We start from the raw sequence: 57622 nt of genomic DNA, 5'->3' as shown, positions 1-57622 counted from the left end.
CGGGCGGCTCGTGTTCCCGATCCCCCGTCTCGAGATCGTCGAGGTGAAGCAGTAGGGGCGGTGCGATCGGCCCCCGGCCGATCCGACCGCCCCATCCGGAAGCCGGCTCAAAGGCGATCTCGCACGCCTCGGCGGAGCCGAGGCCAAAGATCCAGCAAAATATACGGCTCTTGTACGCCCCTCTTCCACGATGAGCGGGCTCGGAACGCGGCCGGCGTGGACACCGGCCCGACCGGGCAGAAGGCCTCCTTCCGGCCCCCATCCGGGAGAGGGCCTTCTTCCTGCGGGCATACCGGGCGGGCCTTCGCGTGTTGGCTTTGAGGACGACTGCGGAAGGAGCACGGGTGGGCGAGGAACTGAAGATTCGGGTGGGGGTGGCGCCGGCGCCGGGGACCGGGCCCGCGGAGTTCGCGGGGCTGGCGGAGACGCTGGAGGCGGCCGGAATCGACTCGCTGTGGCTTTCGGAGCTGGTCTACGCGCCGGAGGCCGACCCGCTGATCGGGATGGCGCACGCGCTCGCGCGCACCACGAACCTCAAGGTGGGCACGGGCGTCGCGATCCTGCCTGGCCGTCACCCGGTGCTCGTGGCGAAGCAGCTGGTGACGCTGGCCGGGCTGGCGCCGAAGCGTGTGCTGCCGGTGTTCGGGTTGCGGCCGGCGAACGCAGCCGAGCACGCGTTGTTCCCCGTGCCCGGCCCGCGCGCGGCGGTGTTCGACGAGGCCCTCACCCTGCTGCGGCTGCTCCTGGAGCAGGACGACGTGCACTTCGCCGGCGAGTTCTACCAGGTCGACGGCGTGACGATCGGGCCGCGTCCGGCCAAACGCCTCGATGTGTGGCTCGGCGGCAGTGCGCCCGCGGCGTTGCGCCGCGCCGGGCGACTGTCCGACGGCTGGCTCGGCAGCTTCCACTCACCTGAGCAGGCGCGAGCCGCGCGCATCGCGATCCAGGACGCCGCCGCCGAGGCCGGGCGCGAGATCGAGCCCGACCACTTCGGCCTCAGCCTGCTGGTGGCGAGCGAGGGGATGCCCGACCGGATGCTGGAGGTCGCCGCGAAGCGCCGGCCCGGCACGCCCGTGACCGAGCTCGTGGCCACGAGCTGGGCCGAGGCGCGGCGCCTGCTGGAGCAGCACATCGACGCGGGGCTGTCGAAGTTCGTGATCCGGCCCGGGCATTCGGGCGACTACCGGCGGTTCCTCGACGGTTTGCACCGCGAGCTGCTGCCGCTCCAGAACTAGAACTGCAGCTGCTCCGTCTCGCGCGGCATCAGGGCCAGCGCGACGATGCTGAGCGCGGCGACGGCAGCGATCGCCACGAACACGTTGTGCGTGGCGCCCGTCAGCGACTGGCGCACGTACTCCGCGGCCGCCGAGTGGTCGTTCTGGCCGAGGACCAGGCTGGTCGCGTCGGCGCTGTCGGGCAGGCGCCCGGCGACGGCGGCGGGCGGGTGGGCGAAGCGGTCGGCGAGGGTGGAGTTGGCGATCGCGCCGAACACCGCCGCGCCGAGCGCGCTGCCCAGCGAGCGGCCGAACATGTTCGTGGCCGTGACCACGCCGCGGCGTTCCCAGCCGACGCTCGACTGGCTGGCCACGATCGTGGGGCTCGACGCCAGGCCGAGGCCCGCGCCGACGACGAACGCGGCGCCGGCCACGTTCCAGAGCGAGGTGTTCTCGCCGAGCAGCGTGGTGAGCACGACGCCGACGATGATGAGCCCGGCGCCGATGAACGCGGTGTCGCGGAACCCGATCCGCATGTAGAGCCGTCCGGACAGCGACGCGGCGATCGGCCAGCCGACGGTGAGGGCGGCCAGGGCGAACCCGGCCGTGAGGGCGTCGTGGCCGAGCACGCCTTGCGCGTAGGTCGGCAGGAACGAGCTGAGCCCCATCAGGGTCGCGCCGACGACGAGGGCCACCAGCGTGCCGCCCACGAGGGTGCGCCTGGTGAACACCCACAGCGGCAGCACGGGCTCGGCCGCATGGCGTTCGACCAGCACGAACCCGACCAGCGCCGCCGCGGAGGCGACGAAGATGAGCACGCCCACCACCGAGCCCCAGCCCCAGGCCACACCACCTTCCAGCAGCCCCAGGATCAGCAGTGTGCAGCCGGTGATGAGCAGGCCGGCGCCCGCGTAGTCGATGCGGTGGCGCGTGCGCTCGACGCGTTCGGCGAACTTGCGGTACAGCATCCAGGCGGCGATCGCGCCCAGCGGCAGGTTCACGAAGAAGATCCAGCGCCAGCTGAGGAACTCGGAGAACACGCCGCCCAGTGCCGGGCCGAGCACGGACGCGACGGCCCACACACCGGCCACGTAACCCTGCACCCGGGCGCGTTCCTCGACGGTGTACAGGTCGCCGACCATCGTCATGCTGATCGGCTGCACGGCCCCGGCGCCGACGCCTTGCAGGGCGCGCGCGGCGATGAGCACCGGCATGCTCCAGGCCGCGCCGCACAGCACCGAGCCGAGCAGGAACACGGCGATGCCGAAGAACATCACCGGCCGGCGGCCGAGGACGTCGGCGAACTTGCCGTAGAGCGGCACGGTGACCGCCTGGGTGAGCAGGTAGACCGAGAACAGCCACGGGAATTGCGAGAATCCGCCCAGGTCGCCGACCACCGAGGGCACGGCCGTGGCGATGATCGTGCTGTCGAGCGCGACCAGCCCGGTGCTCAGCATCACCGCCGCGAGCACCGGCCCGCGTTCGGAGCGCAGGCCGACGGCCTTTTTCGTGGGCGCCGGCGTCTCGGCGGGGGTGCTCATCGGCGGGGTCTCCTCGGGGTTCCCAGGGGCCGGGACAACTGTTTCGCAACGGTAAGCATTTCACGAACGAGTGACCGTCGGACAGCCTTGGCGGGCCAGCCATGATGAGGGGATGGACACGTGGGTGCGGCCGATCCGCCGCGGGTGGGTGGTGCGCGGCGAGGTGCCGGGCCCGGACGTCGACGAGTTCGCGGAGCCCGACGCGGTGGTCACGGCCCTCGCGTCCCCCGTCGCGGCGGGCGACACGCTGCTGGCGGTGCAGCACCCGGCGCGGACGCCTGCGGCGTTGGCGCGGGGCCTCGACCTGGCCGCCGCGCTGCCTTCCGCGCGGGCCGCGCTGGCCCGCATCCGGGCGCGGCACTACCGGTCGGTGGCGGGGTTCGTCGCGCCGTACCGCATCTCGGGTCCGGACGGTGTGGCGGTGGGCGTGCTGTGCCTGGTCGACGTCCGCGAGCTGACGGCGGGCGGGTCACACGTGCGCCACACGGAGGAGGTCTACCCACACGTGGTGGCCGAGCGCGCCGCGGTGCTGGCCGGGCTGGGCACCGCGACGAGTGCGGCGCTGCTGGTGCCGTCGTCCGGAGGCGAGGCGCTGACCGCGGCGGTGGAGGCGGCGTGCGCGGGACTGGGGCCGCCGGACGTGTCCACTGTGGATCAGTCGGGGCGCCGGCACGAGCTGTGGGTGGTTCCGTCGGGGACTTTGCAGGAACGGTTGGTGGGGGCCGCGTCGGCCGCGGATCTTCTGGTCGCCGACGGGAATCACCGCGTGGCCGCGGCTGCGCAGACGGGTGCGCTGCTGGCTTTGGTGACCGGCGGGCCGCGGTTGCGGATCGGGGCCATCCACCGGGTGCTGACGGGGACGGGGTTGACGTCCGATGCGTTGGCTTCGGCTTGGCGTGGGGTGGGGCTGGAGGTTTCGGAGGTCCTCGACGGCACTCCGCCCGCTGTTTCGGGTTCGGCGGTGGTGCTGGCTCGGCCGTCGACGCTGCGGGTGGTGCTTCCTCCGGCCGACGAGCTGACGATCGATCACGCCGTGGTGGAGCGGCTGCTGTTCGATGAGGCTCTCGGTTTGGATCTGGACGGCCCGCACGTGCAGCCCTTGCCGGCGGGCCGCCCTGCACCGGCTGATGCCGACGCGGTGGTGCAGCTGGCGCCCGTCGAGTTCTCGACCGTGTTGAAGGTCCACGCGGCGGGCTTGCGCATGCCCCGGAAGGCGACTTACTTCACTCCGAAGCCTCGGGGTGGGCTGGTTCTGGCGGAGATCTGAGGGGTTTGACGATGGAATGGTACGCCGTCCGCTGCGTTTTCCAGTGGAACTCGTGGCGTGGCTCGCCCTTCGAAGAACGCATCACCCTCTGGCGTGCGTCCAGCCTCGCCTCCGCCATCGAATTGGGGGAGCGCGAGGCTGGTCGTTATGCCTCGGAGAACGGGGTGACCTATGTCGACTTCGCCCAGGCCTACGCGTTGAGAGAGTCGGGCGAGCTTTCGCCTGGCGCCGAGGTCTTCTCCTTGCTCCGCGACAGCCCACTCCCGCCGGAGGAATACGTGACCCGCTTCTACGACACGGGCGGGAACATCAGGGGGTTGTCGACTCGGGGGATTGAGGGCTCTGCGCAACTGGCTCATGTCGAGGGATGCGGCAGCAACGTCGCCGTCACCCGATCCGGTTGACGCAGCGTTCGACCACGTTGCGCTGCTTGTAGACCTGGGCGTCGAAGGCGGGTGGGCGCCCGCCGGGGGAGCCTGTGGCCGCGCGGCGGTCGATCTGGTCATCGCGCTGCGGGTCGTCTCCGGTCTGGCCCGGGGTCAGCAGGAACCACATCGGCAGCCCGCGACCGTCGATGGCGTCGTCGTTGACGATCACAACCACTTACCGGTCACGCCCTAGAAGAACTTGTGCGAGGCGTTCTCTCGGTCGAGCGGGCCCAGGCCTCCGTCTCGTGCCTCACCGGGCTGGAAGGTGACGGAGATACCCCCGTAGTTGCTGTTGTAGTAGACCTTGACCACATGGTTGGTCTGGTTGAATGCCGAAAGTGCGTTGTTCTTCACGCACTGATGCTGGCCAACGTCGTCGCTCTTGAATTCGTAGCAACCCGGCTGGGAACTCCCGTAATTCGGAATCGACGTGGTGAAGTCCGACACTGATCCGGATAGATCGTAGCCGTAGTACAGGCAGAATTCGCCGACCTCGCAAATTCCGTTGCGGACTGGGGCTGCGCTGGCCGCCGACGGCACGGTCATGAGCAGGGCGACAGCGCCGGCTGTTGCCGCTAACCCCTGGAACAGACGTTTTCCGTTGTTTCCCAAGGTATCCTCCCCATCGACGGCGGCGCGGTCGGCGCCTTGGCCTTCGTGCGCCGTGTGCGCGGAATCCGTCAGGATTCTGGCACGCGAAGATTTTTGCTGGGGAGCGCTCGGTGTCATGTTCACCCGATGCGACCACCTTTCGATGAGAGATTCACCGTCCGGGGTCCGCGGTGAGACTCACGTCAGCCTGAACACCGACTCCGCGTTGGTCGAGTAGATCTTCCTCCGCACCTCGTCCGACAAAGCCGACTCGTCCAGCACCGACACCGCCGCCTGGGGGCTCCAGCACGGGTTGTCCGTGCCGTACAGGATGTTGTCCGCGCCGTAGTACTCCAGCGCCGTGCGGATGGTCAACGACTGAGGTGCCACAGTATCCACGAAGACCCGCTTCAAATACTCCGAAGGCAGCCGCGGCAATCCTTCGATGCGGGCGTTCTTGTCGATGCGCCCGGCCTGGTAGGGCAACAGGCCACCGGCATGGGTCTGGACGACGCGGAGCGTCGGGTGGCGTTCCATGATGCCGCTGAAGATGAGGCGCAGCACCGTCACGCTGGAGTCGAGCAGACGGCCGATGGACCGCTGGATGCCGTCCGCGTAGCCGGTGAGGACTTCGTTGAAGGCGAGGTCCGTCGGGTGCACGATGAGGGGGACGTCGAGCTCCGCGACCCGCTCGTAAAACGGCTCCAGGCGCGAAGCGTCAACGGTTTCCGATCCGATCATCGAAGGCAGGTTCACCCCGCGCAGATCCAGCGAACCCACCGCGTGGTCCAGCACCTTCAACGCCATCGCCGTGTCCTGCAACGGAACCGCGGCCGTGCCGAAGAACCGGCCCGGGTGCAGGCGTTGCGCACGAGCGATTTCCTCGTTGTACGCGTACGCCTCGTCCAGCGCATCCTCCGCCGGCATCTGATCGAGCATGCCCGCCAGGACGCCGGTGGTGCAGACCACGACGGTGTCGGGGCCGGTTGCCGAGAAAGACGCCGAGAAGCCCGCGTCGAGGTCGAACCAGACGGCCGGCAGGGGGATGAAGCCGCGGCCTTCGTTGTACAGGTACCGGTAGCCGTCGCCCACGCGTTCGGTGCGGGGAAACGAGCCGCGATTCGCCATGGTTTCGAAGTGGGACCGGGGGAACCAGTGGAAGTGGGTGTCCACCACGCGCATCGAAATTCTCCTCAGCTCATCCGGTGCTCGGCGAGGATGCCGGCGAAGATGCGGTCGGCATCGGGGCGGTAGTTCTCGTGCAGGGTGCGGAAAAGTTCGTGGCAGCGCGCGGCCGGCCAGTCGCCCGGCAGGTGCTCGGCGGGCAGTTGCGGGGTCTCGCGCAGCAGCTGGCGCCACGCCGACGCCAGGATCAGGTCGCGGCCGAGGTCATCGAGCGCCTCGGGCACGGGGTCGGGCACGTCCCAGGACCGCAGGAACCGGTCGTAGCGCGCGGCCAGCTCGTCGAGGTGCCACGTGCGGGAGATCATCCCCTGCACGTCGTCGAACTTCGGGTACGCCGTGAACACCTCGACGTGCTTCTCGACGCCCGCGCCGGGCAGCTGCGCGAGGATGGCCGACACGTCGCGCTCGCCCGGCGCGAGCCACACGCCGTCGCGCAGCAGCCCGAAGCTCTCCCACGCCAGGCTCCGCCGCAGCAGGTGGCGTTCCTTGCGGTGCGTCTCCGGCAGCGAGAAGCACAGGACCGTCCACGCGCCGGGCGGTTGCGGCCCCTCGCCGGTGTCGTGGAACGTCCGCTGCTGCTGCACGCGCACCACCCGCAGCCCGACCTCCGACGCGCGGAAGTACGCCGCGCGGCCCTGGCGCGAGCGGTCCAGCAGCCCGCGCTCGGTCATCCGCGACACGGTGAGCCGCGTGGCGTGCGCGGACACGCCGATCCGCGCGAGCACGTCGATGTACCCGGCGGTGGCGATCTCGGGGTTCTCCTCGAGGCAGTAGCGGCCGAGCATCGTCATCAGCACCGTCTGTGGCGTCGGCGCGCGGCTCAGGTCGGGTGCGGGTCGGTCGGTGGTCAGGACGAACCCCCTGTTCTCACGCCCGCCGCGGCGTTCTCCGGTGACCTGTCGAACGTACCCCCGAGCAGCGGCAGCACGTGCTCGCGCAGCACCGACACGGTCGAGGGATCCGGGCCCAGCAAGGACTCCGCGACCATCCGGGCTCGTGCCGGACCCAGCTCGCGCTCGGCCAGCGTGACAAATTTGCCCACGATCTCGTTGTCCGGCAACGGGTTCCCCGGGTCTCCCCGCGCGTCGAGCCGATCCGCCGATACTGCCCCCGCCGCGGTGGTGATTTCCACCCGCGCGCCCCACTTGGCGGGGTACGCGGCCGTGAGGTCGTCGGCCGATCCGACCTCGACGACCCGTGCCAGCTCCAGCACGGCCTCGTCGCGCAGCGCGCCGTCCTCGAAGTCCCACGGCGTGCAGTGCCCCCGCAGCGCTGCGATGGCCAGCACGAACTGGGCGCTGCCCAACGCGCTCAACGCCGAGCCGAACGGCGGCGGCCGGTCGACGATCCCGGCCAGCTGCGCCGGCAACAGGCACCTCACCCGCCGCACCGACGAGCGGGACCAGCCGTCCCCAGGACGCAACGACAGCACGGCGTCGATCGCACCCTGCAGGTGTTTCGCCCCCGCGTGGGGCTTCAGGCTCGTCTCCGGCAGCAGGAACGGCTCCGGCAAGGCGCCTTCCGAACGCCGCAGCGGCGAACGCGGGTCGTCGAGGATGTCGAGCGGGCCCGTCCAGCCGGAGTCGGCCGCGAGGAACGCCGTCACCGCGCGCTCCGCCGCGAACCCGGCCAGCAGGTACTTGCCGTCCGCCCGGTCCGTCGCACCGGCGATCGACCCGCCCGCGTGCTGCGCGGCCAGCGCGATCGCCGACGCGGTCACGGCGAGCGGCCGATCGAGGAGCACCGAAGCCGCGGCCGCGCCGCCGAGCGGGGCCAGCAGAGCCGTCGGCCACCACCCGCGCCGGATCAGCCCTTCGCCCCCGATCGCGGCCGCCGCGGCCAGCGCCACCTCGTAGCCGGCCAGGAAGGCCCGCTCGAAATCCTCAGCCGACGCGGCCGAGGGCACCACCGCCAGCGTCGCCGGCAACACCACACACCCCGGGCACAGCACCGAACCGCGGTGGATGTCACCCGCTTCCCAGCCGTGGGCGTACACCCCGCCGAGGAACGCGGTCCGCCGCGCGGCGCCGTACTCCGCGGACAGGGTGTGCGCGAGCCCGGCGACCGAGCCGGCGAGCGTGGTGTGGCCGGCGATCATGGCACCGACGGCGTCGGTCAGATGGGCTCGCACGGCGGCCCGGACCGCGGGCGGCACCGGCCGGGAACCGGCCGAGTGCGCCCGCGCGGCGAGCTCACCGACGAGCGACATCTGCCTGCGTGGCCCGGAGCCGGCCGGTCGACGGCTCGTCCACCCGCCCGTCGGCCGTGAGCACGACGCCGTACAGCTCACGCGCGGCCTCGGCCGTCACGAAGCCGTCGCGCACGTCCTCGGCGACGTCCGCGGCCGGCCGCTCCGACGGCGAACCCCAACCGCCGCCGCCCGCGGTGCGGAAGGTGACCTTCGACCCCGCCTGCAACGCCAGCCCGGTGTGCTTCTTCACGTGCTCCGGCTGCCCGCCCGGCTGCGTGACGATCGTGTCGTTGACCGCGCCCGCCTGGCCGCCGCGCAGGCCCCACGGCGGGCAGGTCGTGCGCTCGTTGGCGATGTTGGTGAACATCGCCTGCTGCGGCTCCACGTCGATCTCCAGGCCCAGCCCGCCGCGGTGGCGGCCCGCGCCGCCGCTGTCGGCGCGCAGCTCGTGGCGCGTGAACACCAAGGGGTAACGCGCTTCCTGGATCTCGATGGGGATGTTGCGCACGTCGCCCTGGCACACCGACACGCACGCGCTCGGGCCGTCGCCGACGGGGCGCCCGCCCCAGCCGCCGCCGTTGATGTTGAGGCACACGAACCGCGAGCCGGTCTTCTCGTCGATGCCGTGGAAGGTGAAGCCGGACATGTCGCCCTTGTGCGCGGCCGGCACCTGGTCGGGCAACGCGTCGGCCAGCGCGCGGATGATCGTGTCGACCACCGTCGGCAGCGAAATGCTCCACTGGCCCAGCGCGGCCGGGGACTTGGCGTTGAGCAGTTTCCCTTCCGGCAGCACCACGTGCAGGTTGCGGAAGGACCCCTCGTCGACCGGGTGGGTCGGCAACGTCAGCATTTTGAACGCCACTCGCGCGGCCGCGACGCCGCCCGACTTGCCGGAGTTGAGCGGGCCCTTGACCTGCTCGTTGATGTCGGAGAAGTCGATCGTGAGCTCTTCGCCCTTCACGATCACTTTGAGGTCGAGCGTGATGCGCTTGTCGAGGTCCTGGCCGTCGTTGTCCATCCACGCCGACGCCGTGTACTCGCCGTCGGCCATCTGCGCGACCGCGTGGCGCGACAAGCGTTCCGACTGATCGCGCATCTCGGTGATGCAGGCCATCACCGTGTCGAGGCCGTAGCGCTCGGCCAGCTCGGCGATGCGACGCTCGCCCAGGCGGCAGGCCGCGATGGCCGCGCGCAGGTCACCCAGCGACGATTCGGGGATGCGGATGTTGTCCTTGAGGATCTGCATCACGTCGGCGTCCCACTCGCCGGCCTTCATCACCTTGATCGAGCGCAGCTGCAGGCCCTCGGAGTAGATGTCGGTGGTGGCGGTCGAGCCGAAGCCGATGCGCGAGCCGCCGATGTCGACCCAGTGGGCGCGCACCGCGGGGAACGCCACCACCTTGCCGTCGACGAAGATCGGGGTGTAGACCACGACGTTGTTGAGGTGCTGACCCGCGACGTACGGGTAGTTCATCACCAGCGCGTCGCCGGGTTCGAAGCCCTCGAGGCCGTGGCGCTCGATGCCGTCGGCCACGGAGACGCCGAGGTCGGCCAGGAAGATCGGCAGGCCGCCGAGGTTCTGGGCGATCAGCTCGCCCTCGGTGTCCACCAGGCCCACGCAGTAGTCCTGGACCTCGAAGATCATCGGGTTGTAGGCGGCGCGGCGCAGCGCGGTGGCCATCTCGTCGGAGTACGCCACGAGCGCGCAGCGGACCACTTCGAGCGTGACGGGGTCGATGGTGTTCCTCATGCGGGGCTCCCCACGGAGACGACGAGCGAAAGGTCGGACGCGACGGTGAGCACGTCGCCGGCGTAGAACACGACCGAGGACGTGGCTTCCTGCACCACGGCGGGACCGGTGATCCGGTGGCCGGGCCGCAGCGCCTCACGGTCGTAGACGGGACAGGACACGGGTTCCGGGCCGCCGCCGTGCAGCACCACGGGCCGGTGCTCGACCGGCTCCGGCTCGCCCGAGGCGGTTTCGACCTCGGCCGCGTTGCCCGCGGTCGTTTCGAGCGGTAGCGAGATCACCGTGCGGACACCGACGGCCTCCACCGTCTCGTCCGACGCGTGGTGGCCGTAGAGCCGGTTGTGCATCTCGTCGTAGAGCGCCCGCACGGCCGCGTGGTTCGCTGTGGACAGTCCCTCTTCGGGCACCGGCACGGGAATCGTGAACTCCTGGCCCTGGTAGCGCAATTCGAGGAAGTGCTGCAGCACGGGCGCGGTCGCCGGCTCGCCGACGTCCGCCCGCAGCCGCGCCCACGCCTCGGCGCCGAGCGCCTTGAGTGTGATCGCGTACTGCTCCACTGTGGACGGTTCGAACTTCGCCAGGTGCGTGCGCGTGAGGTCGTGGCGCACCTCGGAGTAGAGCATGCCCTTGGCCGAGAACTGTCCGGGCAGCACGGGAACCACGACCGTGCCGATGGTGAGCTCACGCGCGATGGACACGGCGTGCAGCGGGCCGGCGCCGCCGGTGGCCACGAGCGCGAACGTGCGCGGGTCTTCGCCCTTCTCCACCGAAACCGCGCGCACGGCCAGCGACATCTGTGCGTCGGCGATCGTCACGATCCCGCGCGCGGCGGCCAGCAGGTCGAGGCCCAGCGGTTCGGCGACGTGCTTCGTGATCGCGGCTTCGGCAGCCGCGCTGTCCAGCGGCATCTCGCCGCCGAGGAACCGGCTCGCGCCGAGACGGCCGAGCACGAGGTTGGCGTCGGTCACGGTCGGGCGGTCGCCGCCGCGGCCGTAACACGCGGGGCCGGGTGCCGCACCGGCGCTGACGGGGCCGACCTTGAGCGCGCCCGCGGGGTCGACCCACGCGATGCTGCCGCCGCCGGAGCCGACCTCGACGATGTTGACCACGGGCAGCGCCATCGGGTGCCCGGTCGCGTACCCGCCGATGAAGTAGCCCGGGCTGATGTCGACCTGGCCGTCCTTGACCAGGCTGGTCTTGGCCGTGGTGCCGCCCATGTCGAACGAGATCAGCCGCGGCAGGTCGAGGCCGGCGGCCAGCGCCGACGCGCCGATGACACCCGCGACCGGGCCCGACTCCATCATCCGGACCGGGCTCTGCCGCGCGGTCTCGACGGACATGATGCCGCCGTTGGACTGCATGATCAGCAGCCGGCCGCGGAAGCCGCGGGCCTCCAGCCGCGTGGTGAGCGAGTCGAGGTAACGCGACACGACCGGGCCGACGTAGGAGTTGAGCACCGCGGTCGACGTGCGCTCGTACTCGCGGTACTCACGCATGATCTGGTGCGACAGCGTCACGTACGCCTCGGGCCACAGCTCGGTGAACAGCCGCCCCAGCTCGAGCTCGTGCTCCGGGTTGGCATACGCGTGCAGCAGGCAGACGGCCACGGACTGCACGCCCGAGGACTTCAGCTCGGTGATCAGCTCCCGCGCGGCGGCGACGTCGAGCGGCGTGCGCACACTGCCGTCCACGAGCACGCGCTCGCGCACCTCGCGTCGCAACCGGCGGGGCACCAGCGGGTCGGGCTTGCCGAAGAACAAGTTGTACGGCTCGGAACGGTTGCCGCGGCCGATCTCGTAGACGTCGCGGAAGCCCTCGGTGGTGATCAGCGCGGTGGCGGCGCCGGCGCGCTGCAGCACGGTGTTGATCGCGATGGTGGAGCCGTGCAGGAACAGTTCGGTGTCGGGCAGGTGCGCGCCGAGCTTGTCGAGCCCGTCGAGCACGCCCTGGGCGTGGTCGTGCGGGGTGGTCAGGGTCTTGGCGGTGCTGAAGACGCCGTGCTCGTCCACGGCGGTCAGGTCGGTGAACGTCCCGCCGATGTCGGCGGCGATCTGCTTCACGGGGTACCTCTTTCCTGGAAAGCGGTCAGGGGAGTTCGGTGCGCCAGGAGTCGGCGAGGGATTCGAGCTTGCGGGCGCCCACGTTGAGCAGGACGCCGGCCACGATCACGACGAACACCGACGCGAGCACCTCCGTGGTGCCGAGGTGGCCGGCGAAGAAGCTGATGTTGTAGCCGATCCCGCCGTCGCCCGCGAAGAACTCGCCCACGACCACGCCGACGAGCCCGCGGCCCACGCCCAGGCGCAGCCCGGCCATCACCGTCGGCACCGACGCGGGCAGGATCACCTTGCGCAGCAAGGCCGTCTCGCCCGCGCCGAACGACACGGCGGTGCGGATCAGCTTCGGGTCGACGTTGCGCACCCCCTGCGCGGAGTTGACGATCACGGGGATCACCGACATCAGGAACGTGATGGCCACGACGGTCGGGCTGCCGAGGCCGAACATCAGCACCAGCAAGGGGAACAACGCGATGATCGGGGCGGAGTAGAGCAGCCACACGTACGGTTCGACCACGTAGTCGACGTAGCGGTAGCGGCCCATCAGCAGTCCCATGACAACGCCGACGACAGCCGCCATCGCGAAGCCGATCACCAGCTCCAGCGCACTCGTGCCGAGGCTGCGCAGCAGCAGGCCCGAGCCGATCTGGTCGCCGAGCGAGCCCGCGATGAGCACGGGGGAGGACGTCAGGAACGGGTTCACGAGGCCGGCCCACACGGCGATCTGCCACAGGATGGCGACCAGCACGAGGAAACCGCCGCCGAGCACGATCGGCATGGCCTTCTCGGGCACCCGCCGCCGCGTGGGGGGACGCACAGCGGTACTGACAGTGGTGGTCATCGGTTCACCTCTCCCACGACGTGGCGACGCTGCCGAGCACGCGCAGCAGGGCAGTCACGATGTACCCGAAGATCCCGACCACGAGCGTCAGGAACAGCAGCGGGGCGACGTCGAAGTTCTGGCCGTAGGTGGAGATCAGCTGTCCGACGCCGTCCGTACCGCCGTACAGCTCGGCCACGATCACGGCGATCACGCCGCGTCCGGCACCCAGGCGCAGCCCGGCCATGATCGTCGGCAGCGCACTGGGGAACAGGATCTTGCCGAACATCGCGCCGCCGCCGGCGCAGAACGCGCGGGCGGCCTGCACGAGCTTCGGGTCCGTCTCGCGGATGCCGGCCATGGCGTTCACCGCGATCGTGATCACGGCCTCGATGAAGACCATCGCGATCTTCGACGCCTCGCCGATGCCCAGCGCGAGCACCACCAGCGGCAGCAGCGCGAGCGACGGCGTCACGTAGAGGGCGACCAGCGCCGGCTCCAGCGTCTGGCGGATCCGCAGCTTCCAGCCCATCAGCATGCCCACGGGCACACCGACCACGACGGCGAGCAGAAAGCCCGTGAAGAACTCGACGAGCGTCGTCTGCGCGTTCTCCCAGAGCTCACCCGAGCTCAGGAGGTCGCCGCCGGCCTGGACGATCGCCACCGGGGTGCTGGTGAACTGCACGTCGACCAGGCCGGTCGATGCGGCCAGCTGCCACAGCGCGAGCACCACGACGACGCTGCCGAGCACGAACCGCGCCCGCACCGGCGGCAGCCAGCGCAGGCCCACCGCGCGGCTCGGCGGCGCCGCGGCCACCGGGCGGGGCGGTCGCGTGCGCAAGCCCTGCGTCATGACGGCACCGCCGCCCCGGCCTGCGCGCCGAAGAGCAGCTCGGCCAGGTGCGTGCGGTACTTGCCGAACGCCTCGCTCGCCCGCACCGCCGCGTCGCGCGGGCGCGGCAGGTCGATCTCCATCACCTCGACCACGCGGCTGGGGCTGCCGCCCATCACGAGCACGCGGTCGGCGAGGAACACCGCCTCGTCGATGCCGTGGGTCACGAACAGCACCGTTTTCCGGTCCAGGTCCCAGATCCGCAGCAGTTCGGTGGCCATCAGCTCCCGTGTCTGCGCGTCGAGCGCGCCGAACGGCTCGTCCATCAGCAGCACCTCGGGGTCGGTGGCCAATGCGCGGGCGATGCCGACGCGCTGGCGCATGCCGCCCGAGAGCTGGTGCGGGTGGGCCTCTTCACGCCCGGCCAGGCCGACCAGCTCGATGAAGTGCCGGGCCCGGTCCAGCCGCGTCGCCTTGTCGACACCCTGCATCTCGAGTCCGAACGCGACGTTCGCGAGGATCGTGCGCCACGGCATGAGCGACGCGTCCTGGAACACGACCCCGCGGTCGGGGCCGGGTTTGGTCACGATCTTCTCGCCGATGCGGATCTGTCCGCCGGAAGGCCGCAGCAGGCCGTCGGCGGCCAGCAGCACGCTGCTCTTGCCGCAGCCGCTGGCGCCCACGATCGTCACGAACTCGCCGTCGCGCACGTGCGCTTCGAACCCGTTCACCGCCACGAACGGCTCGCCCTTGCCGGCGTAGGAGATCTGCAGCTGGTCGAAGGTGATGTCTGCCATCTCGTGCTCCGCTCAGCTGGTCTTGGGCAGGAAGCGGCTGTCGAGCCACTGCGAGTCGGGTAGCCGTTTCGCGAACACCTTGCCCTGCAGGCCCATCTGCCAGAAGTCGTCCATCGCCTTGGCCGAGGGCATGCGGCCGTCGGGGTAGAGCTGGTCGATCCACTCGGCCATGCTGGCCTTCGCGTCGTCGACGCTGATCTTGAGCGCCTTGGCGATCGACTTGGCCGCGGCGTCGGGCTGGTCCTTGGTCATCTGCATGGCCTGCGACAGCGTGTCCACGAACTTCTTGGCGCGGTCGGGGTTGTCGTCGACGAAGCCCGGCTTGCTCCACGTGACGTGCATCGGGTAGCTGTCGACGAGGTCCTTGAGGTCGAGGATCTTGTTGTAGCCGGCCTTCTGCGCGTAGACGGTCTGCGGCTCGGTGAAGATGTTGGCCTGCAGCTGGCCCGCCTTCATGGCCGCGAACCGCGCCGCCGAGGCACCGCCCTGCACGACCTTGATGTCCTTGTTGGGGTCAAGCCCAGCCTTGGCTGCGGCGAAGCGCGTGAGCAGGTCGGTGGACGAACCGATCGTCGTCACGCCCCAGTTCTTTCCCTTGCCCTGCGCCACGGTGTGGATCTCGGGCACGGCGTACCAGGCGAACGCGGTCATGTCGAAGCCGCCGTAGATGACCTTCACGTCCTGGCCGGCTTCCTCGGCCGTGAGCGGCCCGGTGAGCGAGCCGACCGCGACGTCGACGTCGCCGGAGAGCACGGCCTTCGCCAGCTCGGCGTCGCCCTTGAACGTCACGGCCTTGACTGTGAGGCCGTGCTGCTTCCAGAGGTTCTCGTCGTTGGCCAGGTAGACCGACGCGAGGGTGGTGGCCTGCACCGGCAGGCCGAGGGTGATCGTCTCACCGCCGCCGGAGGAGGCGGCACCACCCGAACCGCACGCGGTGGCGACAAAGGCGAGAGCGACGGCCGGTAACGCGAACCGCGTCCGGCGGAGAGTTTTCCATGGCACGGGGGAGACCTCGATTGTGTCCAGGGGGGAGACCGGGACGCGGGGGAACTTTGCCGCCTCGGTCTGGAATCGGGCGAGGTGTCGACCATGAGAAGCATCGGGAGGTGCACCTCTTTGTGCTCCGGTCAGTGTGACTCTCGATCTCGACGCGCGTCAAGAAGCTGAGAAACATCGTTTGGCCGGGAATTTCCCGCCGGACCGCGGGCACGACGAAACCCCCGGCGGACGCTGAGTCCATGCCCGCCAGGGGGTTTCACCGTTCCCGTCCGTCCTAGCGGAACACCTCCGGCCGGTTCTTCGCGAGGCTGATCAGCCCGCCCGCCTCGAGCATGTCGACGAGGAACGGGTCGGCCGCGGCACCGCGGATCGTCGTCTGCGTGGTCAGGTTGGTGAACTCACCGGTGGTGAGGTCCACGCGCACGCGGTCGCCGTCGGCCGCGAAGTCGGGGTTGAGCCCGACTTCGAGCGCCGGCAGGCCGACCTCGAAGCAGTTGCGGTAGAACGTCCGGGCGAACGTTTCCGCGACCACGCACCCGATTCCCGTGGCTTGCAACGCCTTCGTCGCGATGGCGCGGCCCGAGGACTGCCCGAAGTGCTTGCCGGCGAACACGATGTCACCGGGCTGCACCTGCTTCGGGAACTCCGGGTTGAGATCTTCGAGCACGTGCTGCACGAGGATTTCCATCGGCTCGAACACGTACTGGGTCTTCACGAGCCGGTCGGTCGGGATGTTGTCCCCGAACCGCCAGCAGCGGCCCTCGAACTTCACGATTTCCCTCCCGTTCGGACGGTCGAGGCGATGACCCCCGCGACAGCCGACGCGGCCACGGTTGCCGAAGACGCCAGGTACATCGACGCATCGGGGCTACCGTTGCGGCCGGGGAAGTTGCGGGCGTGGGTGGAGATCATCGTCTCGTCGGACGCCATCGCGCCCATGTTGTAGGCCTGGTTCGAGCCCGTGCTGGGCGGGAACCACGTGGCGCCGGCCTCGTGCAGCGCGAGCACCAGCCCCTCGCGCGCGGCCTCCGCGAACACCTCACGGCTCGACGGCACGAGGTGGAACCGCGTGTCCGGGTGCACCTTGTGCCCGGCCAGGACCTGGGCCGCCGCACGGAAGTCCTCGAGCCGGCCGCCGCCGTGCCCGCCCAGCTCCGCGTACTGAACCGGCGTGCCGGCGACCTCGGCCACGGGCTTGACGTTGCCGACGGTCGGCGGGCAGGCGACCGTGGGGTCGACCTCGCCGACGTCGAAGCGCAGCACCTGTGCGGCTTCCTCTCCGTCGCCGTGCACCAGCAGGCCGGCGTCGCCGCCGGGCAACGTGCGCACGAACGCCTCGGTGACCTCGTCCGGCTCGACGAAGCTGCACTTGGCGCCGAGGTCCACGCACAGCAGCGGGAAGAGCCAACGGTCCCAGAAGGACAGTCCGCGCACGTACGGGCCGCCGAACTCCACGGCCCGGTAGTTCAGCTCGCCCTCACCGATACGGCCGACCAGCCACAGCGCGATGTCGCGCGGCGTGACGCCGGGCTTCGGCGTCCCTTCGAGGTGGACCCGGGTGGTCTCCGGCACCTTGAACCACGCTTTGCCGTACGGCAGCACGGTTCCGGCGTGGGAGTCGTTGCCGAGCGCCACCGCGAGCGCGCCCATCGTGCCGTGCACCGGCGTGTGGCTGTCGGACCCGACGACGATCATGCCCGGCTTGATGTGCCCGTTGCGCACCACGGCGTGGTGCAGGTTGCCGTTGCCGCAGTCGTACAGCTTCAAACCGTGCTTGCGGGCCCACCGGCGGTTGTGCTGCAGCACGTCCGCCTGCTGCTCGGTCGGCGGCGCGAAGTGGTGGTCGAACACCATCACGGCCCGCTCCGGGTCGGGGATGGGCACGTTCACGCGCTTCTCGTACACCTGCGAGGTGAGGTACCCGGACAGGTCGTGCATGATCAGGCGGTCCACTTTGGCCACGACGATCTCGCCGGGCTCCACGGACTCGCGGCCGCTGGCACGGGCGAGGATCTTCTCGACGAGGTTCACGCGACCACCGCCGTCGCGACGATCTCGCGCGGGTCGGTGATCACGCCGCGGATGGCCGACGCCGCGGCCGTGGCCGGGCTCGACAGGAAGATCTTCGAGTCGTAGCTGCCCATGCGGCCCTGGAAGTTGCGGTTCGCGGTCGACAGCGTGGTTTCGCCGTCGGCCATCGCGCCGCCATTGCCCGCGCACGCCCCGCAGCCGGGGTTGGTGATCATCGCGCCGGCCTGGATCAGCTTCGTGAGCACACCGCTGTCCGAAGCCTGCGCCATGATCTTCGCCGACGCCGGCGTGACGATCAGCCGCAGGCCCGGGGCCACTCGGTGGCCGGCCAGCACGTCGGCCGCGATCACGAGGTCGTCGTACTTGGCGTTGGCGCACGAGCCGATGAAGACCTGGTCGAGCTTCGTGCCGGCGACGTCACCGACGCCCACCACGTTGTCGACCGTGTGCGGCACCGCGATCTGCGGGGCGAGCGTCGGCCCGTCGAGCCGCACGGTGGCGCGGTAGGTGGCGCCCTCGTCCGGCAGCAGGATGTCGAGCTCGTCGCGCGGCACACCGGCCTCGTCGAGGTAGGCGAGCGTGGTGTCGTCCGGGGCCACGAAGGCGTTCTTCGCGCCCATCTCCATGGCCAGGTTGCAGAACGTCATGCGTTCCGAAACCGACATGCCCTCGACATAGGAGCCGGAGAACTCGACCGACTCGTAGGTGAGCCCGTCGGCACCGAGGTCGCCGATGAGCTTGAGCATGATGTCCTTGGCGTAAACGCCCGGGGCGAGGTCGCCGTCGATCACGATCCGCACCGACTCGGGCACCTTGACCCACAGCTTGCCGGTCACCCACGCGGCGGTGATCTCACTGAACCCGACGCCGGTGCCGAACGCGCCCAGCGCGCCGTAGATCGTGGAGTGCGAGTCGGTGCCGATGATGAACTGGCCGGGCCGCACGAGCCCGTGCTCCATGAGCACGATGTGCGCGATGCCGCTGTTGACGTCGAAGAAGTTCTTCACGCCCATCTTCTGCGCGAACTCCCGGCACAACGCGTGGTCCGCGGCGGTTTTCGCGTTCATGGCGGGGGACAGGTGGTCCATCACCATGGCCACGCGGTCGACGTCGTAGAGCTGCTCGACGCCCATCTTCTCCAGCGTCCGGATGCACCGCCAGCTCGCGGTGTGGCTCATGTACAGGTCGGGGAACGCGTCGACGATCTGGCCCGGCACGAGGTCTGCGACCCCGGACGCGCGTTCGATCGCCTTCTGCGCGAAGGTCTTGGCGGTCACTGCTTTCCTCCCGCGAAGCTCGCCATCAGGTGCGGGATCAGGCCACCGTCGGCCATGATCTCCCGCAGCACCTGCGGGTACGGGCTGAACGGGAAGGTCTGCCCGCCCACCTCGACCGTGCCCGCGTCGTAGTCGACCCACATCTCGCCACCGTCGGTGGCCGCCTCGGCCGCGGCGGGCGACTCAACCGCGACGAGCCCGGTGTTGATGGCGTTGCGAAAGAAGACGCGGGAGAAGGAGGCCGCGACGACCGCCTTGATCCCGGCGCCGATCAGGCACGTGGCGGCCTGCTCTCGCGCGCTGCCGCAGCCGAAGTTGCGGCCGGCGACGACGACGTCGCTCGCCCGCAGCCGCGCCTGAGTCTCCGGCCCCAGCGGCTCGAAGGCGTGCTCGGCGAGCTCTGCCGGGTCGATGCTCACGAGGTAGCGGCCGGGGATGATGACGTCGGTGTTCACGTTCTCGCCGAAGGTGATGATCTTGCCTCCGACACGGTGTTCACTGCCCATGAGAGGTCTCCGCTCGTGGATCCGGTGGTGTACGGCGGTTTCCGCTCACGGGCTCGTCTCTTCCAGGAACCAGTCCGTCGGCACGGTGTGCCCCAGCTCGCGCTCCTCGGCCAGCGCCAGCGCCCGCGCACAGACGGCCGCGAACTGCACGCCCATGCCGGTGTTGTTGGCGAACACGGTGATGTCGTCGGGGCTCGTGCGCCCCGGGGCCTCGCCCAGCAGCAGGTCGCCGAGCTCGCGGATGTCGTCCCACGACTTCAGGCCGCGGTTCACCGGGCCGAGGATGTCGTACTGCTTGTCGTGGTGCACCTGCTCGCGCGAGAGCACCGTGATGCGGTCGGCACGGTCGAACGTCGTGTCGTCCAGCTCGCGCCGGGTGGCGGTGCCGTCGGGCGAGGTGATGGCCGTGACGTGGGTGCCCGGGTCGAGCCAGGCGCCGTCGAAGCAGGCTTCCATGGCCGCCGTGGCGCAGGTGACGATCTGGCAGCCCGCCACGGCGTCGCGCCGCTCGTCCACGGCCACGATCTTGCGCCCGGTCTTCTCGCTCCACACCTTCGCGAACTGTTCGCGGTGCTCCGCGGTGGGGCTGTAGACGCGGACCTCTTCGATGTTCGGCCGCACCATCAGCAGGCACTCCAGGTGTGCCTCGGCCTGCCAGCCGGAGCCGAACATGCCCGCGACCGTCGCGTCCGGGTTGGACAGTTCGCGGATGCCGAGCGCCGAGGTCGCGCCGACGCGCATCTTCTGGATGAAGCTGTCGTGCATGATGGCGAGCGGTTCGAGTGTGGTCAGGCTGTAGAGCGTGACGAGCCCGACGTAGCGGCCGCCGGGCGCGGCCGGGATGAGCCGGCGGCGCTGCACGCCGCTGGGCAGCGTCTCGACACCCGCGATGTCGGACGTGATCCGCAGCGCCCACACGCCGCTGGAGACGTTGCCGCCCTCCTGCGACTTGAACCGGAAGCGGAAGCCGGGGTGGCGGCTGTCCTCGACCGGGAAATACGTGTGGTTGCGCGGCCGGTTGGCGCCCTGGCCGGCGTTGAGCTCTTTGTACGCCGTCTCCAGCGCGTCGAGCGTCTCGCCGGCGGTGAGCACCTGCTCGATGTCGCCGTTGGAAAGGATCCTCACCGCTGTGCTCCTGTCAGGTGTTCGGGTTCGCCTTCGGTGACGCGGACGGTCTCGGCCACGGCCGCGTTGCCGCCGTCGGCGAAGGCGACCTCCACGGACACCGCGCCCGCCTCGCCGTCGGCCAGTACTGCGGCCGGGTCCTGGGCGCGGAACTCACCGCTCGTGGACAAGTCGGCCTGGTTGACCCAGCGGACCTCGGCCTTGGCGCCGTCCGGCAGCTTCGCCAGCGCGGGCGCGGCGGCCTCGGCGAGCGAGCCGATCCTCGCGCCGGCCTTGGCCGCCGCGATGGCCGCGGTCAGCGCGTCCTTGAGCGCGGCCGGCCAGCCCGCGCCGTCACCGAGGACGCGGCTCGAGTACACCCAGTTCATGCGGTACTGCCCGGTGACGCCGAAGGACGTCACGTCGTCCGTTGTGGACAGCGAGATCGGGTAGAGGTCGAGGAAACCGCCGCCGCGCAAGGCGCGTTCCACGGTCTCGACGCGGCTGCCGGCGGTGCTGCCCTCCACCGTCGCCTTGGCCGCGGCGTCGTCGAGGATCCGGCCGGCCGCGCGCAGCAGCTCGGTCTCGGCTGCCGACGGGATGAGCCGCTGCTCACGGACCAGGCTGCCGAGGCGCTCGACCTGCCAGCCGGGCACCGCGGCCACGATCTCGTCGGCGACGTCGGCGGGCCACAGCGCGGCGTCGACCAGGCCGAGCGTGCCATTCTTCCTGCCCAGCAGGTACTTCGCGACGAGGTCGGCGAAGTTCTTGCCGCCGCTGAACTCCGTGACCTTCGACGAGGCCTTCATCCAGTTCTGCACCCGCAGCGAGAGCTTGGTGAGGAACGTGACGGGCCCCTCGGCGGGGATCGCCAGCACGCCTTCGTTCCAGTAGAGGCACAGGTTGGTCAGGTAGGCGAGGTCGTCGGAGCGGGACACGTCGGCGTAGACGAACGCGACGTCGACGCCCTGGGCCGCCATGGCCTTCTGCAGCGCGGCGACGCGGTCGCCCCACTCCTGGTCGGGGGTTTCCGCGGGGTCGAGTACGTGCAGACCTCGTTTCACGCCACGTCTCCTGTCTCGAACAGCTTCCGTTCGGTCGTGATCAGCACTTCACAGCCGTCGGCGGTCACGCGCACGGGGTCGCCGAGCACGTGGTAGCCGGCCAGCGGCGTGTAGGTGTTGGGGTGGATGATGAACACGGAGTTCTCGGGCAGCACCGTGTGGTTGCCCTCGATGATCGGCGTCTCGTCGAGGTGCAGGCCGTGGCCGTGCCCGCGCACGCGGGTGTAGTTGCTGGAGCAGTACTCGCCGTAGCCGTACTTGCGGAACACGTCGTTCTCGGCCATCGCCACCTCGTGGGCGGTGATTCCCGGGCGCACCACCGAAATGCCGGCCTCGACGGCCTCGTTGAACAGGTCGAACGACTTGCGCTGCCCGTCGTCGGCCTTGCCCACCACGGCGGAGCGACAGATCTGCAGCCAGTAACCGTCCATCTTGGGCGTGAGCTCGGTCCGCACCATGTCGCCCGCTTCGAGCAGCCGGTCGCCGGGCGGGGTCATGCCGCGCACCTCGTCGCGGCCCGAAGCGATGAGCATGAAGTTGTCCTCGGCACCGAGGTTCTTCAGCCGCGCCTCGACCTCCGCGACGATCCGGTACTCCGGCAGCCCTGGCTCGAGCACGTCCACGAACGCTTCCCACCCGGCGGCGCACACCACGGCGCTGCGGCGCATCCGGGCCAGCTCCCACTCGCTCTTCACCAGCCGTGCGGTGTCGAGCAGCTTCGTGGCCGACCCGACTTCGGCGCCCGGCGCCGCGGCGCGGATCGTCTCCATGAGCACGAGCGGCACGAGCTCGTGGTGGGCGATACCGATGCGCCGCGGCGCCAGCTCCTTGAGGACCACGCCCAGCTCCGCCGGGTTCGCCGGGTCCAGCCGCCGGGCCTCGCCGACCCAGCCCTGCGCGGTGAACGCCGCGAGGTCCGAAGGCCGGGTCGAGAACGCCACCGCGTCACCCTCGGCGGGGAACACCACGAGCGCGGCGCTGCCGGCCGGGGTCACGTCGGTGAAGTAGCGGATGTTCTCGCGCCGCCAGGCCGGGCCGTAGGCGAGCACGACGTCGAGGCCCTGCTCGGCCATCGCGTCGCGGATCTTGTGGTGCCGCAGCTGCAGCTCCGCGAGGTCCTCGGGGGACAGGCCCGCACCGGCGGGTGCCGGGGCGTGGTCGATCGTCATGGATTCCTCCACTGTGTTTGTGGTGGGTTCGGTTTTTCGGTGTTGCTCGGTCAGTCAGGAGCGCGCCGGGGTCAGGGCGGCGGGCGCCCCTTCGCCGGTGATCTCACTCGTGATCTGCTCGACGGTGCGGCCGCGGGTCTCGAAGGTCGCCACGAGCGCGGCGATCCCGGCGAGGATCGAGATGATCCCGAAGACCAGGAAGAACAGGAACTGCGAAGCGTGCGCCGCAAGGATGAACCCGACGAGCACGGGCATGATGAGGCCGCCGACCTTCTGCCACGCCGCCGCCCAGCCGAGCCCGGTCGCGCGGCTGGCCGTGGGGTAGAGCTCGCTGGCGTAGGCGAAGAGCGTGCTGCCGGCCAGGCCGCTGCCGAAGAACGTGGCCAGCGAGCCGAGCACGATCACCGCGCCGGTCGCCGACGTGGTGCCCCAGGCCAGGCAGAACAGTCCACTGAGGACGAAGGCCCCGCCGAGCACGACGCGGCGGCCGATCCGGTTGATCAGCTGCCCGGCGAGGATCGCGCCGACCACGCCGGCGGCCGTGATGATCGCCGTGTAGCCGAAGCTCTTGAGCAGGTCCACGCCCTGGCCTTCCAGCACAGACGGCAGCCAGCTCGAGAGCCCGTAGAGGAACGCGCCGGCGCAGACCTCCATGAACCAGATGGCGATCGTGTAGCGCAGGTAGTGCCGGGCGACGAGCGTGCGCACGGTGCCGCCGGTCTCGGGGGCCGCGTGCCGGGCGGCGGGGGCTTCGGTGGGATTACCGCCTCGGCACAGGCCGCTGACGATGGCCGCCGCGTCGGCGAGGCGGTCGCGGCGCAGCAGGTAGCGGACCGACTCCGGCAGCGTCGCCAGCATGAACACGCCGACGAGCACCGGCACGGTGGCGATCACGAACATCGCGCGCCAGCCGAACGCCGGCACCACCGCGGTGCCGACCGCGGCCGCCGTCGGCAGCCCGATCAGCCACGCCGCCGTGGCCGCGGTGACGAGCGGGCCGCGGTGGCGCGAGGGCACGAACTCGGCGATGTAGGGCAGGACCACGGCGATCTCGGCGCCGAGCCCGATCCCCTGCAGCGCGCGGAACGTGACCAACGCGCCGAAACTGGGTGCGAACACCGCGGCGAGTGAGAACACGGCGTAGACGATCACCGTGATCGACAGCGGCACCTTCCGGCCGAACCGATCGGACACCGTGCCGGCGACGGCCGCGCCCACGAGCATGCCCGCGAACAGCGCCGAGGAGAACACCCCGGCCGACTCGCTGGTGAGGTGGAAGGTCTTGATGACACCCGGCAGGATCACGCCGGTCAGGTTGATCACGAACCCGCACAGGAAATGTCCGATGAGGACGGTTACGTAGATCCTCAGGTGCCGTGCGGTGAACGCCGACTCGTCGAGGCGGGAGAGCAGGGAGTGGGACGAGGTCGCGGGGGACGGGGGCATGTGGGGCCACCTCCTTGTGGCTCTTTGAAACCCAGCGGCTTGGAACAACCCAGGGCTTGTAAACCCAGCAGCTCATAGGCGGCGGCTGGTGCTACCCGGTGGCTCCGCGCCGCTCGACTTGATGGTCGCGCGGCTCGGAACCCGTTGGCCGGCAACCCATCGGCGGTTCAACGATCCGGTTGGGCAGGCCGGCGGGCTGGTCGGCCGTCGGTCTGCGTTCCGGTCGCATCGGGCTGATCGGTTGCCACCCGATGGCTTCGACACCGCCGGCACCGCAGCACTCCGTAGCCGCGCGGCTCGGAAGCCCGGCGGTCAGGAGGCCGAGGGACGTCGGCCGGTGGCTCGAAGTCGTCCGGTTCGAATCCTCTTGGCGCAGGGCCGAACGGCCCGGCGTCAAACGGTTCCGACCCGGTGTCGTGCGGTGTGCTGACCCCCCTTGGGTCTTCTTCCGTCACCGGTCGTCCAGGTTGCCCTGGACGTCGAAGTAGAGCTGCGAGAGCGCGGGCAGTAACTGCTCGCGCATCTCGGGGGTGAGGCCCGCGGTCAGCTCGGCCGCGAACTTGTCGAGGGTGCGCCGGGCGGTGTCCCGCGCGTTGACGCCCTTGGTGGTGAGCTCGAGTTGCATCGTGCGCCGGCTCGTGGCCGAGGGGCGGCGCGAGAGTAAGCCCTGGTTCACCATCTTGTCGACGCTTTCGGACATCGTCGACGGGTTGCGGTGCGCGAGCTTGCACAGCGCCGTGAGCGACGTGTGGCCGCTCCCGACCCTCGACAGGATCCGGTACTGCCGGATGGTGAGCGGCAGCTCGAGCTCGGCGAGCAGCTCCGTCTGGAGTCGGGTCAGGCGCCCGCCCAGTGCCAGCAAGACCTCGCCGAGGCCCGCTTCCGGGCCCAGCTCGTCGAAGGTCTCAGTGTCGTTGGTGGTCATTTTGGTCCCCGTACGTTCCGGTACCCGAAATAACGATGTCGCCGACTGTACGTCCGCCCGCCGCGCTGTGGGAAGGGGCGATTTCGTGACGAGGAGAGTCTTTCAGTGGGTGAAAACCCGGATGGTCCCCGGAGCGCCGCGGGTGAGAGCTTCGGAAGCCGACCCCGACCGAAGGAGCTCTGAGGCGTCGATGGCAGCGTTCGCCCGAAACCAGTGGTATGTCGCCGCATACGGCCGCGAAGTGGGCCGGGAGCTGTTCTCCCGGACCGTGCTCGGCGAGCCGATCGTCTTCTACCGCACCGAATCCGGCGACGTCGTCGCCCTGGCCGACCGCTGCGTGCACCGCCGCTACCCGCTCTCGGAGAGCCGGCTCGACGGCGACAAGATCGTCTGCGGATACCACGGCTTCACCTACGACAGCGCCGGCTCGTGCGTGTTCGTCCCCGGCCAGGCCCGGATTCCACGCACCGCAAGGGTTCCGTCCTACCCGGTGGTGGAGCAGGACTCGTTCGTGTGGGTCTGGATCGGCGAGCGCGAGCTGGCCGACGAGTCGGCCATCCCGCGGGCGCCGTGGTTGGCGGACCCGGCCTACACCAGCGTGAGCGGCATGGAACCACTGGCCGCGCGCTACGAGCTGCTGGTGGACAACCTGCTCGACCTCTCGCACGAGACCTACCTGCACGGCGGCTACATCGGCACGCCGGAGGTCGCGAACACGCCGATCACCACGGAGGTCGACGAGGACCGCGGCATCATCTACGTCAGCCGCCACATGGCCGACGCCGAGTGCCCATCCTTCTACGCGAAGTCCACCGGCATCGAAGGCCGGATCACGCGCTGGCAGGACATCGAGTACCACCCGCCGTGCCTGTACCTGCTGCACAGCCGCATCGCGCCCGTCGGCGTGCTGCCGAACCCCGACGGCACCGATCCCGAGGGCTTCCACGTCGACGTCGTCTACGCGATCACCCCGGAGACCGAGCACAGCACCCACGACTTCTGGGCCGTGGCAAGGGATTTCGCGCTCGACGACACCGGTGTGTCCGATTTCCTCGCGGAGAACAACCGCACGGTCGTGCTGCAGGACGTGCGGGCGCTCGACATCCTCGAACGCATCATCGAGGCGGAACCCGAGGGATACCAGGAGCTTTCGGTCAACATCGACACGGGCGGGCTGGCGGCACGCCGCATCCTCAAGAAGATGGCGGCCGGCGAGAGCGCGCAGGTCGTGCCGTCGTGAGCGAGCGCGTGGCGATGCTGCAGGGCGAGAACGTGGTGCGCATCCACTGGAAGCTCGGCACGGACGTGCTCGTCGGCGTGTGTCACTGCGGGGCCGAGCACGAGTCGGAAGACCCGGTCGAGCTGTGGGACTGGCTGCTGGCCCACCCTGTCGGGCACGGCGGTCCGTCGGTGCCGGTGGCCCCGCCGGAGCGCGTGGCCGTCGCTGTCTAGGAGGAGGAGACGATGAGCGTCCTGGCCACGGAGCTGGAGCTCGACGTGGTGCTGGCGGCCCCGGAACGGCTGGCCGACGGCGTCGTCCGGCTGACCCTGCGCGACCCGGCCGGCGCGGCGATGCCGGCGTGGGAGCCGGGCGCGCACGTGGACCTCGTGCTGGGCCCCGATCTCGTGCGGCAGTACTCGCTGTGCGGTGATCCGGCCGACCGGTCGGTGCTGCAGGTGGCCGTGCTGCACGAGCCGTCCGGACGCGGGGGCTCGGCGCACGTCCACGGCCTGACCGGTGGCGAGCGGCTTCGCGTGCGCGGCCCGCGCAACCACTTCGGGTTGGTGCCTTCGCCGCGCTACTTGTTCGTGGCGGGTGGCATCGGCATCACGCCGCTCGTGCCGATGCTGGCCGTGGCCGAGGCGGCGGGTGCCGAGTGGCGCCTGCTCTACGGCGGCCGCACCCGGGCGTCGATGGCCTTCGCCGCAGAACTGCGTGAACGCTACGGCGACCGCGTGGAACTCGTGCCGCAGGACGAACGCGGACTGCTCGACCTCGACGCGGCGCTGGCCGCGGCACCGGGCGCGGCCGTCTACTGCTGCGGCCCGGAACCGTTGCTGGCGGCCGTCGAGCAGCGGTGCGCGCCCGATTTGCTGCACGTCGAGCGGTTCACCGCGCTGCCCGACACCGGTCCGCGCGACGCCTTCGAGGTCGAGCTCGCCCAATCAGGCCGGACGCTGGAGGTACCGGCGGATCGCTCGATCCTGTCGGTGCTCGAAGAGTCCGGTGTGCCCGTGTTGTCCTCCTGCCAGGAGGGGACGTGCGGCACGTGTGAGACCGGCGTGCTCGCGGGAGTGCCGGACCACCGCGACTCCGTGCTCACCGGCCCGGAGCGCGAGGCGGGCGACGTGATGATGATCTGCGTGTCGCGCTGCGCCGGAGCGCGACTCGTTCTGGATCTGTGAATCCGCGGGTAGCGTGAGGCGATGACCCGGCAAGTCCCGGCGACGGGCACCTCCGTGACCAGCAAGGTGCTGGCGTTGCTCGAGGCTTTCACCCCGGACGCCGCGGACCTCAGCCTCAGCGAGCTGGCCCGGCGGTCGGGAGTTTCGCTGGCGACCGCGCACCGGCGCGCGGCCGAGCTCGTGGAGTGGGGTGCGCTGGAGCGAGACGCGGCCGGGCGCTACCGCATCGGGCTGCGGCTGTGGGAGGTCGCGTCACTCGCCCCGCGCGGGCTCGGGCTGCGTGACGCGGCGATGCCGTTCCTGGAGGACCTGTACGAGGTCACGCACGAAAACGTGCAGCTCGCCGTGCGCGAGGGCCTGGAGGTCGTGTTCGTCGAACGCATCGCCGGGCGCGACGCCGTGCCGGTCTGGACCCGCGTCGGCGGCCGGTTCGCCTTGCACGCCACGGGCGTCGGCCTCGTCCTGCTCGCCCACGCGCCCGCGGCCGTGCAGGAGGAGGTGCTCTGCGCGCCCCTGCACAGGTTCACCCCGAAAACCGTGTGCGATCCGGCCCGGCTGCGCCGCGCGCTCGCCGACGTCCGCAAACACGGCTACTCGGTCAGCGACGGCCAGGTCACCGTCGACGCCCTCTCCGTCGGCGCCCCGGTCTTCACCGCCGACGGCACGGTCGCGGCGGCAGTGTCCCTTGTGGTGCGTGCCGGCAGCACGCAGCCGGGAGCGTTGGCGCCCTTGGTGATGGCGGCCGCGCGCGGCATCTGCCGGGCACTGGCGGGCGGGCCGGCGCGGGTGTTCCCGGCCGGCCGCACCCGTCCGTGACCTACTGCGGCGGCGTGTCCGTCCAGCCCACGTCGACGCGGGCGGTGCCGGGCGGCGCGATGAGGTACTGCGCGCCGTCGGCGGTGACGTAGACGGAGGTGGCGTTGACGCGACCCGACGCGGGGTCGACGACGAGGCGCAGACCGTCCGGCGGGATCGTCAGGCCCTCCCCACCCGGCACACCGCCGAGCATGCCGACGCCCCGGTACTCGGAGATCGCCCGGAACGCCGCGGCCCGCACCGCCGGCGATGCCGGCAGTCGGCCGCGGTGAACGGACCGCCGCTCGTCCGCGCGCGCTGTGCGTCTCGGGCGTCGGCGATCCACGCCTTGAGCGCGGCCGGGTCGGTGGGCAGGGCGCGCAGCTGGGCGTAGGTCAGGTGCACGCCGACGAGCGAGAACGGCCGCGAGCCGGGCATCGGCATCGCCTTTCCGCCGGTCTTCGCGCCGCGGAACCACCAGTGCCCGTCGGGCTTGACCCAGTAGTCCGTGACGGCCGCGCCCGCGCCGGTCTCGGTGATCGTCACGTGCCAGTAGGTGCCGGTCGCGTCGGGCGAGCGCTCGGCGACGGTCGCGGCGGCGAGCAGCACCTGCTGCCCGGACTGGACGACAGGCGGCGCGGCGGGCGGGGCCGGGGCCGCAGCGCTGAACACGGCGACGGCGACGGCCGCGGCCGCGATGGCGCCGGTCCCCCCGGCCAGCCACGCCGTGCGCAGCCCCCGGGCCGGCCTCGCGGTGAGGCTGCGCACGGGCTCGCCGGCGAACCGGTCCTGCAACCGGCGTCGGCTCCGCGCCACGGCGGACGGGGTGGGGTTGCTCGGGTCGAGCCGCGTTTCGAGCTTCTGCAGGTCATTCATCGCGGGCCTCCTGGGCGAGGATCGAGGCGAGCTTCTGACGGGCGCGGTGCAACCGGGGCCGACCGTGCCGGGGGAGATGCCCCAGCGCCTGCGCGACGGAGGCCGCTTTTCAAATGGCTTCGTCGAGTTGCGCGAGCTCCACGAGCAGCAGCACGTCGCGTTCGCCGTGCGGGAGCTTCGCCAGCGCGGCCGCGAGCGTGCCGCGGGCCGTGATGGCCGTGACCACGCGGCTTTCGTGGCCCTCACCGGACGCTGGCGCGACCCCAGCCGCGTCAGCGCCCGATAGTGGCGCGCTTCCTTGCGGCGGTGCCCCGCCACCAGGTTCGTCGCGATGCCGAACAACCAGGGCCGCAGCTCGCCGCGCGTGGCGTCGAACTTCTGCCGCCGGTCGAACGCGATCAGGAACGTCTCCGCCGTGACGACTTCGGCGTCGCGCGAATCGAGCCGCGCCGCGACGTCGCGGTGGACGGCGGGGTAGTAGCGGTCGTGCACCTCGGTGAACGCGTCGGCTCCAGCCCGAACCGCGCGGCCAGCTCGGCGTCACCCACCGATGCCGTCATGTCTCTGCCTCTGTCACGCGGGGTCTCCTCCCGGTCGGGGACAGCTTTCACCACGTCTTCGCCGCATCGGGGAAACTTCTTCCCGAACGGGCGAGGAAGGTCAAAACGGTCCTGGTCAGCGGCGGCGCGGCCTAGGATCGGCGCGTGGAGCTTCCCGTGATGCCGCCCGTGCGGCCGATGCTCGCCAAGGCCGTGCACGAGGTCCCCAGGACCGAGGGGCTCTGGTTCGAGCCCAAGTGGGACGGGTTCCGCTGCGTCGTGTTCCGCGACGGCGCCGAGGTGGAGCTGGGCTCGCGCAACGACCGCCCGCTCACGCGCTACTTTCCCGAGCTGGTCGAGCTGCTGGGCGACGCGCTGCCGGAGAAGTGCGTGGTCGACGGCGAGATCGTGCTGGTCACGCCGCGGGGCCTGGACTTCGAGTCGCTGCAGCTGCGGCTGCACCCGGCTGCGAGCCGCGTGCGGAAGCTGGCCGAGGAGACGCCGGCGAGCTTCGTGGCGTTCGACCTGCTGGCCCTGGGCGACCGCGACCTCACGACCGAGCCGTTCAGCACGCGCCGGCGGATCCTGGAAGGCCTGCTCGGCGACAACCCGAGCGGCGGCCTGCAGCGCGTCCACCTGACCCCGCTGACCACGGATCCGGACACGGCGCAGGACTGGTTCACCCGCTTCGAGGGCGCGGGCTTCGACGGAGTGATGGCCAAGCCCGCCGACCAGCCGTACGAGCAGGACAAACGCGTGATGTGGAAGGTCAAGCACGAGCGCACGGCCGACTGCGTCGTCGCCGGGTTCCGCTGGCACAAGGACGGCCAGGGCGTCGGCTCGCTGCTGCTCGGCTTGTTCGACGACGCCGGCGCGCTGCACCACGTCGGCGTGGCCAGCAGCTTCACGGCCAAAAGGCGCCGTGAGCTGGTCGACGAGCTGGCGCCTCTGCGCGAGAACGCGCTGGCCGGCCACCCGTGGCGCACCTGGGCCGAGTACGAGCCCGAGCCCGGCCGCCGGCCGGGCGCGAACAGTCGCTGGGCGCCGCAGAAGGACCTGTCGTGGGAGGCGGTGCGGCCCGAGTGGGTCGCGGAGGTGCGCTACGAGCACCTGCAGGGCGGCCGGTTCCGCCACGGCGGGCGGCTCGTGCGCTTCCGCCCCGACCGTGATCCGGCTTCGTGCACGTACGCGCAGCTGGAGGAAGCGCCGCCGGCCGAGCTGGCGACGTTGTTCGGGGAGGCGAGATGAGCGGGTTGGTCCTGGAGCTCGACGGCGTCGAGCTGACGATCTCCAGCCCGGACAAGGTGTACTTCCCCGAGCGCGGCGAGACGAAGCTCGACCTCGTGCGCTACTACCAGGCCGTGGCCGGCCCGCTGCTCGACCGCCTCGGCGGCCGGCCCCTGCTGCTGGAGCGCTACCCGGACGGCGCCGGTGGCAAGAGCTGGTTCCAGAAGCGCGTGCCCAAGACCGCGCCCGAGTGGCTCACCACCACCGTCGTCTCCACACCCAACGGCACCACCAGCGACGCCCTCGTTGCCGCCGACCTCGCCCACGTCCTGTGGGCCGTGAACCAGGGCTGCCTCGGCTTCCACGTGTGGCCCAACCGCGCCGCGTCCCTCGACATCGCCGACGAGCTGCGCATCGACCTCGACCCGTCACCCGGCATCGGCTTCCCGCAGCTGCGTGACGCGGCGGTGCTCGTGCGCGAGTTCCTGACCGAGCTGGGCATCGAGGTCCACGTGAAGACCTCCGGCTCGCGCGGCCTGCACCTCTACGCCATCCTCGAAACCCGCTGGGACGGCTACCAGGTCCGCGCCGCCGCCGTCGCTCTCGCGCGGGCCCTCGAACGCCGCCACCCGGACCTCATCACGGCCCAGTGGTGGAAGGAAGAACGCGGCGCGCGCGTCTTCGTCGACTTCAACCAGAACGCCCCGCACAAGACGGTTTTCGGCGCTTGGTGCGTCCGTCCGCGGGTCGGCGGCCAGGTCTCCACGCCGATCTCGTGGGCGGACCTCGCCACCGTCAGCCCGGACACGCTCACGCTGACCTCCGTGCCCGCGCTCGTCGCCGAACACGGCGACCCCTGGGCCGGCGCGAACGACCGGCCGCAGTCGATCGAGCCGCTGCTGGAGCTGTCCCGCGCGGACCTCGCGTCGGGACTCATGGACGCACCCTGGCCGCCGGTGTACCCGAAGATGCCGGGCGAGCCGCCGCGCGTGGCGCCGAGCCGTGCGAAGAAAACCTGAGGCGCGTGGACATCGAGCCGTGCGAGGCCACCGATCCGGCTTTGCACACTCTCGTCGCCGCCATGACGGCCGAACTGGTCGCCGTTTACGGTCTGCCGCCGGACGCCCGCCCGTCCCCGCTGCCTCCCGGCACCCACTACCTGATGGGCACCGGCGGCGGCGTCGCGCTGGGTTGCTGCGCCGTTCAGCCCGAGGTCGAGGGGTGGTGCCTGCTCAACCGCATGTACGTCGCTCCGCCGGCTCGCGGGAGCGGGCTCGCCGCCGCTCTTCTGGCCGCTGCCGAGGATGTGGCCCGCCGGGCCGGCGCCACCGGAATTCGGCTCGAGACCGGCCTGCGGCAACCCGCGGCGATGCGGCTGTACGAGCGCAAGGGATACCGGCGCGTCGCCGCGTTCCCGCCGCACGAGAACGACCCGGAGAGCGTCTGTTACCAATCCGGCCAAAAGTAGGCCACCCCCACGCGGCAACGTAACCGTTGTCAAGAAGCCATTCGGCCGTGGCTGTGGTCGGATTGGTAACGATCGGCACAGTACGCCAAAGACCTCGCCGCTCACTCGAACGGCAGGTCGAAGGACAACTGATCGCCCCCGCCCGGCGGTGCGCCCGAGAGGGTCGCCGCGCAGTCCGGGCACGGCGTGACATCGCCGGTGCCCGGGGTCGTGAGGTCGATCGGCGTCCAGGTGCGCGATTCGCGTTCGCCGCAGACGGAGCGGCGGTAGCGCAGGTCGCCGGCGCGGGTCATGAGATGGGCGACGGGTGCGTCGTCCGGCAGGGCGCCGACGAGGTACCAGCGGGTCGCGGTGTGGACTGTGGGGATGGTCGCCATGGAACAGTCCTCCTGGGAGGCCGGTTCAGCTTCATTCCTTCGTCACAGCCATCTTCCGTCGCGATGCGGCGGATTTCGTGCGTTTCGCGGTGTTCGGCGTGGCGCGGTCAGTCCCCGAGGGACGGTTCGCCCTGGTCAGCCGCCGGTTCGTCGAGGTAACGCAAGATCCGCAGCAGGCCGCGTTCGTCGATCTTGTCGTCCTCGGCCACGCACTCGGTGAGGCGCCGCGTGACATCGTCGGCGTCGAGACCCGCGCCGATGAGCACCAGTTCGGTGCGGCGCGGACGTCCGGCGGGCCAGGCGGAGCGATCGAGCTGGATGAAGGCGCCCACGGTGTGCAGCCCGAACCGCGCGCGCGGCCCCAGGTCCACATGGCCCTTCACCCGGTAGAGGCCGGGCGGGCGCTGTTCCAGGAACGCGTGCAGCCGCCGCGGCGACAACGGGCGGTCGGCGGTGAAGGTGACGCTCTCGTAGGCCGCGTGGAGGTGCTGCGAGTGGTCGTGGTCGTCTTCGCGCAGGTCGTCGAAGGACAGCTGGCCGTAGCGCTCGCGGGGCTTCGGGTCGAAGAACAGCTGCGGGTCCACGCGGCCGTGGTCGGTCACCAGCACCGGCACCCCCGGCGCGAACTCCTCGACGGTGGCGGTCAGCTTGGCGAGTGCGTCGGACGTGACGCGGTCGGCCTTGTTGACCACGACCAGGTCGGCGATGCGCAGGTGGTCGGCCAGTTCGGGGTGGCGCTCACGGGTGCTCTCGAACTCCGCGGCGTCGACGACCTCGGCGAGGCCGCCGTAGCGGATGTCGGGGTTCTCGCTGGCGATCATCAGCCGCAGCAGGTCGCGCGGCTCGGCGATGCCGCTGGCCTCGACCACGATCACGTCGATGCCGGCTTCGGCGCTCGACAGCCGCCCGAGCATCGCGTCGAGCCCGCTCGCGTCGACGGCGCAGCAGAGACAGCCGTTGCCGAGCGAGACCATGGTGTCGACCTGGCCGGACACCGCGAGCGCGTCGATGTTCACGCTGCCGAAGTCGTTGACCACCACGCCGACCCGCGCGCCCTGGCGGTTGGCGAGCAGGTGGTTGAGCATCGTGGTCTTGCCCGAGCCGAGGAACCCCGCGACGAGGACCACCGGGATCCGCTGCCTGGCCACGATCACACCCTCCCGCCGTCGCGACGACCTTACCGTCAGGTGATCACGGAACTGCTTCCAGGTCGTGATCAATTTCCGGACACATTGCGCAAGGTCGAGGTGACGCATTTATTTCCGCGCCGCTCACCTGCGTCTATCGAATTATCGCGGTGCCGCCGACACATTCGGCGGTTGTCTTCAACCCCGCATCGGGTACGCTTCCCGGCTTGGCGAAACCACTGGGGCTACGGGGTTTTCGCCGTCGACTCGGATCAGCACCGAATGACGGAGGAACAGTGGGTCTTCCCTGCGTGTCGCGGGTTGTGCTTTCGAAGAGTGGAGTAGCCCGGTGACCGTTGCGTCCATGCGAGTGAGTTTCGACGCATCGTTACCGCCCGAGAGGGTGACAACCGTCGAATACGGCGAGGCCGAGGAATTCATCCGGCTCTGCCACGCGGAAGCCGCCGTGCCCGGCCTGCGGGTCGACGAGCGGCTGGCGCAGATCAAGGAGGAGATCGCCGAAACCGGTTCCTACCGGCACACCTACGCCGAACTGGCCCACGGCGCGCGCGTGGCGTGGCGCAACTCCGCGCGCTGCATCGGCCGGCTCTACTGGCGCGGCCTGCGCGTGCGCGACCGCCGCGATGTGCGCGACGCCGCGGGGGTCGCCGCCGAATGCGTCACGCACCTGCACGAAGCGACCCGCGGCGGCCGGCTCCGGCCCACGCTGACGGTGTTCGCACCGGACAGCCCCACCGCGCCGGGCCCGCGCATCCACAACGACCAGCTCATCCGCTACGCTGGCTACCGCCTCGAAGACGGCTCCGTGCTGGGCGATCCGCAGTACGTCGAGTTCACCGACACCGTGCGCGAGCTGGGCTGGCATGCACCCGAGCGGCGCGGTTCGTTCGACGTGCTGCCGCTGCTCGTCGAGGCGGAACCGGGTTCGCGACAGCTGTTCGGGCTGCCCGCCGACGCCGTGCTGGAGGTGCCGCTGACGCACCCGGACCACCGCTGGTTCGCCGGCCTCGGCCTGCGCTGGCACGCCGTGCCCGCCATCAGCAACATGCCGCTGGAAATCGGCGGCCTGCGCTACCGCGCGGCGCCATTCAACGGCTGGTACATGGCCACGGAGATCGGCGCGCGCAACCTCGCCGACGTCACGCGCTACAACCTGCTGCCTGTCATCGCCGGCCTCATGGGCCTGTCCACGGACGACGACCGCACGCTGTGGCGCGACCGCGCCTTGGTGGAGCTGACGTTGGCGGTGCAGCACTCGTTCGACCACGCGAGCGTCACCATCGCCGACCACCACTCTGAGTCGCAGCGGTTCCTCACGCACCTCGAACGAGAGGAGCGAGCGGGCCGCTCGTGCCCGGCCGACTGGAGCTGGGTCGTGCCACCGCTTTCCGGCGCGCAGACCCCGGTTTTCCACCGCTACTACGACGAACCCGACCCCGCGACGCGTCCGGCGTTCCTCCTGCCCGGCCAATGAGAACAGCCGTTCGGCGGATCTCGGCGAACTGGGGGCGCCGACGGTCCCCCGAAGGCGGACAATAGGGGCATGACCGCAGTGCTCGTCGCTCACGCAGGCAAGACCGGCGGCACCCGCGAGATCGCCGAGGTGGTCTCGGAAGAACTGCGCGCCCTCGGTCACACCGTGGACACCCGGGACGCGGCCGACGTCGCCGACGTCACCCCGTACACGGCCGTGGTCGTCGGCAGCGCGCTGTACTATTCGCGCTGGCGTCCGTCCGCGGTCCGTCTGCTGGAGCGCAACGTGGCGGCCTTGCGTGAGCGTCAGGTCTGGCTCTTCCACAGTGGCCCGTGCGGGCAGGCCGCCTCCCTGGTGCACGTGAGCCTTCCCGCATCCGTGGCGATCCTGGCGGCGAGCATCGACGCGGAACGCACCACGACCTTCGGCGGGCGGCTGGACCCAGCGCTCGTCCGGGGGGTTCTGCCGCGGCTGATGGCGCGCGGCTCCCGCGTCGGCGATTTCCGCGACTGGGCGCGGATTCGCTCGTGGGCCCGCGACGTCGGGAACCACGTGAGCTCGCACGTTTCTCTCTGAACACTTGCCGGTTTCATCGGTAACGATCACCTTCGTGACCTTCGCGCGCCCTGCTAAGGCCGTGCCAGAATCCGCGCAAAACCCTTGAATGCCACCAAAACCGCCAAACCACATCGGTTGCCCGGTCACTCACTCAGGTGTAGACCAACACCGGCGACACCTCGAAACTCACCAACGAGCAGGGGGACTCCGGTGCCGGATGCCACGGCGGGCAAGAAACCCAAACTCACCTCGGACCAGCGCAACGCGTTCATCGCCGCCTGGCTCGGGTGGACCATGGACGCGTTCGACTACTTCCTGGTCGTGTTCATCCTGGCGGACATCGCCAAGGACAAGTCCTTCGGCGCGACCGCGACGCAGCTCGCGTTCATCACCACGGCGACGCTGGTGATGCGGCCGGTGGGGGCGCTGGTGTTCGGGCTGTGGGCGGACCGCGTCGGGCGGCGGATCCCGTTGATGGTGGACGTGCTGCTGTACTCCGTCGCCGGTGTGCTCTGCGCGGTGGCGCCGAACTTCACCGTGTTGCTGATCCTGCGGTTCATCTACGGCATCGGCATGGGCGGCGAGTGGGGCCTGGGCGCGGCGCTGGCCATGGAGAAGATTCCGGTGCAGCGGCGCGGGTTCTTCTCGGGGGTGCTGCAGGCCGGTTACTCGAGCGGTTACCTGGTGGCCGCGCTGGCGTACCTGCTGTTTCACACCGCGCTCGACCTGGACTGGCGCTGGATCTTCGTGCTGAGCGTGTTCCCGGCGCTCATCAGCCTGCTGATCCGCGCGCGGGTCAAGGAATCCGAGGTGTGGGTGGCCGCGCAGGAGAAGATGCGGGTCACGCGCACGTCGGTGAAAGACGTGCTGCTCAACGCGAAGGTCATCCGCCGCTTTGCCTATTTGATCGTGCTGATGACAGCGTTCAACTGGCTCAGCCACGGCACCCAGGACGTCTATCCGACGTTCCTCAAGTCCACCGAACACGGCGGCGCCGGCCTGAGCGCCTCGACGAGCACGTGGATCGCCGTGATCTACAACATCGGCGCGATCATCGGCGGCCTCACGTTCGGCGCCCTGTCGGAACGCTTCGGGCGGCGCGTGACGATCGTCAGCGCCGCCGTGCTGGGCCTGCCGATCATCCCGATCTTCGCCTTCGACCACGGCGCGGGCATGCTGGCGCTCGGCTCGTTCCTCATGCAGATCATGGTGCAAGGCGCCTGGGGCGTCATCCCGGCCCACCTCACAGAAATGTCGCCCGACGCGATCCGCGGCTTCTACCCCGGCGTCACCTACCAGCTGGGCAACCTCCTGGCCGCGCTGAATCTGCCGATCCAGCAAGCCATCGCTCAGTCGCAAGGCTATTCGGCCGCTCTCTTGTGGACAGTCATCCCGGCGCTGGTCTGCGTCGCCGTCCTGACCGCCGTGGGCAAGGAAGCCAAGTCCATCCGCTTCGGCGCCGAGGCGGCGACCACCGCACCGGCGACGAGCGCGCAGTAGTTCAGGTCGGCTCCGCACTGCCCAGCCGCGTCCTGCCCAGCCCTGCTCGGCTCCGCCCTGCGTCGCCGTGCCCTGCCGGCCCTGTCCTGCCCCGTCCCGTCCCGTCCCGGCGCCGCCCCGCCCAGCCCTGCCCCGTCGCGGCTCCGCCCCGCCCAGCCCCGTACTGCCCAGCCCTGCTCGGCTCCGCCGTGCGTCGCCGTGTCCTGCCGGCCCTGCCCCGCCCTGCCCGGTCCCGGCGCCGCCCGCCCAGCCCTGCCCAGCCCCGTACTGCCCAGTCCTGCCCGGCTCCGCCCTGTGTCGCCGTGTCCTGCCCTGCCCTGCCCTGCCCTGCCCCGTCCCGGAGTCGCTCGCGGCTCACCCGCGGCCCGGCACCCGGGCGCACCCGCCGGTGCGGATCGTCGTGCTGATCCGCACCGGCGCACCGACGTCCGAGCGGCACACCCGGCCGGCATCACCACGCGTCCGAGCCCCACGGTGATCACACCCTCGCCCTCTCCACCCACCGCCTCGTCCCCGCCGACATTTACCTCCGCGTGCTTCCGGCCCGCGGACCGCCGATCGTCCTTCACCGCTTTGACCAGCAAGGTTGCCGACGATAGGCCGCCGATATATCGTGGGTATGTCGGCGATAGCACACGAAGGGATTTCTCATGACCAGGACAGCAGGCACCCACCACATGTTCAACGGCTTCGGCGGCCCACAAGACCCCCGCAACTTCGCCGGCCACCACCCCGCCCGCTTCGGCTTCACCCACCACGACGGCGAGCACCACGGCTTCGAGCGCCAAAACTTCGAACACCACGGCCCTGGCGCTCCCGACCACCTCGGCGGCCACCACGGCGGACCGCCCCGGGGCGGAGGCTTCGGCTTCACCCACCACGGCCCAGGCGCCCCGGGATTCGACCACCCCGGCGCGCACGGCAGGCACCACCCGGGCCTCGGCGGCCCGCACACCCCGGGCGAGTCTGCGCGATCCGGCTTCGAGCACCACGGCTTCGAACACCACGGCCCCAGCGCTCCCGGGTATTTCGGTGGGCCGGAAGGCTCAGGCGAGTTCGAGCAATTCGGCTTCGGCGAGCACCACGGCGTCGGCCACCACGGCCCTGGCGCCCCCGACCACTTCGGCGGCCACCACGGCCCTGCCACCCCCGACCACTTCGCCGGCCACCACGGCCCCGGCCACTTCGGCGACCCCGGCGACCCCTTCGGCTTCGCGCCCGACGCGGCGCGCGGGCCGGGCGGGTTCCCGCCGCCTCCGCCGATGCCGCCGGTTCCGCCGGGGCCCGGATTTCCCGGTGGCCCGGGCTTCGGCGGCTTCCAAGGCTTCCAAGGCTTCCAAGGCTTCCCAGGCGGTCCGCGCGCGTGGTTCGGCGACGGCCGCCAGTGGGGCGGCCGCGGTTCCCGCGGCCCGGCGCGGCCCGTGCGCCCGGCGGTACTCGCCTTGCTCGCCGAAGGCCCGATGCACGGTTACCAGCTCATGCAGGAAATCCGGCGCCGCTCGAACGAGGAGTGGCGCCCGAGTCCCGGCTCGATCTACCCGATCCTGCAGCAGCTGGAGGACGAGGGCTTCGTCCGCTCGGCCGAGGAGGGCGGCCGCCGCGTCGCGCAGCTGACCGAGGCGGGGCGCGAGCACGTCGCCGGCCGTGAGGAGGAGTTCGCGGCGCTGTGGGCCTCCCACGCTCCCGAAGACGACCCGGCCGCCGACCGCTTCGCCGCCCTGCACAAGCAACTCGGCGACCTCTGGGCCGCCGCGGGCCAGGTCGCGTACACCGGCACCGACTCCCAGGCCGCCGACATGCGCAAAATCCTGGCCGACGCGCGCCGCCGTCTCTACGCCCTCCTCGCCGAAGACCAGGACGACCCCGAAGACTGACCGGCACAGGGGCGCCGAGTCCACAGTGGGCTCGGCGCCCGCCCGTCACCCCGGCGGCGGGCAAGCTCGACCCGGGCTCGGCTTCCATTCACTCGTCCTGCGGCATCGACACGCGCCGCCGATGTGCCGTGCTCTGGGGCACGAGCACTCAGATTCGGCGGCGGCCAGTTCTGTTGCGCCGAAGCAAATGCGCGGCATTGAAGTACCGAATCATCCGCGCCGCAGCACCCAACCCGAATCACCCGGGGTCGATGCCCGGCGTCAAACTTCGGCGCCCCCTCAGGTCATCCGCCCCGGCGGTGGTTCCGGCTCCCACCCCAGATGCGCCGACACCACATCCGCCGCCGCGATCGTCCGGTGCCCCGCCTCCGCCAGCCGCGAACCGATCCGCGCATCCGGCGCCGAGATGTTCAACGCCGCCACCACCCGCCCCCGGAAGTCCCGCACCGGAGCCGACACACCGGACAGCCCGGGCTCGAACTCCTCCACCACCCGGGCAAACCCCTCGTCACGCGCGTGACGGATCGTGGTCCACAGAGTGGGCAGCGCGGGATGGCCGGGGAACCGCACGTAGAGCTCGTCAGGCGTCGCGTCGAACAGCAGGACGCGCCCGGCCGAGGTGCGGTCGGCCGGCACGCCGCGGCCCTCCCATTCGTGGACGCGGAACGAGTGTCCCGAAACCGAAAGCAGCGTCAGCACTTCGCGGTCGCGCAGCACGCACAGATGGCTCGTCTCCTCCAGGTCCGCCGACAGCGCGTGCATCACGGGCTCCGCGGCGCGCACCAGACGGTCCTCCGCACTGCGCGCGACCAGCGAAAACAGTCGACGGCCCATGCGGTAGCGGAGGGTGTCGGGGTCGCGCTCGACCACGCCCTCCAGCGCCAGCGCCTTGAGCGCGCGCGAGACCTGGCTCTTCTCGCGCCCGGTCAACGTGGCCAGCCGCACCACGCCGAGGCCGCCCGCGCGCTGGGCGTCGGCCGACGCCAGGGCCTCGAGCAGGTCGAGGTCTCGGCGCAGGCCGTGCCCGGACACTGTCATGGCCGAACCCTAAGCCGAGTTGGCCTGAGCGCAACACACGTTGCGATGTCCCGCGCACCCTTGTCGGCCCGCCCGGCGTGCTCGTAGCGTCGAATCCGATGAAGATCACCGCGATCACCCTCGACCACCTGCGCCTGCCGCTCGACCCCCCGCTGCACGCGGCGTGGGACCCCGAGCCACGGGGGCACTTCGACGCCACGATCGTGCGCGTCCACACCGACGAAGGCGTCACCGGCATCGGCTCCGGCGACACGATGGCGGGCTTCGAGGCCGTGGAGCACCTGTTCCTCGGCACCGACCCGCTCGACATCGTCCGCCACGTCAAAGCCATCGAGACGGCCAACTTCCACGGCGGCCGCTACTGGCCGCTCGAAGCCGCGCTCTGGGACGTGATCGGCCAGGTCGCCGGCCTGCCTGTCGCCACGCTCTTCGGGAACGCCGCGCAGTCGCTGCCCGTCTACGCGTCCTCGGCGGAGCTCAAGCCGCCGGCCGAACGCGTCGAAGCAGCGCAGCAGGCCCGTGAAGAAGGCTTCCGCGCGCTCAAGATCCGCATCGATCGCGACCGCGCCGAGGAAGGCGTCGAGACCGTCGCCGCCGTGCGTGATGCGCTCGGTTCGAATTTTCACATCATGGTGGATCTCAACCAGTCGTGGCGCATGGCCGGCGACACCGCGCCCGCCGCGGACCTCGCCGCGACCCGCCGGCTCGTGCGCCGCCTGGCCGAACTCGACGTGTTCTGGGTCGAGGAACCCTTGCCCTACGCCGATGTCGAGGGTTTTCGCACCCTGCGTTCGGAAAACCCCGGGCTTCGCATCGCCGCGGGAGAAATGCACCACTCGGTGCCCGACTTGTTGTCCTATCTCGAACAGGACGTGCTCGATATCTACCAGATGGACGCCGTTCTCGCGGTGGGAATGCACCGCGCCCGCACACTCGCCGAGGTGGCGGAATTCAAACATCGCGCGTTCACCCCGCACAGCTGGACCAACGGCATCGGCCTGCTCGCAAACCTGGCGCTCGCGGCGGGCGTCGGCGCCGGCCCGTACCTGGAGTTCCCGTACGACCCACCGGGCTGGACTCCGGAACGACGCGACTTCATGCTGGCCGAACCCCTGAAGATCACCGCGGGCGGCGAGCTCGCCGTGCCACGACGACCCGGGCTCGGCGTCGAACTCGACGAGGAGGCGGTGGACCGGTGGCGGATCTGACGCACGAAGACCGGCCGGCCGCGGCGCGGAACCTGACTCCCGAGACCAGGCCGTTCATCGACGGCGGGTTCGTGGAGCCGTTGTCCGGCAACACTTTCCCGTCCACCTCGCCCCGCGACGGCCGCGTGCTGGCCCACGTCGCCGACTGCGGCACCGCCGACGTCGACCGCGCTGTGCGAGCCGCCCGCGAGGCCTTCGAAGACGGCCGCCGGCGCGAACTCCCACCGCGCGACCGCAACCGCGTCCTCCTGCGCTGGGTCGAACTGAACCAGGACCACGCCGACGAGCTCGCCCTGCTCGACGCCATCGAAATGGGCAAACCGATCGCCGAGGCGCTGCGCATCGACGTCGCCAAGACAGCGGAAACCCTTGCCTGGTACGCCGAAACCGTCGACAAGACCTACGACGAGGTCGCGCCCACACCCGGCCACGCCCTCGCCCTGATCACCCGCGAGCCGCTCGGCGTCGTGGGCGCCGTCGTGCCGTGGAACTACGCGCTGCTCATCGCGTCGTGGAAGCTCGGCCCGGCGCCGGCCACCGGCAACTCCGTGGTGCTCAGGCCCGCGGAGCAGACGTCGCTGGCCCCGCTCGTGCTCGCGCGGCTCGCCACCGAGGCCGGCCTGCCCGACGGGATGCTCAACGTCGTTCCCGGCCGCGGCGAGGTCACCGGGCAGGCACTCGGCCGGCACCCCGACGTCGACAAGATCGCGTTCACCGGCTCACCCGAAGTGGCGCGACGGTTCCAGGTCTGCGCGGGGGAGTCCAACCGCAAGCAGGTCGCCGTGGAGGCCGGCGGCAAGCCGCCGCAGCTGATCCTGCGTGACGCGGACCTGCCGGCCGCCGCTTCCGCCGTGGCGTGGAGCATCTTCTACAACGCCGGACAGACCTGCAACGCCGGCTCGCGCGTGATCGTGCCGGCGGAGCCGAAGGACGGTGGTGCTGCGCGCAAATCGCGTGCTCACCGAGACCGGCGGCAGCTACGTCGAGCTGACGGTGCTCCACGACGGCCGCCTAGCCGACGACACCGATTATGGTCCCGTCGCCTCAGCCTGGACGCGCGACGTCACCACGGCCCACCGCGTTGCGAAGCAGCTTCGCGCGGGCACAGTGTGGGTGAACACGTTCGACGCGAGCGACGTCATCACCCCGTTCGGCGGTTCAAAGCGACCGACGCGGGGCGCGACAAGTCGCTGCACGCGCTCGATGCGCACACAGCGCTGAAACCACCTGGCCCGACCTCGCCTGAGTTGTCGACTTGTCCACCTCTTTCGGGAAAGGGGCACGCGTGGTGCGGACCGAGTTCGGACCTGGCTTCGTCGAACGGCTGCCGGAGTTCGCCGCCGAGCTGGGCGGGTCGCGGGTCTTCGTGGTGACCGACCGCGGCCTGCGCGCGACGGGCATCGTCGGCCGCGTCGAGAGGATCTTCGCCGCGGCCGGCGTCGAGTGCCTTGTGCACGAAGACATCGGCCCCAACCCCGCGACGACCGAGCTCGACCGCGGCGCCGCCCGCCTGCGCGAATACGGGGCTGCCGTGGTGATCGCCCTCGGCGGCGGGTCCGCTTTGGATGCGGCCAAGGGCATCTCGCTGCTGGCCGGCAACCCCGGCTCGCTCGCCGCCGACGCCGACACGCTGTGGTCCGCTTCGGACGGACTGCCGATCGTCGCCGTGCCGACGACGTCGGGCACCGGCGCGGAAACCAACGGTTTCGGCGTGGTGGAAGACACCCGCTTGTGCCGGAAAGTCTACATCGGACACGATTCGGTCCGGCCGCGGATCGCCGTGCTCGACCCGGAGCTCACGCTCGGCCTCCCCGCCCCGATCAGCGCCGCCACCGGCCTCGACGCCCTCGTCCACGGCGTCGAGTCCCTCGCCTCCCGCGGCGCCGACGCGGTGTCGACCGCCGACGCTGCCCGCGCTGTCGCGCTCGTCGGCGTCTGGCTCCCGATCGCCTACCGCGACGGCGCCAACCTGGAGGCCCGCTCCCAGCTCATGCTCGGCGCGCACCTCGCCGGCCAGGCCTTGACGCGCTCCGGCCTCGGCCTGGTCCACGGCCTCGGCCACGCCATCACCGCCCGCACCGGCACCCCGCACGGCGTCGCGCTGGCCGCCGTGCTGGAGGAGGTCATGACCTACACGGCCCCCTTCGCGGCCGCCGCCTACGCCACCGTCGCCGAATCCCTCCGCGCCCCCACCGCGGTCGACGCCGTCCGCGCGATCTCCATGGCTGTCGACCTCAAACGCCCGCTGCGCGCCTTCGGCCTCACCCGTGCCGACCTGCCCGCGGTGGCCTCGGCCGCCCTGGCTGACGCGGTGACGAAAACGCGCCTCGCTCACCGCGGCAAGACGAGGTCGAGCAGCTGCTCGCCTCCGTCTACTGAGGATAAGTCGATGGGTCCGAACCGCCGGTCCCATTCACCCGGCAGCTACGCGAGGTTCTGCCTGGGCGACGTACGCCTCGGGCCCATCGCGACGCGGTGCCTCGGCGTGCGCGGCCAGGCCCTTGACCGGGACGCTTTCGCGTCCTGGACCGGGCCGTCGCCATCGGCCTACGCCCGCGCGTGGCCGGCGTCTCCGCCTCCGTCTGCTGAGGACAAAGAGAAACGCCGGACCCCACCAGGGGCTCGGCGTTTCCCAACACCAACCTCAGCGCTTCAACCCGTGCTCGATCGCCTCCACGATCCGCGGCCGCAGGTCCGCCACGCTGACGATCGCGTCCACCGAGCCGACCTCCACCGCGCGCTGGATGCTGTGCACGCGGTCGAACTCGGCGGCCACCTCGCCCAGCTTCTCGGCGCGCACGGACGACTGCACCTCCGCCAGCTCGGCCGCGCAGGCCGCGCGCTCGGCGCCGTTCAGCTCACCCAGCCGCGCCTGCAGCGAGGAGACCCGCGGGTCGTTAGCCGTGCGCGTGGTGACCTCGCCCGAGAACACCACCGCGGCGGCCGGTGCGCCGCCCAGCACGGAAGCGAAGGAGCCCTCCAGGGCGAGCACCGTCATGTTCGGGTTGAGCGCCTTGGAGAACACCACGAACGCCCCGCCGTGGTAGCGGGAGATCACGGTGAAGACGATCGGGCCGTCGAAGTTGACGATCGCGCGGCCGATCTCGGCGCCGTACTCCAGCTGGAGCTTGCGCATGGACTCCGGGGAGCCGTCGAAGCCCGACAGGTTCGCCAGCACCACCAGCGGACGGTTGCCGCTGGCGGAGTTGATGGCGCGGGCGGCCTTCTTGGACGAGCGCGGGAACAGGGTGCCCGCGGTGTAGGTGTCCGGGCCGTCGGTGGGCGGGAAGCCGCGGCGCGGCACCGAGCGCGACTCGATGCCGAGCAGGCACACGGGGTGCCCGCCGATGTGCACGTCCTGCACGGCCGCCGTGTCCGCGTCGGCCATGCCGGCCCAGCGCTCCAGCACCGGGTGGTCCTGGTCGGACAGTGCGCGCATCACCGTGCGGATGTCGAACGGCTTCTTCCGGTCCGGGTTGTGCTCGGTCGAGAAGATCTGGCCCACCGTGGAGAAGTCGCTGCCGACGATCGCGTGCGGGAAGTCCGACACGTCGCGGTTCACCGGGTCCGACGTCGCCGCCGCGCGCGGGCCGGGTTCGCCCGGGACCACGTAGGTGTGGTCGTAGTGGGACATCAGCACGTCGCGCGCGCCCGCCAGGTTCGGCGCCCAGTACTGCGCCTGGCCGTTGGGGCCCATCACGCGGTCGTAGCCGCCGATGCCGAAGTTGTCCTCGGCCGACACGCCACCGGAGAAGTCGAGCGACTGCTTGCCCGTGAGCACCATCGCGGAATCCGGCGTCATGACCAGGATTCCCTTGGTGTGCATGAGCATCGTCGCTTCGGCGTTCCAGTACGGCTGTGCGCCGACGGTGATGCCGGCGACGACGATGTTGATCTCGCCGCCCGCCTGCGTGAACTCGACGATCCGCTTCAGCGCGGCCGCCACCCAGTCCATGTTCTCCACGCCGGAGTCCATGGAGATCTTGGCCCCGGCCGACAGCGCGAACCACTCCAGCGGCACCTGCATCCGCTCGGCGAGGTCCAGCGCGGCGATCACCCGCGCGCATTCCGGCTCCGCGAGCGCGCCGAGGGACTTCGTCGGGTCGCCCAGCAGCACCACGCGCTCGAGCCCCTCGGGCACCCGCGCGGTCGGCGTGGAGACGACACCCGCGACGATCCCGGCCTTGTTGCGGCCCTTCGGCCGGTCGACCGGCACCAGGGCACCGGCGTCGTCGAGGTCGTGCTCGGTGAACGTGCCCTCGCCGGCCAGCATGTCGGTGAGCTCGTACGGGTAGACGGTGTCGCGGCGAGCCGCGCGCAGCACCTTCTGGCGGTAGTCGTCCAGCGGCTGCACCGGTTCGCGCGAAGGCTCCCCGACTGTCAGCCGGACGCCGGAGCCGACCTCGTTGCGGATCGTCACCGCCAGCTCGGTCAGCTCGCCCGTCTCCGGGTTGCGCCGCCGCGCCAGGAACTGGATCTCCTCCAGGCCCGCGCCCGCCGTCGACGGCAGCACCCGCTGGGCGAGCAGGTTCAGCTCGTCCATGGTGAGGTCGCTCGGCGGCCACACGTAGACGACGATCCGGTTGGTGTCGAAGCGTTTCCGGGCCGGGCGCTGCGCCTGCACGTTGCGGATCGCGTCGAGGCACGCGGCCAGCGTGTCCTCGGCCGCGGGCAGCGACACGAGCCGGCCGTCGGCCTCGCGCAGCGGCGTCAGGTCGCGCACCTGCGCCATCGCGACGAGGCGCTCGTCGGCCGGGTTGGCCTGCGCGACGCACTTGAACAGGTACACCTCTTCGTCGGCCGAAGGCAGGCGCGTGAGGTCGAACTCCTGCAGCCGTTCCAGCTGCATCCGCTCGGCCACGCGCGGGTGCAGGCCGCGGATCAGCCGGTCTTCCGCGAAGCCATCGGCGCCGCGGCGGAAAGTGAAGTGGTGGTGCATCACAGCTCCGCCGCCTCCGGCGACGGTGGTGGTGATGCGCGTGATCGCCTCCGGCAGCGGCTGCGCGGCGATGACCTCGCCCAGACGCGCGGCCATCGCGTCGGAGTCGGGCTGGTCGGCCCACGTCACGTAGATGTCGGCCACCGCGTAGGTGTCGGCGTCGCTCGCCAGCTCACCCGCGGCGTGGACGGCGGCGGGCAGCCGCGCGAAGTCCACGGCCGTGGTGACCACTCGCGCGGGCTCGGCGTGCTCCGCGGTGACGAACACACACTCGGCGACTTCGCGCCGTTCGATTTCGGACAGGCTCTTGTTGCCGTAGTAACGTCGGGTGAGAACTTCCAGCAGCGGCGCGGGATCCGTGCCCGGCCGGCCGATGCGCTGGCCGAGCAGCCGCACCAGCGGCTCGGAGCTCGACACCATGCCGGCGATGAGCTCCGCGCGGTCCGCCGCGTCCGGGTTGCGGTCGAGGTGCTTGAGGCTCTGGCGGACCTCGGCGTAGACCTCGGCGCGGGCGCGGCGCAGCAGCGGCTGGGCGAACCAGCGGAACACCACCCCGCGCGCGAAGTCGCTCACGGCGGGGTGACGCACCTGCGTGGCGGCCACGAGGTGCTCCAGCGCCAGGCCGGCCTCCTCGCGCAGGTCGCCGGTGGGCGGCGCCTCCGTGAGCCACTGCCGCAGCAGCGCCGTGACGATCGCGACGTCCGACGAAGCCCGTTGCTGGGCCAGGAAAATGCGGAAGACCGCCTCCTCCAGCTCCGGCGTGCGCTCCAGGTCGGCCACGCCGTAGTGGCCGAGCACGCGGCGCAGCCGGGCCTGGAACGTCTCGGGCAGCCCGGCGCGCTCCACGTCGAGGCTCTGCAGGTATGTGTGGAAGTACTCGCGGGCGCTGTGCACCGGGCTCGCCGGGCTGACGTCTTCGCCCGCCGGCTTGTTGCGCGTGAGCTCCGACAGGTCGGCGAACACGCCCAGCAGCTCCACCTCGCCCGCCAGCGGCCGGGTCGTACCTTGCTCAGCGCGCGCGGTGAGGTAGCCGGCGAGCGTGCGGCGCTGGTCGTGCGGGTCCACGTCGAATCCGAGCAACAGGCCGCGCAGGTCCTGCAGTCCGCGGGCCGCGCGGTCGGCGGCGGAGGTGGCCGTGGGCTCGGCGGGCAGCTCGATTTCCACGGTCTCGCCGGCGTCGGCGGTTTCCTCTGCCTCGTCCTCGTCGGCCAGCGGCTCGAGGCGCATCAGCGCGGCGCCGGTCTCGACCTGGCTGCCGACCGACACGGGCAGCTCCCGCACGCGAGCACGGAACGGCGCGCGCAGCACCGTCTCCATCTTCATGCTCTCCAGCACGAGGATCGGGGCGCCGATGTCCACCTCGTCGCCGATCGACAGCGGCGTCGCGACCACCAGCGCGGGCGCGGGGGAGCGCACGACACCGCCCTCGTCGCGGCTCACGCGGTGGGTGACGCCGTCGACCTCGACCAGGTGGATCGGGCCGTGCGTGGCGGCCACGAGGCGGAACCGCGTGCCGTTCACGGTGATCTGGCCGCTGTGGGAGTCGAAGCGCTCGATCTCGACGTCGGCCGGGTGCACGTCGCCGCCGCCGCTGATGCCGACGCGGAAGCGCTTCGGCCCGATGCGCGCCACGCTCACGCGATACGCGACGCCGCGCAGCTTCAGGTCGAGCGGACGGCCGCTCTCGAACTGCACCTGCGGACGGCCGCCGTGCGCGGTCGACAGCAGCCGGACGCGGGCGATCTCTTCCTCGTCCTCGTAGGCCTCGATGGCCGCGGCGGCGAGCGCGATCGCGGAGTGCTTGCTGGTGACCAGGCGGCCTTCGGAGCGGACGCGGTCGATCCAGCCGGTGTCGGCGCTGGCGTCGATGACTTCGGGCTGGTCGAGCAGGTCGAGCACGAAGCTCTTGTTGGTGGCGCCGCCCTCGATGATCACGGTCGTCTCGGACATCGCGCGACGCAGACGGGCGAGCGCCTGGTCGCGGTCACGGCCGTAGGCGATGATCTTGGCGATCATCGAGTCGAAGTCGGCGGGGATCGTGTCGCCTTCGCTCACGCCGGTGTCGACGCGGATGCCCGGGCCGGCCGGCAGCAGCAGCCGCGCGATGTGTCCTGGCGAGGGGGCGAAGTCGCGGTCGGGGTCCTCGGCGTTGAGCCGCGCCTCCACGGCGTGGCCGAGCTCGGCGGGCTGCTCGCCTTCGAGCTTGCCGCCCGACGCGACGTGCAGCTGCAGCCGCACCAGATCCGTGCCGGTGGTGATCTCCGTGATCGGGTGCTCCACCTGCAGGCGGGTGTTCACCTCGAGGAAGGCGAACAGCTTCTCGCCCGGGTGGTAGAGGAACTCGACGGTGCACGCGCCGCGGTAGCCGACCTTGACCGCGAGCCGCTCGGCCGAGGACTTCAGCTCGGCCGTCTGCTCCGGCGAGAGGACCGGCGACGACGACTCTTCGATGATCTTCTGGTTGCGCCGCTGGACGGAACAGTCGCGCACGCCCAGCGCCCACGCCGTCTCGCCGTCGGAGATCACCTGGACCTCGACGTGGCGGGCGCCTGTGACCAGGCGCTCCAGGAACACGATGCCGCTGCCGAACGCGCGCAGTGCCTCCTGGCTGGTGCGCTCGTAGGCGTCGGTGAGCTCGTCGGCCGAGGACACCTTGCGGATGCCGCGCCCGCCGCCGCCCGCGGTGGCCTTGAGCATGAGCGGGTAGCCGATCTTGTCACCGGCCGCCAGCGCGTCTTCGAGCGTCGCGACCTCGCCGCGGCTCCACGGCGCCACGGGGACGCCGACCTCCTCGGCGATCAGCTTCGCGCCGATCTTGTCACCGAGCCGGCGCATGGCCTCAGCGCTCGGCCCGATGAAGGTCACCCCCACCTTCTCGCACAGCTGGGCGAACGCCGGGTCCTCGGCGACGAAGCCCCAGCCGACCCACGCGGCGTCGGCCTTCGTCTCGACCAGGGCCTTCTCCAGCTTGGCGAGATCGAGGTACGGGCGCGCCGAGGCCGGCCCGAGCGAGTAGGCCACGTCGGCCTCCCGCACGAACGTCGCGGACCGATCCGCGTCCGTGTAGAGGGCGACCGTCTCGATCCGTGTACCGGTCTCCGCGGAAAGATCTCGGACAGCGTGGATCAACCGCATTGCGGCTTCCCCGCGGTTCACGATGGCGACACGACTGAACACCGGACTGAGCCTCCCAAGTACCCACGCGCAGCAGGCGACGTCCGTGTCCGGATCGTCGCCTGTCTTCGCTTACACCCTGCTCCCTTACCGGCGGGTACACCAATGTCGTGCATGGCGCATGCCGGAGCCGCTGCATTGTGGGAACCCGCCAAAAAGTTGCCCAGGCCACACCGCCGGGGACACGTTTCGCGCGAGGTCTGCCACAAACCACCCGACAAACGTACGGCGCGCGGGCTGGGGAAACCGCGAGAGTGCGGAGCGTGGCCGAGGTTGTCGCCGGGACGGTGCGTGATCGTCACCGGTTGTTCAACCTTCCGATGTGGTTTGACTCCGAATAGTTCGACATCTTACTATTTTTCTGTGGATGGCCGCTTGAGGAGGTCGGGATGAATCAGCCGGTACTGGTCCGGGGTGGTGAAGCCGAGGTGCTGGGCGTCGCACCGAACCGGACGTGGCTGCTCGCGGACGCCGCCGACACCGGCGGCGTGATGAACGTGGTACGGACGACGCTGGGGCCGGGTGTGGACGGTCCGCCGCCGCACTTCCACCGGCTCGCGCCGGAGATGTTCTACCTGCTCGACGGTCGCCTTCGCGTCCTCGTCGGCGACGAGGTGGTGGTCTTGACCGCCGGCGACTACCTGCTCGTGCCTCCGGGTGTGGTGCACGCTTGGGGCACCTTGGCCGAGTCTGGCGCTGACGTGCTGATCGTCAAGGCGCCGGGCGAGAACCGCTTCGACTACTTCCGCCTGGGCGACCGCATCCGGCGAGGTGCGGCGGATCCCGCGGAGGTCCTGGCCACGCAGGAGGAGTTCGACAACCACTTCACGGTGAGTCCGGTGTGGACGCGGCTCTTGGCGGGGGAGCCGGAGCGCGCTGCGGTGGTGGATTTTCCGGGAGTCGCGGTGGATTGGTCACCTGGTGGTATGGAGGATTGACGGGGCGCGTGCCGGTGCGCTTCGCCTGCGGTGATGCCGGCGGTCTTGGGCTGTGGATTTCGGGCCTCGGGCCTCGGGGATCGGTCTTCGGGTCCGGCCGGTGTGGCTTGGGCCTTCCGGGTTTGAGGCTCGGACATTTGGCTCGGACCTCGGGCTGTGAGTCTTGAACTTCTTGCCCGAGCCCGGTGTGGCCCCGAATCTCCGGGCTTCGGATTGCGGCGTGTGGGCTGCGGGGGCGCTGGCCGGCGTGTGCTGAGCGGCAGACCTCGCTGCGGCGCTATCAGCCGGCCCGGCGGGCCGGCTGATAGCGCCGCGGGCAGGGCTGACGGTCGTGCGGGTGATGCTGCGTTCTCTCGGCTGAGCTGGGGCTCGTTATCGCGCGTTGGCTGAGGCCCGGACCGCGCTGTGGTGCGATCGGCCTGCCTGCCTGCCTGACTTGGCTGCACAGTGGTGCGGGCAAGGCTGCGGGCCGTGCGGGTGGTGCCGCGTTTCTTGGCCGAGTGGGCGCTCGCTATCGCGCGTTGGTCGAGGCCTGGACCTCGTCGTGGTGCGAGTGGCCTGCCTGTCTTAGCTGTCCGGTGGTGCGGGCAGGGCTGGAGGCTGTGCGGGTGGTGCCGCGTTTTCTTGGCCGAGTTGCGGCTCGCTATCGCGCGTTGGCCGAGCCTCGGACCGCGCTGTGGCGCGATCGGCCCGCCTGCCTGACTTGGCCGCCCGGTGGTGCGCGCAGGGCTCCGGGCCGTGCCGGTGGTGCCGCGTTTTCTTAGCTGAGCTGGGCTCAGTAAGGCGCATTGACCGAGCTCCGGACCGCACTGTGGCGCGATCGGCCGGCCTGGCCGGCCGCGGACTGAGCGGAGTAGCGGGTTGACCCTCTCGGCCGAGGCTTTCCGCACATTTGTGTGCCGGCCGGTCCGGTTTCCCTCGTTTTCGACCGGTTGTCCAGTGACTCTTGACACACCTCGCCGACCCCCATACGTTCGCTGGTAATCGATTTCTCGAACGGTGGGATCGAGGGGGATGGGCGACGACGGCGTCGCGCTGGTCGAGCTGGCCGGCGTCAGCAAGACCTACGGCGGAGTGCGTGCAGTTCGTTCGGTGGATTTCACCGTGTGGGCGGGGGAGGTGCACGCGCTCCTCGGGGAGAACGGGGCGGGCAAGTCCACCCTGATGAAAGTTCTCTCCGGAGAGGTGGCCGCCGAGGAGGGGGTGATCCGGATCGGCGGGGTGCCGGTCCGGTTCGCCCGCCCGGCCGACGCGCAGCGGGCCGGCGTCGCGATGATCCACCAGGAGCTCGACCTCGTGCCGGCGCTTTCCGTGGCGGAGAACGTGTTCCTCGGCCGCGAGCCGCACACCCGCTACGGCGTGCTCGACCGCAAGCGGATGGTCCGCGCCACCCGGGCCCTGCTCGAACAGTCCGGTGTGGACCTCGACGCCACCATGCCGGTCGAGCGGTTGCGCACCGGCGAACAACAATTGGTGACAATCGCGAAAGCGCTGTCGCTGAACGCACAGATCCTGATCATGGACGAACCGACCTCGGCGCTTTCCCCCCGCGAAGTCGAGCGGTTGTTCACAGTGATCGACCAGTTGCGCACAGCCGGTGTGGCCCTGGTGTACATCTCCCACCGCATGGAAGAAATCGGACGTGTCGCGGACCGGGCGACGGTGCTGCGCAACGGCGAGGTCGTCGCCGAGTTCGCCGCGCGCGAGCTGACGGCGTCGCAGGTCGCCGAAGCGATGGTGGGCCGGCCGGTGCAGCAGATGTTCACGACCGACACCAAGCCGTCCGAAGAGGAACACGTTTTGGTGGTGGACGAACTTGTTGTCACACCGAAGGCCGGCCGCCGTGAACCCGCGGGGGTCAGCCTGAGTGTCGGTGCCGGCGAGATCGTCGGGGTCGCCGGGCTGCTCGGCTCAGGACGCACCGAGCTCCTCGAAACCCTCTACGGCGCGTCCCCCGGAACCATCACCAGTGGCCGAATTCGGCTCAACGGTGGGGAATACCGGCCGCGATCCCCGCGAGACGCGCTCCGCAACGGCGTGGCCTTCGTCCCCGAGGACCGCCGGATCTCCGGGCTCTCGCTGGACCACTCGATCCTCGCCAACACCGTCCTCTCCGTCGTCGACGCCCTCGCCCGCTTCGGCATCGTCTCCGCCGGCCGAGAGCGCGAAACCGCGCACAACTCGGCCGAACAGCTCGATGTCAAACTTCGCACACTGGCCGACCCGGTCGGCGCGTTGTCCGGAGGTAATCAGCAAAAGGTGGTTCTCGGACGCGCTTTGCTCACAAAACCACAACTGCTGTTACTCGACGAACCAACCCGAGGAGTAGACGTCGGCGCGAAGGCCGAGATCTACCGGATCTTGGGAGAAGTCGCACAGACCGGGGTGGGAATCTTGCTCGCGTCGTCCGAGCCAGCCGAGCTCGTGGGAGTCTGCGACCGCGTGGTAGTGCTGCGCGGCGGCAAGTCCGTGCACGAGCTCGACACCGCCCTCGCCGGCGAAGGCGAGCTGCTCGCCGCGTCGATGGGCGACGTCCGGTGACCGGCCGCAGGGTGCTCGCCACGCTGTTCCGGTTCCAGAGCGTCTTCGGGCTCGTCGTGGTGTTCGCCCCCGCGATCGTGTTCTCACCCTCGAACGACGGCGACCTCGTGTTCCTCGGCGCCGACAACCTGCTCAACGTCGTCCGCGCCATCTCCGAGATCGGCATCCTCGCCGTTGGCATGACGCTGGTGATCCTCGTCGGCGGCATCGACCTGTCCGTGGGCTCGGTGGTGGGCCTGGCGAGCGTCGGCATCGCCGAGCTGCTCACCACGAACGACTGGGCACTCGTCCCAGCCGTGCTCGCGATCCTCGCACTGGGCCTGGGTTTCGGCCTGGTCCAAGGGGTCGCGAGCGCACGGTTCCGCATCCAGTCGTTCATCGTCACCCTCGCCGGCATGCAGATCGCCCGCGGGCTCGCGCGCATGTGGTCCGGTGGCGAAGGCGTGTCGATCACCTACGGCGACGGCCCCGTCCAGGCGCCGGTCCCGTTCTCGCTGCTGGGGGAGCGGACGTTCAACGGCACCGTGCCGATCCCCGCGCTCATCTTCGTCGTGGTCGCCGCCCTCGCCATGGTGCTGCTGCGGGTGAGCGCCTTCTCCCGGCACATCTACGCGATCGGCGGCAACGAAAAGGCCGCGCGGCTCTCCGGCGTGCCCGTGGTGCGGGTGAAGGTGCTCGTGTTCGGCATCTGCGGCCTGCTCGCCGCGCTCGCCGGCATCGTCCACGCGGGACAGCTGAACTTCGGCGGCCCCAACGACGGCAACGGCTACGAGCTCAACGCCATCGCCGCCGTCGTCATCGGCGGCACCACCCTCTCGGGCGGGCGCGGGACCGTGCTCGGCACCGTGGCGGGCGCGCTGCTCGTCGGCGTGCTCGACAACATCCTCCAGCTCAACAACATCGACTCGAACGTGCAGCTGATCGTGGTCGGCGTGGTGATCGTGTTCGCCGCCGGACTGCAACGACTGCGTCCGGGCCGCGCGCAGGCCGGGCCGTAGGGGCGTTCGCCAGGGAAGGGGAGCTCACATGTCCACCACCACTCGCCGCGGGCTGGCGCTCGCGGTCGCCGGGGTCGCGTTCGTGGCCACGGCCTGCGGCACCACGCACGAGAACGCGCCCGGGGCGTCGTCCGGCGCCGGGCCCGCCACGCAGGCGTGCAAGGGGCCGGGCGGGAAGTTCACCATCGGCATGAGCCAGGCCAACCTCGGCGAGCCCTACCGCGTGCGCATGGACGACGACATCCGCAAAGCGGCCGCGTCGATCCCGCAGTTCACGGTCAACTTCGCCGACGCCGCGCAGGACAACTCGAAACAGGTGGAGCAGGTCAGCACATTCCTCACGCAGAAGATCGACCTGCTGATCATCAGCCCCAACGAGGCGACGCCGCTCACCAGCGTCGTGAAGAAGGCCTACGACCAGGGCATTCCGGTGCTGGTGCTCGACCGCAAAGTGGACGGTGAGGCATACACGTCGTTCATCGGCGCGGACAATGTGGACATCGGGCGCCAGGCCGGCCAGTACTTCAAGCAGCACCTCCTGCCGCAGGGCGGGAAGATCGTGGAGCTGAAGGGCCTCGCGGGTTCGACGCCGGCGAAGGAACGCGCCGACGGCTTCAACGAGGGCATCGCGGGCTCGGGCATCACGATCGTCGGCACGGCCGACGCCGACTGGCTGCGCGACAAGGGCCAGCAGCAGGCCGACGCGCTGCTCAAGGCCCACCCCGACGCGCAGGCGATCTTCTCCGAGAACGACCCGATGGCCGAAGGCGCGCGGCTCGCCGCGCAGAACGCGGGCAAGGCGGCTCTGCCGATCGTCGGCATCGACGGGCTCCCGGTGCCGGAGGGTGGCATCAAGGCGGTGGAGGCCGGGCGGCTGTCGGCCACGTTCATCTACCCGACCGGCGGGGCGGAAGCCGTTGCCGCGGCCAAGAAACTGCTCGTCGACTGCGGGCAGGTCCAGAAGACGCAGACCCTGCAGACGCGGCTGATCACCAAGGACAACGCCACGCAGGTCTACGCCGAGTTGAACCAAGGCTCATGACGCGCATCGGGGTCATCGCGATCTCCGACGGTCGCGATCACGTGCACCGGCGCAACATCGGGTTCATCCGATCCAAAGTGGACTCGTTCATCACCGCTCTCACCGCCGCCGGCCACGACGTGATCAGCGGCGGGCTCGTGGCCACCAACACCACGGCGACCGCGGCCGCCCGGTCCGTCGCCGCGACTTCGGTGGACGTGACGGTGTTCTACTACGCCGTCTGGAGCTTCCCGCACTTCACGATGCTGGCGGCCGACGCGACGACGACGCCGTTGCTGCTCGTCGCGTCCACCGATCCGGCGGAACCGGGGCTCGTCGGGATGCTCGCCGCGGGCGGCGCCCTGGACCAGCTCGGCCGCCGCCACACGCGGCTGTGGGGCGCGCCGGACGACCCGGCGCTGGTCGACGACGTCGTCTTGCACGCGCGGGCTGCCGGCGCCGTGGCGTCGCTGCGCGGCTCGACGTTCGGGCGCTTCGGCGGGCGGCCGATGGGGATGAACACGGCCGTCGCGAACACGGACCAGTGGATGCGGCAATTTGGCGTGGACGTCGAGGAGATCGACCAGTACGAGCTCGTGCTGCGCGCGGAGAAGGCCGATGCCGTCGAGGCCGCGCGCGGGCGCGAGTGGCTGGAGCGGCTCGCGACCGTCCACTATGACGGGGAGAAGCTCACGCCTGCGTTGCTGGAGCGGCAGATCCAGGCGTACCTGGCCGTGCGGGATATCGCGGCCGAGCGGCACCTGGACTTCTCGGGCATCAAAGCCCAGCCTGAGCTCACGGAGAACTTCGCGACGATGGACGTGGCGGAGGCGCTGCTCAACGACCCGTACGACTGGAACGGGCCCAAGGCCGTCCACGTCACCGCCACGGAGTCCGATATGGACGGTGCGCTGACGATGCAGCTGATGCACCGCATCACGGGCACGCCGGTGTTGTTCGCGGACGTCCGGCACCACCATCCCGATCGCGACGTGTGGGATCTGTGCAATTCCGGACAACACGCGACGTGGTTCGCCGCCCGCAGCGACAATCCGGCGGAGAACCTCGGCCGGGTGCACCTGTATCCCTCGGTGTTCTTCTTTCCCGCCGGCGGCGCGTCCGTCGCGCACTTCGCGGCGCCCGGGCAGATGACCCTCGCGCGACTGACGCGGCTCGACGGCGCCTATCGGCTGCAGCTCGTGCTGGGCGAGTTCGAATGCTACGACGACGCCACGAACACGGCGTTGGCCGCTCGGTCCACACCGGAATGGCCGCACGCGTTCGCCCGGCTCGATGTCGAGGCGCCGGTGTTCCTGAGGGGATTCGGCGCCAACCACATCCACGCCGTCCCGGGCGACCGCCGGCGCGAGCTGCGCGTGGCGGCGGAGCTGCTCGGGGTCCGCGTGGAGGAGTGGACGCGCTGACCGCTTCCGGCCAACGGCGGCCGTGAGCGTGCGCCAGGAGTGACCCTGCGCGGGTGAGACTGCTCGGCATCACTTCGAACAGCTCCGCGTACCGCCCGAGCCGCGCCCCCGGCGCGCTCCGGCTGTGCACGAGACCGAGCAGGGCCGCCATCGCGGCCGCCACCATCAACGCGGGCACGGCGACTGTGAGTGGGTTTCGGCGATCAGCTGATCGACCGCCGGCGCCGCGAACCCGCGCAGCCCCGCCGTGAGCAGTGGACGCCGTTGCCGCACGGCCGGATAAAGCCGGGCCTGCACGGAGAAGCGCAGTGCCAGCACGGCGAGCAGCACGATCGCCGACGTCCGCCCGTCCGCGGCCAGTACACCTTCCGACGACGCCGCCGCGATGGCCGCCCCGCCGAGCAGCCCCGTGAGAAACTGCTCGGCCCGCACCACCCTCGCGTACACCGCGCGCCGCGGCGGCTGGGGTTCATCGCGCACGAGGTCGGCCGTGGTCTGCGGCAACGCGGGCGCCGGGACCCGCCCGAGCCGCGCGACCAGTGGTTCGGACAACGGCGAGAAAACCAGAACCACGCCCGCTGCCGAAGCCGCGGCGCCGGCGGCGGCGCCGGCGCCGCCCGTCGCGTGCCACGCGGCGGCCCCGCCGTGGACGCTCGCCATGAGCGCCCCCACGAACACCGGCACCCGGCTCGGCCACGGCCACCAGCGCCACCAGCGACGCCACCGGCACGGCCGCGCACCCCGCGAGCACCTGCGGCGTACCGAAAGCGAGGGCATCGCCGAACAGTCCCGGACACGCGCCCGCCGCGCACGTCGGCGGCGCCCCGCCTTCAGCTCAGCACGGATGCGGCGGGCGGCGGCGGCCTTCTCCAGCGCCGCAGCACGCTGTTCCTCTGTCAGCTGGG

Annotated in this window: 47 protein-coding genes and 5 pseudogenes; 23 read left to right on the top strand and 29 right to left on the bottom strand. The window is 70.8% G+C overall.

Annotated features, from left to right (window positions below; translation table 11 throughout):
• Window positions 1-344: 344 nt before the first annotated feature.
• Entirely contained in the window at window positions 345-1235 is an 891-nt protein-coding gene (locus tag AB0M56_RS47060; protein ID WP_364189135.1) for a TIGR03854 family LLM class F420-dependent oxidoreductase, read from the top strand.
• Here the strand turns inward: AB0M56_RS47060 and AB0M56_RS47055 are convergent.
• Entirely contained in the window at window positions 1232-2755 is a 1524-nt protein-coding gene (locus tag AB0M56_RS47055; RefSeq protein ID WP_364189133.1) for an MDR family MFS transporter, read from the bottom strand. The genes AB0M56_RS47060 and AB0M56_RS47055 overlap by 4 nt on opposite strands.
• A 112-nt stretch (window positions 2756-2867) precedes the next feature.
• Between AB0M56_RS47055 and AB0M56_RS47050 the strand changes: the two genes are divergently transcribed.
• Window positions 2868-4022, top strand: coding sequence for a DUF1015 family protein (locus AB0M56_RS47050; RefSeq protein ID WP_364189130.1), 1155 nt, complete (start codon window positions 2868-2870; stop codon window positions 4020-4022).
• Window positions 4023-4033: 11 nt separating this feature from the next.
• Window positions 4034-4426, top strand: coding sequence for a hypothetical protein (locus AB0M56_RS47045; RefSeq protein ID WP_364189127.1), 393 nt, complete (start codon window positions 4034-4036; stop codon window positions 4424-4426).
• Here the strand turns inward: AB0M56_RS47045 and AB0M56_RS47040 are convergent.
• The 20 genes and pseudogenes from AB0M56_RS47040 to AB0M56_RS46945 form a co-directional block, all read right to left on the bottom strand.
• A pseudogene (locus AB0M56_RS47040) lies at window positions 4416-4532 on the bottom strand (IS5/IS1182 family transposase); the annotation flags it as partial. The gene AB0M56_RS47045 and the pseudogene AB0M56_RS47040 overlap by 11 nt on opposite strands.
• A 107-nt stretch (window positions 4533-4639) precedes the next feature.
• Window positions 4640-5179 (bottom strand): peptidase inhibitor family I36 protein, encoded by a 540-nt coding sequence (locus tag AB0M56_RS47035; RefSeq protein WP_364189140.1) that lies wholly within the window; start codon window positions 5177-5179, stop codon window positions 4640-4642.
• A gap of 60 nt (window positions 5180-5239) precedes the next feature.
• Window positions 5240-6223 carry an amidohydrolase family protein gene (locus AB0M56_RS47030; RefSeq protein WP_364189124.1) on the bottom strand — a complete coding sequence of 328 codons (984 nt, stop codon included), beginning with the start codon at window positions 6221-6223 and terminating at the stop codon, window positions 5240-5242.
• An 11-nt stretch (window positions 6224-6234) separates the two neighbouring features.
• The gene (locus tag AB0M56_RS47025) at window positions 6235-7017 is read right to left on the bottom strand and encodes a PaaX family transcriptional regulator C-terminal domain-containing protein (protein WP_364189121.1); all 783 of its coding nucleotides are present in this window, start codon (window positions 7015-7017) and stop codon (window positions 6235-6237) included.
• A 56-nt stretch (window positions 7018-7073) separates the two neighbouring features.
• Entirely contained in the window at window positions 7074-8435 is a 1362-nt protein-coding gene (locus AB0M56_RS47020) for an MmgE/PrpD family protein (protein WP_364189118.1), read from the bottom strand.
• Window positions 8419-10167 (bottom strand): hydantoinase B/oxoprolinase family protein, encoded by a 1749-nt coding sequence (locus AB0M56_RS47015; RefSeq protein ID WP_220238888.1) that lies wholly within the window; start codon window positions 10165-10167, stop codon window positions 8419-8421. Before AB0M56_RS47015 ends, AB0M56_RS47020 begins: the two co-directional genes overlap by 17 nt.
• The gene (locus AB0M56_RS47010; protein WP_364189114.1) at window positions 10164-12227 is read right to left on the bottom strand and encodes a hydantoinase/oxoprolinase family protein; all 2064 of its coding nucleotides are present in this window, start codon (window positions 12225-12227) and stop codon (window positions 10164-10166) included. Before AB0M56_RS47010 ends, AB0M56_RS47015 begins: the two co-directional genes overlap by 4 nt.
• Before the next feature lie 25 nt (window positions 12228-12252).
• Complete coding sequence (locus AB0M56_RS47005) at window positions 12253-13065, bottom strand: ABC transporter permease (RefSeq protein ID WP_364189112.1); 813 nt, start codon at window positions 13063-13065, stop codon at window positions 12253-12255.
• 4 nt (window positions 13066-13069) lie between these two features.
• Window positions 13070-13897 (bottom strand): ABC transporter permease, encoded by an 828-nt coding sequence (locus AB0M56_RS47000; RefSeq protein WP_364189109.1) that lies wholly within the window; start codon window positions 13895-13897, stop codon window positions 13070-13072.
• Entirely contained in the window at window positions 13894-14673 is a 780-nt protein-coding gene (locus AB0M56_RS46995; RefSeq protein WP_364189106.1) for an ABC transporter ATP-binding protein, read from the bottom strand. Before AB0M56_RS46995 ends, AB0M56_RS47000 begins: the two co-directional genes overlap by 4 nt.
• A 12-nt stretch (window positions 14674-14685) precedes the next feature.
• Window positions 14686-15675: an ABC transporter substrate-binding protein gene (locus tag AB0M56_RS46990; RefSeq protein ID WP_364189103.1), complete on the bottom strand. Its 990-nt coding sequence runs from the start codon at window positions 15673-15675 to the stop codon at window positions 14686-14688.
• A gap of 271 nt (window positions 15676-15946) precedes the next feature.
• Window positions 15947-16444: a hypothetical protein gene (locus AB0M56_RS46985; protein ID WP_220238894.1), complete on the bottom strand. Its 498-nt coding sequence runs from the start codon at window positions 16442-16444 to the stop codon at window positions 15947-15949.
• Window positions 16441-17703: an aconitase family protein gene (locus tag AB0M56_RS46980; protein ID WP_364189100.1), complete on the bottom strand. Its 1263-nt coding sequence runs from the start codon at window positions 17701-17703 to the stop codon at window positions 16441-16443. Before AB0M56_RS46980 ends, AB0M56_RS46985 begins: the two co-directional genes overlap by 4 nt.
• Window positions 17700-18980: an aconitase/3-isopropylmalate dehydratase large subunit family protein gene (locus tag AB0M56_RS46975; RefSeq protein ID WP_364046606.1), complete on the bottom strand. Its 1281-nt coding sequence runs from the start codon at window positions 18978-18980 to the stop codon at window positions 17700-17702. The genes AB0M56_RS46980 and AB0M56_RS46975 overlap by 4 nt, the downstream gene beginning before the upstream one ends.
• Complete coding sequence (locus tag AB0M56_RS46970) at window positions 18977-19486, bottom strand: 3-isopropylmalate dehydratase (RefSeq protein WP_364189097.1); 510 nt, start codon at window positions 19484-19486, stop codon at window positions 18977-18979. Before AB0M56_RS46970 ends, AB0M56_RS46975 begins: the two co-directional genes overlap by 4 nt.
• Window positions 19487-19531: 45 nt before the next feature.
• Window positions 19532-20611, bottom strand: coding sequence for an ornithine cyclodeaminase family protein (locus AB0M56_RS46965; RefSeq protein ID WP_364189094.1), 1080 nt, complete (start codon window positions 20609-20611; stop codon window positions 19532-19534).
• Complete coding sequence (locus tag AB0M56_RS46960; protein WP_364189091.1) at window positions 20608-21654, bottom strand: aminopeptidase P family N-terminal domain-containing protein; 1047 nt, start codon at window positions 21652-21654, stop codon at window positions 20608-20610. Before AB0M56_RS46960 ends, AB0M56_RS46965 begins: the two co-directional genes overlap by 4 nt.
• Window positions 21651-22823 carry a Xaa-Pro peptidase family protein gene (locus AB0M56_RS46955; protein ID WP_364189088.1) on the bottom strand — a complete coding sequence of 391 codons (1173 nt, stop codon included), beginning with the start codon at window positions 22821-22823 and terminating at the stop codon, window positions 21651-21653. Before AB0M56_RS46955 ends, AB0M56_RS46960 begins: the two co-directional genes overlap by 4 nt.
• A gap of 54 nt (window positions 22824-22877) precedes the next feature.
• Entirely contained in the window at window positions 22878-24269 is a 1392-nt protein-coding gene (locus AB0M56_RS46950; RefSeq protein ID WP_364189087.1) for an MFS transporter, read from the bottom strand.
• Window positions 24270-24720: 451 nt separating this feature from the next.
• Complete coding sequence (locus AB0M56_RS46945; RefSeq protein ID WP_364189084.1) at window positions 24721-25194, bottom strand: MarR family winged helix-turn-helix transcriptional regulator; 474 nt, start codon at window positions 25192-25194, stop codon at window positions 24721-24723.
• 190 nt (window positions 25195-25384) lie between these two features.
• On the opposite strand from AB0M56_RS46945, the gene AB0M56_RS46940 reads away from it, so the two are divergent.
• The 4 genes from AB0M56_RS46940 to AB0M56_RS46925 are packed head-to-tail and all read left to right on the top strand — an operon-like array spanning window position 25385 to window position 28416.
• Window positions 25385-26434, top strand: coding sequence for an aromatic ring-hydroxylating dioxygenase subunit alpha (locus AB0M56_RS46940; protein ID WP_364189081.1), 1050 nt, complete (start codon window positions 25385-25387; stop codon window positions 26432-26434).
• Window positions 26431-26646 (top strand): hypothetical protein, encoded by a 216-nt coding sequence (locus tag AB0M56_RS46935; protein WP_364189078.1) that lies wholly within the window; start codon window positions 26431-26433, stop codon window positions 26644-26646. The genes AB0M56_RS46940 and AB0M56_RS46935 overlap by 4 nt, the downstream gene beginning before the upstream one ends.
• Before the next feature lie 12 nt (window positions 26647-26658).
• Entirely contained in the window at window positions 26659-27600 is a 942-nt protein-coding gene (locus AB0M56_RS46930; RefSeq protein WP_364189076.1) for a PDR/VanB family oxidoreductase, read from the top strand.
• 21 nt (window positions 27601-27621) lie between these two features.
• Entirely contained in the window at window positions 27622-28416 is a 795-nt protein-coding gene (locus tag AB0M56_RS46925) for an IclR family transcriptional regulator (protein WP_364189073.1), read from the top strand.
• A 1-nt stretch (window position 28417) separates the two neighbouring features.
• Here AB0M56_RS46925 and AB0M56_RS46920 read toward each other — a convergent pair whose 3' ends face one another.
• From AB0M56_RS46920 to AB0M56_RS46910, 3 genes and pseudogenes are all read right to left on the bottom strand, one after another.
• Complete coding sequence (locus AB0M56_RS46920) at window positions 28418-28597, bottom strand: hypothetical protein (RefSeq protein WP_364189070.1); 180 nt, start codon at window positions 28595-28597, stop codon at window positions 28418-28420.
• Window positions 28576-29271: a hypothetical protein gene (locus AB0M56_RS46915; protein WP_364189143.1), complete on the bottom strand. Its 696-nt coding sequence runs from the start codon at window positions 29269-29271 to the stop codon at window positions 28576-28578. The genes AB0M56_RS46920 and AB0M56_RS46915 overlap by 22 nt, the downstream gene beginning before the upstream one ends.
• Window positions 29272-29619: 348 nt before the next feature.
• Window positions 29620-29763, bottom strand: a pseudogene (locus AB0M56_RS46910) (RNA polymerase subunit sigma-70); the annotation flags it as partial.
• A gap of 212 nt (window positions 29764-29975) precedes the next feature.
• Here AB0M56_RS46910 and AB0M56_RS46905 point away from each other — a divergent pair.
• From AB0M56_RS46905 to AB0M56_RS46895, 3 genes are read left to right on the top strand one after another with little or no spacing between them, the layout of a single operon-like run.
• Complete coding sequence (locus AB0M56_RS46905) at window positions 29976-31058, top strand: ATP-dependent DNA ligase (protein ID WP_364189067.1); 1083 nt, start codon at window positions 29976-29978, stop codon at window positions 31056-31058.
• The gene (ligD, locus tag AB0M56_RS46900; RefSeq protein WP_364189064.1) at window positions 31055-32056 is read left to right on the top strand and encodes a non-homologous end-joining DNA ligase; all 1002 of its coding nucleotides are present in this window, start codon (window positions 31055-31057) and stop codon (window positions 32054-32056) included. The genes AB0M56_RS46905 and ligD overlap by 4 nt, the downstream gene beginning before the upstream one ends.
• A gap of 5 nt (window positions 32057-32061) precedes the next feature.
• Window positions 32062-32505, top strand: coding sequence for a GNAT family N-acetyltransferase (locus AB0M56_RS46895; protein WP_364189061.1), 444 nt, complete (start codon window positions 32062-32064; stop codon window positions 32503-32505).
• A 101-nt stretch (window positions 32506-32606) separates the two neighbouring features.
• Here the strand turns inward: AB0M56_RS46895 and AB0M56_RS46890 are convergent, their stop codons facing one another.
• Together AB0M56_RS46890 and AB0M56_RS46885 are read right to left on the bottom strand one after the other, a co-directional pair.
• Window positions 32607-32882 (bottom strand): hypothetical protein, encoded by a 276-nt coding sequence (locus tag AB0M56_RS46890; protein WP_364189059.1) that lies wholly within the window; start codon window positions 32880-32882, stop codon window positions 32607-32609.
• A gap of 107 nt (window positions 32883-32989) precedes the next feature.
• Window positions 32990-34030 (bottom strand): GTP-binding protein, encoded by a 1041-nt coding sequence (locus AB0M56_RS46885; RefSeq protein WP_364189056.1) that lies wholly within the window; start codon window positions 34028-34030, stop codon window positions 32990-32992.
• A gap of 343 nt (window positions 34031-34373) precedes the next feature.
• On the opposite strand from AB0M56_RS46885, the gene AB0M56_RS46880 reads away from it, so the two are divergent.
• The 4 genes from AB0M56_RS46880 (at window position 34374) to AB0M56_RS46865 (ending at window position 39436) form a co-directional block, all read left to right on the top strand.
• Window positions 34374-35504: a nitric oxide synthase oxygenase gene (locus tag AB0M56_RS46880; protein WP_364189054.1), complete on the top strand. Its 1131-nt coding sequence runs from the start codon at window positions 34374-34376 to the stop codon at window positions 35502-35504.
• A gap of 69 nt (window positions 35505-35573) precedes the next feature.
• Window positions 35574-36080: a flavodoxin domain-containing protein gene (locus AB0M56_RS46875; protein WP_364189051.1), complete on the top strand. Its 507-nt coding sequence runs from the start codon at window positions 35574-35576 to the stop codon at window positions 36078-36080.
• A gap of 192 nt (window positions 36081-36272) precedes the next feature.
• Window positions 36273-37562 carry an MFS transporter gene (locus tag AB0M56_RS46870; protein WP_364189048.1) on the top strand — a complete coding sequence of 430 codons (1290 nt, stop codon included), beginning with the start codon at window positions 36273-36275 and terminating at the stop codon, window positions 37560-37562.
• Window positions 37563-38212: 650 nt separating this feature from the next.
• Window positions 38213-39436, top strand: a complete 1224-nt coding sequence (locus tag AB0M56_RS46865; protein ID WP_364189045.1) for a PadR family transcriptional regulator — start codon at window positions 38213-38215, stop codon at window positions 39434-39436.
• 279 nt (window positions 39437-39715) lie between these two features.
• On the opposite strand, the gene AB0M56_RS46860 is transcribed toward AB0M56_RS46865, so the two are convergent.
• Window positions 39716-40474 (bottom strand): IclR family transcriptional regulator, encoded by a 759-nt coding sequence (locus AB0M56_RS46860; RefSeq protein ID WP_364189042.1) that lies wholly within the window; start codon window positions 40472-40474, stop codon window positions 39716-39718.
• Window positions 40475-40572: 98 nt separating this feature from the next.
• On the opposite strand from AB0M56_RS46860, the gene AB0M56_RS46855 reads away from it, so the two are divergent.
• The 4 genes and pseudogenes from AB0M56_RS46855 to AB0M56_RS46840 all read left to right on the top strand — a co-directional run.
• Window positions 40573-41682, top strand: a complete 1110-nt coding sequence (locus AB0M56_RS46855) for a mandelate racemase/muconate lactonizing enzyme family protein (protein ID WP_364189039.1) — start codon at window positions 40573-40575, stop codon at window positions 41680-41682.
• Window positions 41670-42596, top strand: a pseudogene (locus AB0M56_RS46850) (aldehyde dehydrogenase family protein); the annotation flags it as partial. The gene AB0M56_RS46855 and the pseudogene AB0M56_RS46850, both read left to right, overlap by 13 nt.
• 19 nt (window positions 42597-42615) lie before the next feature.
• Window positions 42616-42903, top strand: coding sequence for an aldehyde dehydrogenase family protein (locus tag AB0M56_RS46845; protein ID WP_364189138.1), 288 nt, complete (start codon window positions 42616-42618; stop codon window positions 42901-42903).
• A gap of 64 nt (window positions 42904-42967) precedes the next feature.
• Window positions 42968-43942: pseudogene (locus AB0M56_RS46840) on the top strand (iron-containing alcohol dehydrogenase); the annotation flags it as partial.
• A 384-nt stretch (window positions 43943-44326) separates the two neighbouring features.
• Here AB0M56_RS46840 and AB0M56_RS46835 read toward each other — a convergent pair.
• Window positions 44327-49798 (bottom strand): biotin carboxylase N-terminal domain-containing protein, encoded by a 5472-nt coding sequence (locus tag AB0M56_RS46835; protein ID WP_364189036.1) that lies wholly within the window; start codon window positions 49796-49798, stop codon window positions 44327-44329.
• A 386-nt stretch (window positions 49799-50184) separates the two neighbouring features.
• On the opposite strand from AB0M56_RS46835, the gene AB0M56_RS46830 reads away from it, so the two are divergent.
• From AB0M56_RS46830 to AB0M56_RS46810, 5 genes are all read left to right on the top strand, one after another.
• Window positions 50185-50733, top strand: coding sequence for a cupin domain-containing protein (locus AB0M56_RS46830; protein WP_364189033.1), 549 nt, complete (start codon window positions 50185-50187; stop codon window positions 50731-50733).
• Between the two features lie 1014 nt (window positions 50734-51747).
• Window positions 51748-53274, top strand: a complete 1527-nt coding sequence (locus tag AB0M56_RS46825; protein ID WP_364189030.1) for a sugar ABC transporter ATP-binding protein — start codon at window positions 51748-51750, stop codon at window positions 53272-53274.
• Window positions 53271-54272 carry an ABC transporter permease gene (locus AB0M56_RS46820; RefSeq protein ID WP_364189027.1) on the top strand — a complete coding sequence of 334 codons (1002 nt, stop codon included), beginning with the start codon at window positions 53271-53273 and terminating at the stop codon, window positions 54270-54272. Before AB0M56_RS46825 ends, AB0M56_RS46820 begins: the two co-directional genes overlap by 4 nt.
• A 28-nt stretch (window positions 54273-54300) precedes the next feature.
• A complete protein-coding gene (locus tag AB0M56_RS46815; RefSeq protein WP_364189024.1) occupies window positions 54301-55314 on the top strand; it encodes a substrate-binding domain-containing protein in 1014 nt (337 codons plus the stop codon).
• A complete protein-coding gene (locus tag AB0M56_RS46810) occupies window positions 55311-56717 on the top strand; it encodes an L-fucose/L-arabinose isomerase family protein (RefSeq protein WP_364189021.1) in 1407 nt (468 codons plus the stop codon). The genes AB0M56_RS46815 and AB0M56_RS46810 overlap by 4 nt, the downstream gene beginning before the upstream one ends.
• A gap of 165 nt (window positions 56718-56882) precedes the next feature.
• Here the strand turns inward: AB0M56_RS46810 and AB0M56_RS46805 are convergent.
• Window positions 56883-57622: pseudogene (locus tag AB0M56_RS46805) on the bottom strand (hypothetical protein); the annotation flags it as partial.

The sequence above is a fragment of the Amycolatopsis sp. NPDC051372 genome, assembly GCF_040682095.1.
GTDB lineage: Bacteria > Actinomycetota > Actinomycetes > Mycobacteriales > Pseudonocardiaceae > Amycolatopsis.
Note: the sequence above shows the minus strand (reverse complement) of the source record. Positions and strands in the feature narration are given on the sequence as shown.

Coding starts and splice junctions, on each gene's coding strand:
- AB0M56_RS47055 (WP_364189133.1), bottom strand. CDS start 2,755: ATGAGCACCCCCGCCGAGACGCCGGCGCCCACGAAAAAGGCCGTCGGC.
- AB0M56_RS47050 (WP_364189130.1), top strand. CDS start 2,868: ATGGACACGTGGGTGCGGCCGATCCGCCGCGGGTGGGTGGTGCGCGGC.
- AB0M56_RS47045 (WP_364189127.1), top strand. CDS start 4,034: ATGGAATGGTACGCCGTCCGCTGCGTTTTCCAGTGGAACTCGTGGCGT.
- AB0M56_RS47035 (WP_364189140.1), bottom strand. CDS start 5,179: ATGACACCGAGCGCTCCCCAGCAAAAATCTTCGCGTGCCAGAATCCTG.
- AB0M56_RS47030 (WP_364189124.1), bottom strand. CDS start 6,223: ATGCGCGTGGTGGACACCCACTTCCACTGGTTCCCCCGGTCCCACTTC.
- AB0M56_RS47025 (WP_364189121.1), bottom strand. CDS start 7,017: ATGACGATGCTCGGCCGCTACTGCCTCGAGGAGAACCCCGAGATCGCC.
- AB0M56_RS47020 (WP_364189118.1), bottom strand. CDS start 8,435: ATGTCGCTCGTCGGTGAGCTCGCCGCGCGGGCGCACTCGGCCGGTTCC.
- AB0M56_RS47015 (WP_220238888.1), bottom strand. CDS start 10,167: ATGAGGAACACCATCGACCCCGTCACGCTCGAAGTGGTCCGCTGCGCG.
- AB0M56_RS47005 (WP_364189112.1), bottom strand. CDS start 13,065: ATGACCACCACTGTCAGTACCGCTGTGCGTCCCCCCACGCGGCGGCGG.
- AB0M56_RS47000 (WP_364189109.1), bottom strand. CDS start 13,897: ATGACGCAGGGCTTGCGCACGCGACCGCCCCGCCCGGTGGCCGCGGCG.
- AB0M56_RS46995 (WP_364189106.1), bottom strand. CDS start 14,673: ATGGCAGACATCACCTTCGACCAGCTGCAGATCTCCTACGCCGGCAAG.
- AB0M56_RS46970 (WP_364189097.1), bottom strand. CDS start 19,486: ATGGGCAGTGAACACCGTGTCGGAGGCAAGATCATCACCTTCGGCGAG.
- AB0M56_RS46955 (WP_364189088.1), bottom strand. CDS start 22,823: ATGACGATCGACCACGCCCCGGCACCCGCCGGTGCGGGCCTGTCCCCC.
- AB0M56_RS46950 (WP_364189087.1), bottom strand. CDS start 24,269: ATGCCCCCGTCCCCCGCGACCTCGTCCCACTCCCTGCTCTCCCGCCTC.
- AB0M56_RS46945 (WP_364189084.1), bottom strand. CDS start 25,194: ATGACCACCAACGACACTGAGACCTTCGACGAGCTGGGCCCGGAAGCG.
- AB0M56_RS46940 (WP_364189081.1), top strand. CDS start 25,385: ATGGCAGCGTTCGCCCGAAACCAGTGGTATGTCGCCGCATACGGCCGC.
- AB0M56_RS46930 (WP_364189076.1), top strand. CDS start 26,659: ATGAGCGTCCTGGCCACGGAGCTGGAGCTCGACGTGGTGCTGGCGGCC.
- AB0M56_RS46925 (WP_364189073.1), top strand. CDS start 27,622: ATGACCCGGCAAGTCCCGGCGACGGGCACCTCCGTGACCAGCAAGGTG.
- AB0M56_RS46915 (WP_364189143.1), bottom strand. CDS start 29,271: ATGAATGACCTGCAGAAGCTCGAAACGCGGCTCGACCCGAGCAACCCC.
- ligD (WP_364189064.1), top strand. CDS start 31,055: ATGAGCGGGTTGGTCCTGGAGCTCGACGGCGTCGAGCTGACGATCTCC.
- AB0M56_RS46890 (WP_364189059.1), bottom strand. CDS start 32,882: ATGGCGACCATCCCCACAGTCCACACCGCGACCCGCTGGTACCTCGTC.
- AB0M56_RS46880 (WP_364189054.1), top strand. CDS start 34,374: ATGCGAGTGAGTTTCGACGCATCGTTACCGCCCGAGAGGGTGACAACC.
- AB0M56_RS46875 (WP_364189051.1), top strand. CDS start 35,574: ATGACCGCAGTGCTCGTCGCTCACGCAGGCAAGACCGGCGGCACCCGC.
- AB0M56_RS46865 (WP_364189045.1), top strand. CDS start 38,213: ATGACCAGGACAGCAGGCACCCACCACATGTTCAACGGCTTCGGCGGC.
- AB0M56_RS46860 (WP_364189042.1), bottom strand. CDS start 40,474: ATGACAGTGTCCGGGCACGGCCTGCGCCGAGACCTCGACCTGCTCGAG.
- AB0M56_RS46855 (WP_364189039.1), top strand. CDS start 40,573: ATGAAGATCACCGCGATCACCCTCGACCACCTGCGCCTGCCGCTCGAC.
- AB0M56_RS46830 (WP_364189033.1), top strand. CDS start 50,185: ATGAATCAGCCGGTACTGGTCCGGGGTGGTGAAGCCGAGGTGCTGGGC.
- AB0M56_RS46825 (WP_364189030.1), top strand. CDS start 51,748: ATGGGCGACGACGGCGTCGCGCTGGTCGAGCTGGCCGGCGTCAGCAAG.
- AB0M56_RS46815 (WP_364189024.1), top strand. CDS start 54,301: ATGTCCACCACCACTCGCCGCGGGCTGGCGCTCGCGGTCGCCGGGGTC.
- AB0M56_RS46810 (WP_364189021.1), top strand. CDS start 55,311: ATGACGCGCATCGGGGTCATCGCGATCTCCGACGGTCGCGATCACGTG.